General features: G+C 41.2%; 57 protein-coding genes (1 of these 57 running past the window's edge). 37 read left to right on the top strand and 20 right to left on the bottom strand.

Features of this window, described 5'->3' with window-relative positions; all coding sequences use genetic code 11:
- The 3 genes from WC743_RS15960 to WC743_RS15950 form a co-directional block, all read left to right on the top strand.
- A protein-coding gene (locus WC743_RS15960; RefSeq protein WP_373013398.1) for an NUDIX domain-containing protein crosses the window boundary here: on the top strand, positions 1 to 526 show its 3' portion. Its footprint begins 182 nt before the window's first position; the window shows 526 of its 708 coding nt (coding positions 183–708); its start codon lies off the left edge, out of view; it ends in the stop codon at positions 524 to 526.
- 146 nt (positions 527 to 672) lie between these two features.
- Entirely contained in the window at positions 673 to 4,188 is a 3,516-nt protein-coding gene (locus WC743_RS15955) for a PKD domain-containing protein (RefSeq protein ID WP_373013396.1), read from the top strand.
- The gene (locus WC743_RS15950) at positions 4,189 to 5,208 is read left to right on the top strand and encodes a type IX secretion system membrane protein PorP/SprF (protein WP_373013394.1); all 1,020 of its coding nucleotides are present in this window, start codon (positions 4,189 to 4,191) and stop codon (positions 5,206 to 5,208) included.
- 121 nt (positions 5,209 to 5,329) lie between these two features.
- Here WC743_RS15950 and rpoN read toward each other — a convergent pair whose 3' ends face one another.
- Positions 5,330 to 6,805, bottom strand: coding sequence for an RNA polymerase factor sigma-54 (gene rpoN, locus WC743_RS15945; protein WP_373013392.1), 1,476 nt, complete (start codon positions 6,803 to 6,805; stop codon positions 5,330 to 5,332).
- A 154-nt stretch (positions 6,806 to 6,959) separates the two neighbouring features.
- On the opposite strand from rpoN, the gene mscL reads away from it, so the two are divergent.
- Both mscL and WC743_RS15935 read left to right on the top strand, forming a co-directional pair.
- Complete coding sequence (mscL, locus tag WC743_RS15940; protein ID WP_373013390.1) at positions 6,960 to 7,349, top strand: large-conductance mechanosensitive channel protein MscL; 390 nt, start codon at positions 6,960 to 6,962, stop codon at positions 7,347 to 7,349.
- Positions 7,350 to 7,357: 8 nt separating this feature from the next.
- Positions 7,358 to 7,702, top strand: a complete 345-nt coding sequence (locus WC743_RS15935; protein WP_373013388.1) for an MmcQ/YjbR family DNA-binding protein — start codon at positions 7,358 to 7,360, stop codon at positions 7,700 to 7,702.
- 171 nt (positions 7,703 to 7,873) lie between these two features.
- On the opposite strand, the gene WC743_RS15930 is transcribed toward WC743_RS15935, so the two are convergent.
- Positions 7,874 to 8,752 carry a ChaN family lipoprotein gene (locus tag WC743_RS15930; protein ID WP_373013386.1) on the bottom strand — a complete coding sequence of 293 codons (879 nt, stop codon included), beginning with the start codon at positions 8,750 to 8,752 and terminating at the stop codon, positions 7,874 to 7,876.
- A gap of 141 nt (positions 8,753 to 8,893) precedes the next feature.
- Here WC743_RS15930 and rpmH point away from each other — a divergent pair, with 141 nt between their 5' ends.
- The 4 genes from rpmH (at position 8,894) to tsaB (ending at position 10,531) form a co-directional block, all read left to right on the top strand.
- Complete coding sequence (gene rpmH, locus WC743_RS15925) at positions 8,894 to 9,052, top strand: 50S ribosomal protein L34 (RefSeq protein WP_096351641.1); 159 nt, start codon at positions 8,894 to 8,896, stop codon at positions 9,050 to 9,052.
- Positions 9,053 to 9,125: 73 nt separating this feature from the next.
- Positions 9,126 to 9,509, top strand: coding sequence for a ribonuclease P protein component (locus tag WC743_RS15920; protein ID WP_373013384.1), 384 nt, complete (start codon positions 9,126 to 9,128; stop codon positions 9,507 to 9,509).
- Positions 9,506 to 9,748 (top strand): membrane protein insertion efficiency factor YidD, encoded by a 243-nt coding sequence (yidD, locus tag WC743_RS15915; protein WP_373013383.1) that lies wholly within the window; start codon positions 9,506 to 9,508, stop codon positions 9,746 to 9,748. Before WC743_RS15920 ends, yidD begins: the two co-directional genes overlap by 4 nt.
- 93 nt (positions 9,749 to 9,841) lie before the next feature.
- The gene (gene tsaB, locus WC743_RS15910) at positions 9,842 to 10,531 is read left to right on the top strand and encodes a tRNA (adenosine(37)-N6)-threonylcarbamoyltransferase complex dimerization subunit type 1 TsaB (RefSeq protein ID WP_373013381.1); all 690 of its coding nucleotides are present in this window, start codon (positions 9,842 to 9,844) and stop codon (positions 10,529 to 10,531) included.
- Here tsaB and WC743_RS15905 read toward each other — a convergent pair.
- On the bottom strand, positions 10,528 to 11,967 hold the full coding sequence (locus tag WC743_RS15905; protein WP_373013379.1) for a DUF5723 family protein: 1,440 nt from the start codon (positions 11,965 to 11,967) through the stop codon (positions 10,528 to 10,530). The genes tsaB and WC743_RS15905 overlap by 4 nt on opposite strands.
- A gap of 130 nt (positions 11,968 to 12,097) precedes the next feature.
- On the bottom strand, positions 12,098 to 13,708 hold the full coding sequence (locus WC743_RS15900; protein WP_373013377.1) for a hypothetical protein: 1,611 nt from the start codon (positions 13,706 to 13,708) through the stop codon (positions 12,098 to 12,100).
- 83 nt (positions 13,709 to 13,791) lie between these two features.
- Here WC743_RS15900 and WC743_RS15895 point away from each other — a divergent pair, with 83 nt between their 5' ends.
- The gene (locus WC743_RS15895; protein WP_373013375.1) at positions 13,792 to 14,178 is read left to right on the top strand and encodes a DUF423 domain-containing protein; all 387 of its coding nucleotides are present in this window, start codon (positions 13,792 to 13,794) and stop codon (positions 14,176 to 14,178) included.
- 4 nt (positions 14,179 to 14,182) lie between these two features.
- On the top strand, positions 14,183 to 16,669 hold the full coding sequence (gene priA, locus WC743_RS15890) for a primosomal protein N' (RefSeq protein WP_373013373.1): 2,487 nt from the start codon (positions 14,183 to 14,185) through the stop codon (positions 16,667 to 16,669).
- Here priA and WC743_RS15885 read toward each other — a convergent pair.
- Positions 16,666 to 16,995 carry a hypothetical protein gene (locus tag WC743_RS15885; RefSeq protein ID WP_373013372.1) on the bottom strand — a complete coding sequence of 110 codons (330 nt, stop codon included), beginning with the start codon at positions 16,993 to 16,995 and terminating at the stop codon, positions 16,666 to 16,668. The two genes, priA and WC743_RS15885, sit on opposite strands and share 4 nt — an antisense overlap.
- Before the next feature lie 136 nt (positions 16,996 to 17,131).
- Here WC743_RS15885 and WC743_RS15880 point away from each other — a divergent pair, with 136 nt between their 5' ends.
- Complete coding sequence (locus WC743_RS15880) at positions 17,132 to 17,788, top strand: protein-L-isoaspartate(D-aspartate) O-methyltransferase (RefSeq protein ID WP_373013370.1); 657 nt, start codon at positions 17,132 to 17,134, stop codon at positions 17,786 to 17,788.
- A 102-nt stretch (positions 17,789 to 17,890) separates the two neighbouring features.
- Here WC743_RS15880 and smpB read toward each other — a convergent pair whose 3' ends face one another.
- Genes smpB through WC743_RS15865 form a run of 3 tightly spaced genes read right to left on the bottom strand, consistent with a single transcriptional unit; the run spans position 17,891 to position 20,905 of the window.
- A complete protein-coding gene (gene smpB, locus WC743_RS15875; protein WP_373013368.1) occupies positions 17,891 to 18,340 on the bottom strand; it encodes an SsrA-binding protein SmpB in 450 nt (149 codons plus the stop codon).
- A gap of 28 nt (positions 18,341 to 18,368) precedes the next feature.
- Entirely contained in the window at positions 18,369 to 20,258 is a 1,890-nt protein-coding gene (locus WC743_RS15870) for an Nramp family divalent metal transporter (RefSeq protein ID WP_373013366.1), read from the bottom strand.
- On the bottom strand, positions 20,255 to 20,905 hold the full coding sequence (locus WC743_RS15865; RefSeq protein WP_373013365.1) for a metal-dependent transcriptional regulator: 651 nt from the start codon (positions 20,903 to 20,905) through the stop codon (positions 20,255 to 20,257). Before WC743_RS15865 ends, WC743_RS15870 begins: the two co-directional genes overlap by 4 nt.
- Positions 20,906 to 21,034: 129 nt before the next feature.
- Between WC743_RS15865 and WC743_RS15860 the strand changes: the two genes are divergently transcribed.
- A complete protein-coding gene (locus WC743_RS15860) occupies positions 21,035 to 21,505 on the top strand; it encodes an Lrp/AsnC family transcriptional regulator (RefSeq protein ID WP_373013364.1) in 471 nt (156 codons plus the stop codon).
- A 141-nt stretch (positions 21,506 to 21,646) separates the two neighbouring features.
- On the opposite strand, the gene ung is transcribed toward WC743_RS15860, so the two are convergent.
- Complete coding sequence (gene ung, locus WC743_RS15855; protein WP_373013362.1) at positions 21,647 to 22,330, bottom strand: uracil-DNA glycosylase; 684 nt, start codon at positions 22,328 to 22,330, stop codon at positions 21,647 to 21,649.
- Between the two features lie 73 nt (positions 22,331 to 22,403).
- Here ung and WC743_RS15850 point away from each other — a divergent pair, with 73 nt between their 5' ends.
- The gene (locus WC743_RS15850; RefSeq protein WP_373013360.1) at positions 22,404 to 22,961 is read left to right on the top strand and encodes a DUF2892 domain-containing protein; all 558 of its coding nucleotides are present in this window, start codon (positions 22,404 to 22,406) and stop codon (positions 22,959 to 22,961) included.
- Positions 22,962 to 22,984: 23 nt separating this feature from the next.
- Here the strand turns inward: WC743_RS15850 and WC743_RS15845 are convergent, their stop codons facing one another.
- Positions 22,985 to 23,230: a hypothetical protein gene (locus WC743_RS15845; RefSeq protein ID WP_373013358.1), complete on the bottom strand. Its 246-nt coding sequence runs from the start codon at positions 23,228 to 23,230 to the stop codon at positions 22,985 to 22,987.
- A 212-nt stretch (positions 23,231 to 23,442) separates the two neighbouring features.
- Here WC743_RS15845 and WC743_RS15840 point away from each other — a divergent pair, with 212 nt between their 5' ends.
- The gene (locus WC743_RS15840) at positions 23,443 to 25,401 is read left to right on the top strand and encodes a sialate O-acetylesterase (protein ID WP_373013356.1); all 1,959 of its coding nucleotides are present in this window, start codon (positions 23,443 to 23,445) and stop codon (positions 25,399 to 25,401) included.
- 55 nt (positions 25,402 to 25,456) lie between these two features.
- On the opposite strand, the gene lysS is transcribed toward WC743_RS15840, so the two are convergent.
- Positions 25,457 to 27,178, bottom strand: coding sequence for a lysine--tRNA ligase (lysS, locus tag WC743_RS15835; protein WP_373013354.1), 1,722 nt, complete (start codon positions 27,176 to 27,178; stop codon positions 25,457 to 25,459).
- A gap of 94 nt (positions 27,179 to 27,272) precedes the next feature.
- On the opposite strand from lysS, the gene WC743_RS15830 reads away from it, so the two are divergent.
- The 12 genes from WC743_RS15830 (at position 27,273) to WC743_RS15775 (ending at position 39,524) form a co-directional block, all read left to right on the top strand.
- Positions 27,273 to 27,719, top strand: coding sequence for a group I intron-associated PD-(D/E)XK endonuclease (locus WC743_RS15830; protein ID WP_373013353.1), 447 nt, complete (start codon positions 27,273 to 27,275; stop codon positions 27,717 to 27,719).
- A 52-nt stretch (positions 27,720 to 27,771) separates the two neighbouring features.
- Entirely contained in the window at positions 27,772 to 28,455 is a 684-nt protein-coding gene (locus WC743_RS15825; RefSeq protein ID WP_373013351.1) for an HAD family hydrolase, read from the top strand.
- Position 28,456: 1 nt separating this feature from the next.
- Positions 28,457 to 29,080, top strand: a complete 624-nt coding sequence (locus WC743_RS15820) for a CatA-like O-acetyltransferase (RefSeq protein WP_373013350.1) — start codon at positions 28,457 to 28,459, stop codon at positions 29,078 to 29,080.
- 71 nt (positions 29,081 to 29,151) lie between these two features.
- The gene (locus tag WC743_RS15815) at positions 29,152 to 30,159 is read left to right on the top strand and encodes a Kelch repeat-containing protein (protein WP_373013348.1); all 1,008 of its coding nucleotides are present in this window, start codon (positions 29,152 to 29,154) and stop codon (positions 30,157 to 30,159) included.
- A 243-nt stretch (positions 30,160 to 30,402) separates the two neighbouring features.
- The gene (locus WC743_RS15810; protein WP_373013346.1) at positions 30,403 to 30,942 is read left to right on the top strand and encodes a TlpA family protein disulfide reductase; all 540 of its coding nucleotides are present in this window, start codon (positions 30,403 to 30,405) and stop codon (positions 30,940 to 30,942) included.
- A gap of 321 nt (positions 30,943 to 31,263) precedes the next feature.
- Entirely contained in the window at positions 31,264 to 32,172 is a 909-nt protein-coding gene (locus WC743_RS15805) for a prephenate dehydratase (RefSeq protein ID WP_373013345.1), read from the top strand.
- Between the two features lie 132 nt (positions 32,173 to 32,304).
- Positions 32,305 to 33,435 carry a chorismate mutase gene (locus tag WC743_RS15800; RefSeq protein ID WP_373013343.1) on the top strand — a complete coding sequence of 377 codons (1,131 nt, stop codon included), beginning with the start codon at positions 32,305 to 32,307 and terminating at the stop codon, positions 33,433 to 33,435.
- 98 nt (positions 33,436 to 33,533) lie between these two features.
- Positions 33,534 to 34,829, top strand: coding sequence for a 3-phosphoshikimate 1-carboxyvinyltransferase (gene aroA / locus WC743_RS15795; protein WP_373013341.1), 1,296 nt, complete (start codon positions 33,534 to 33,536; stop codon positions 34,827 to 34,829).
- A 329-nt stretch (positions 34,830 to 35,158) separates the two neighbouring features.
- Positions 35,159 to 36,277 (top strand): chorismate synthase, encoded by a 1,119-nt coding sequence (gene aroC, locus WC743_RS15790; protein ID WP_373013339.1) that lies wholly within the window; start codon positions 35,159 to 35,161, stop codon positions 36,275 to 36,277.
- Between the two features lie 829 nt (positions 36,278 to 37,106).
- Positions 37,107 to 38,360 (top strand): MFS transporter, encoded by a 1,254-nt coding sequence (locus tag WC743_RS15785; protein WP_373013338.1) that lies wholly within the window; start codon positions 37,107 to 37,109, stop codon positions 38,358 to 38,360.
- Between the two features lie 8 nt (positions 38,361 to 38,368).
- Positions 38,369 to 38,998: an HAD family hydrolase gene (locus WC743_RS15780; protein WP_373013336.1), complete on the top strand. Its 630-nt coding sequence runs from the start codon at positions 38,369 to 38,371 to the stop codon at positions 38,996 to 38,998.
- A gap of 217 nt (positions 38,999 to 39,215) precedes the next feature.
- Positions 39,216 to 39,524 (top strand): GIY-YIG nuclease family protein, encoded by a 309-nt coding sequence (locus WC743_RS15775; RefSeq protein ID WP_373013335.1) that lies wholly within the window; start codon positions 39,216 to 39,218, stop codon positions 39,522 to 39,524.
- 355 nt (positions 39,525 to 39,879) lie between these two features.
- Here the strand turns inward: WC743_RS15775 and WC743_RS15770 are convergent, their stop codons facing one another.
- The 4 genes from WC743_RS15770 to WC743_RS15755 all read right to left on the bottom strand — a co-directional run bounded on the left by WC743_RS15770 (position 39,880) and on the right by WC743_RS15755 (position 44,245).
- A complete protein-coding gene (locus WC743_RS15770) occupies positions 39,880 to 41,793 on the bottom strand; it encodes a long-chain fatty acid--CoA ligase (RefSeq protein WP_373013333.1) in 1,914 nt (637 codons plus the stop codon).
- 309 nt (positions 41,794 to 42,102) lie between these two features.
- Entirely contained in the window at positions 42,103 to 42,429 is a 327-nt protein-coding gene (locus WC743_RS15765; protein ID WP_191174346.1) for an iron-sulfur cluster assembly accessory protein, read from the bottom strand.
- Between the two features lie 88 nt (positions 42,430 to 42,517).
- Positions 42,518 to 42,931 (bottom strand): Fe-S cluster assembly scaffold IscU, encoded by a 414-nt coding sequence (iscU, locus tag WC743_RS15760; RefSeq protein WP_067192943.1) that lies wholly within the window; start codon positions 42,929 to 42,931, stop codon positions 42,518 to 42,520.
- A 102-nt stretch (positions 42,932 to 43,033) separates the two neighbouring features.
- Positions 43,034 to 44,245 (bottom strand): IscS subfamily cysteine desulfurase, encoded by a 1,212-nt coding sequence (locus WC743_RS15755; RefSeq protein ID WP_373013330.1) that lies wholly within the window; start codon positions 44,243 to 44,245, stop codon positions 43,034 to 43,036.
- Between the two features lie 102 nt (positions 44,246 to 44,347).
- On the opposite strand from WC743_RS15755, the gene mce reads away from it, so the two are divergent.
- The 7 genes from mce to prmA all read left to right on the top strand — a co-directional run bounded on the left by mce (position 44,348) and on the right by prmA (position 50,731).
- Positions 44,348 to 44,749 (top strand): methylmalonyl-CoA epimerase, encoded by a 402-nt coding sequence (mce, locus tag WC743_RS15750; protein ID WP_373013328.1) that lies wholly within the window; start codon positions 44,348 to 44,350, stop codon positions 44,747 to 44,749.
- A gap of 767 nt (positions 44,750 to 45,516) precedes the next feature.
- Positions 45,517 to 46,890 (top strand): right-handed parallel beta-helix repeat-containing protein, encoded by a 1,374-nt coding sequence (locus WC743_RS15745; protein ID WP_373013326.1) that lies wholly within the window; start codon positions 45,517 to 45,519, stop codon positions 46,888 to 46,890.
- 136 nt (positions 46,891 to 47,026) lie between these two features.
- Positions 47,027 to 47,275 (top strand): type B 50S ribosomal protein L31, encoded by a 249-nt coding sequence (locus tag WC743_RS15740; RefSeq protein ID WP_191160112.1) that lies wholly within the window; start codon positions 47,027 to 47,029, stop codon positions 47,273 to 47,275.
- 65 nt (positions 47,276 to 47,340) lie between these two features.
- Positions 47,341 to 48,525: a putative sugar nucleotidyl transferase gene (locus WC743_RS15735; RefSeq protein ID WP_373013324.1), complete on the top strand. Its 1,185-nt coding sequence runs from the start codon at positions 47,341 to 47,343 to the stop codon at positions 48,523 to 48,525.
- An 84-nt stretch (positions 48,526 to 48,609) separates the two neighbouring features.
- The gene (gene tpiA, locus WC743_RS15730) at positions 48,610 to 49,374 is read left to right on the top strand and encodes a triose-phosphate isomerase (protein ID WP_373013322.1); all 765 of its coding nucleotides are present in this window, start codon (positions 48,610 to 48,612) and stop codon (positions 49,372 to 49,374) included.
- Positions 49,375 to 49,452: 78 nt separating this feature from the next.
- Positions 49,453 to 49,890: a hypothetical protein gene (locus tag WC743_RS15725; RefSeq protein ID WP_373013321.1), complete on the top strand. Its 438-nt coding sequence runs from the start codon at positions 49,453 to 49,455 to the stop codon at positions 49,888 to 49,890.
- Positions 49,891 to 49,894: 4 nt separating this feature from the next.
- Positions 49,895 to 50,731, top strand: a complete 837-nt coding sequence (gene prmA / locus WC743_RS15720; protein ID WP_373013319.1) for a 50S ribosomal protein L11 methyltransferase — start codon at positions 49,895 to 49,897, stop codon at positions 50,729 to 50,731.
- A gap of 126 nt (positions 50,732 to 50,857) precedes the next feature.
- Here prmA and WC743_RS15715 read toward each other — a convergent pair whose 3' ends face one another.
- Both WC743_RS15715 and WC743_RS15710 read right to left on the bottom strand, forming a co-directional pair.
- Positions 50,858 to 51,499 (bottom strand): NAD(P)-dependent oxidoreductase, encoded by a 642-nt coding sequence (locus tag WC743_RS15715; RefSeq protein WP_373013317.1) that lies wholly within the window; start codon positions 51,497 to 51,499, stop codon positions 50,858 to 50,860.
- 53 nt (positions 51,500 to 51,552) lie between these two features.
- Positions 51,553 to 51,957, bottom strand: coding sequence for an Rrf2 family transcriptional regulator (locus WC743_RS15710; protein ID WP_373013316.1), 405 nt, complete (start codon positions 51,955 to 51,957; stop codon positions 51,553 to 51,555).
- 182 nt (positions 51,958 to 52,139) lie between these two features.
- Here WC743_RS15710 and WC743_RS15705 point away from each other — a divergent pair, with 182 nt between their 5' ends.
- From WC743_RS15705 to WC743_RS15695, 3 genes are all read left to right on the top strand, one after another.
- Positions 52,140 to 52,994 (top strand): universal stress protein, encoded by an 855-nt coding sequence (locus WC743_RS15705; protein ID WP_373013314.1) that lies wholly within the window; start codon positions 52,140 to 52,142, stop codon positions 52,992 to 52,994.
- A 92-nt stretch (positions 52,995 to 53,086) separates the two neighbouring features.
- Positions 53,087 to 54,442, top strand: coding sequence for a UDP-N-acetylmuramate--L-alanine ligase (murC, locus tag WC743_RS15700; RefSeq protein ID WP_373013312.1), 1,356 nt, complete (start codon positions 53,087 to 53,089; stop codon positions 54,440 to 54,442).
- Between the two features lie 82 nt (positions 54,443 to 54,524).
- Positions 54,525 to 54,869, top strand: a complete 345-nt coding sequence (locus WC743_RS15695; RefSeq protein WP_373013310.1) for a helix-turn-helix domain-containing protein — start codon at positions 54,525 to 54,527, stop codon at positions 54,867 to 54,869.
- Positions 54,870 to 54,908: 39 nt separating this feature from the next.
- Here WC743_RS15695 and WC743_RS15690 read toward each other — a convergent pair whose 3' ends face one another.
- From WC743_RS15690 to scpB, 3 genes are all read right to left on the bottom strand, one after another.
- A complete protein-coding gene (locus WC743_RS15690; protein WP_373013308.1) occupies positions 54,909 to 56,027 on the bottom strand; it encodes a GNAT family N-acetyltransferase in 1,119 nt (372 codons plus the stop codon).
- 80 nt (positions 56,028 to 56,107) lie between these two features.
- Positions 56,108 to 56,305 carry a hypothetical protein gene (locus WC743_RS15685; protein ID WP_373013306.1) on the bottom strand — a complete coding sequence of 66 codons (198 nt, stop codon included), beginning with the start codon at positions 56,303 to 56,305 and terminating at the stop codon, positions 56,108 to 56,110.
- A 141-nt stretch (positions 56,306 to 56,446) separates the two neighbouring features.
- Entirely contained in the window at positions 56,447 to 57,007 is a 561-nt protein-coding gene (gene scpB / locus WC743_RS15680; protein WP_373013304.1) for an SMC-Scp complex subunit ScpB, read from the bottom strand.
- Positions 57,008 to 57,359 lie beyond the last annotated feature (352 nt).

Below are 57,359 nucleotides of genomic sequence, written 5' to 3'. Positions count from 1 at the left end.
ACGCGTTTTAGAGGAGCGTACCGGCCTTAAAAATGTTTATATAGATCAGTTTAGGGTTTTTGGCAGCCCCGGCCGTGACCCTGTTGAGCGTACCATATCAATAGCCTATTTTGCATTGATAGATATTCAGCAATATGAACAGCAATTGAGTGGCGAGCATAACCCCGTATGGTTTTTGCTGAATGAAATGCCAGAGATGATTTTTGACCATGAAGAAATGGTTAAAATGGCTTTGCGGCAATTGCGTTATAAAGCGGCACTGCACCCTATACTTTTCCAGTTATTACCAGGAAAATTTACCATACCACAATTACAGGCCCTATATGAAGAGGTTTATCAAACTAAATTTGATGACCGCAATTTTAGCCGTAAGCTACTTTCTACCGGGTTACTGGTAAAGCTTGCCGAAAAGGATAAGTTATCGTCAAAAAAAGGGGCGTTCTATTATCAGCTGGATCAGTCGAACTATGAGCAGAAATTTGGATCATTCCTGAACCTTGTACCTAATCCCGATAAGTTTTTTTAATAAAATGTAATGTATGTAACTATAAGATTATTGATTTATCAAATCTTTAATCATCTGTTAATTTGCTCATTTTAATAAAATGTAATACGTATTTTTATCACTCATCTGCTTTGTATTGAGCAGGATAAATACAAACAGGTTATACTTTGGGCAGAACAATTACATTACGTTTTCTTTTAATACTTGCGCTTGCTCTTAGCTACTGTTCTGTATTTTCGCAGGGTAACACATCAAACCAGGGCAAAGAGTTTTGGACGGCTTACATGGCCCATGTTGAAGATAACGGCCAAAGCCAAATGAGCCTTTATATAACTGCCGATGCAAATACCTCTGGTAAGGTAGAAATAGCCGACGGCAGCTTTCCGGAAATCCCTTTTACTGTTACAGCTAAAGAAATTACTATTGTTAATGTACCCCGGGTTGCTTTTTTAAAAAACAACGGTCAGTTTTTAAAAGGGATACATATAACAGCGCTTAAAAATATTGCTGTATACGCTCATATTTACGCGCAAAGTGTTTCGGGGGCAACATTGTTATTACCTGTAAGCGGATTAGGGAAAAACTATTCATCAATTAATTTCTATCAGGCATCAAATGCAAGGGTTAGTACTTATTCGGATTTTACGGTTATAGCTACTGAGAATAATACCACCATTGAAATAACGCCGTCAAATAATTTAAACAGCGGACAAGCTAAAGGTGTGCCGTTTCAAATCACTTTAAAAAAAGGCGAACTGTTTCAGGGATTATCTAATATTGATTTGACAGGCACACGTATCCGTTCTATAAGTTCAGCGGCAGGAGAATGTAAGAAAATAGCTGTTTTTTCGGGCAGCTCAAAAATAGGTATTGGTTGTGAAGATATCGCCAACAGGTTAACTTCTGATAACTTATTTCAGCAGGTATATCCTACCGCGTCATGGGGGAAAAACTATATTACCGTGCCTTTGAAAGACAGAAACTATGATGTTTTCAGGATTGTATTAAGCGATCTTAAAACAGTAGTTAAATTAAACGGCGAAGTGGTTATTGATGGTATTAATGCTGATAACGCACCCTTTTATGAATTTAAGTCGCAAAAAACCAATGTAATAACTGCCGATAAACCTGTGCAGGTGGTGCAGTATGCCGTTAGTCAGGGCAGCAATATTGACGATTGTACGATCCATCCAGGCGATTTAGGCGACCCGGAAATGATCTACCTTACTTCACTGGAACAGACCCTGGATCATGTAGCGCTTTATTCTGCAAACGCCTATTCAATTAGTAAAAACTTTATAAATGTTGTGATAAAAACCAGTGCGGCAGCAACGTTTTTGATAGATAATGAGCCCTATACTGGTTTTACCCCTATCCCGGGTAAGGAAGATTATTCATACGCGCAGATAAGTACCGGATCTGGTACACATTATATTAATGCTGCTGATGGGTTTAATGCTATAGCATACGGGTTTGGCCAGGCCGAATCATATGGTTATGCGGCAGGTACTAATTTGCAAAATCTCGATCAAAACATTGTTATTGCAGATAATGTAAACAATCAGATAAAAACAAGCGGATGCGCCGGGATCTCCTATAAATTACAGCTAACCATACCTTATCAAACAACAAACATAAAATGGGATTTTAAGGATGGTACAGCCCCTTATATTGACAGCAACCCGGTAGTAAAGTCAACCACACAACGCGATTCAAAAACCCTGTATACCTACGAATACTATAAAACGATAGCCTTCCAGCCGGGCAATTATTCAATTACAGGTACGGTACTAAACCCAACCTCTGATGATTGCGGATCTGATGTGTCTATTGATTTTGATTTCAATATAGCTGAATTCCCTGTACCCAAATTCGCCTCAAGTAGTAATTGCGCGGGTGAAAATATTTTGTTTACAGATAAAACAACCCCTGCCGAAACCGAAAAATCATGGTTGTGGGATTTTGGTGACGGGCAAACATCTGTTTTGCAAAACCCCGGGCATGTTTATATAAACGGCGGCAGCTATGTAGTAAAATTAACGGTTACCAATGAGAACGGATGTGCTTCAACATCAGGTTCAACTATTAATATATTTAATAAGCCAACGGCTGCATTTAACCTGCCTGCACCTTATTGCTTTGGGCAGAGCATAACCATTACAGATCAATCTGCCTCAACAAGCGGGGCTATCAAACAATGGATATGGGACTTTGGTGATGGTACTGCCACAGAAACACATACCGATAATAAGCCATTTACACATGTGTTTACAAAATTAGGTGCTGATATCATACAACTAACTGTTGTTACAGAGAATGGGTGTTCGGCCACTGTTCAAAAAAACATAGATTTTAAACCGGCCCCTGTGGTTGATTTTGTTTTGCCTGATATTTGCCTTGCAGATGCTGTCGCAAAATTTACAGATAAGAGCACGATACCAGAAGATGGGGAAGGAACATTTACCTACTTGTGGAATTTTGGTGACGCCAATACCGGCGCGGGTAATTTAAATACATCTACCTTAAAAGAACCCGTTCACAAGTATACCAAAGCCGACAACTATACGGTAACACTTACTATAACATCTGCAAGCGGATGCACCGTAACTAAAACCCAAACCCTTACTGTTAACGGCGATATACCAAAAGCCCTTTTCACGGTAGAAAATAAAGATCATTTATGCAGTGCAAGCGTGGTTACATTCAAAGACCTCTCTACCGTTAATTTTGGTAATGTTACCAGGGTGGTTTGGTATTATGATTACTTGAATAAACCAACCGTTAGCGAAGTGTTTAAAAAAGCGGATATACCGGCAGATCGTATATATCATCACAGTTATGATGTATTTAATAGCCCGTTAACCAAAAGGTTTACTGTTAGGATGGAGGCTTACTCCGGCGAGACCTGTGTTGATGTAACCCAGCAGATCATCACTGTAAATGCTAACCCGCTGGTAAACTTATCTCAAATTGGTGCCGTTTGCTACGGGGCATCGCCTTTACAGATCTTTGTGGATAATAACGGTTTTACCGGCAGCGGTGTATTCTCAGGGAGAGGGGTCACATCAGGCGGTACATTTACCCCGCGCCTTGCCGGTGCCGGCGTTACTACTATTAGCTATACTTTTACTGCAACAAATGGCTGCAGCTACACCACCACACAAGATATTACTGTTTATGACGAACTTAAAGCCAATGCAGGGAACGATATTATTTTGCTTGAAGGCGAGAGCGTAATATTAAAAGGCACATCTAATGAGGGCAGCGTAACCTACAAATGGGCGCCATCTATAGGGCTTGACCATGACGATGTTGCCAGCCCGGTTGCCATGCCTGTTGAAGATGTTACCTATAGATTAACAATTACCAATGCCAATGGCTGTACCGATACAGACGATATTTTTATACATGTATTGAAGAAACCGGTGGTGTTTAATGTATTTACACCCAACGGCGATGGGATAAATGACATATGGAATATTAAGTATTTAGAAAGTTACCCAGGAAATACTGTCGACATATACAACAGACAGGGAGAAAAGGTATATTCGTCTGTTGGTTATGCAATACCCTGGGACGGAAGGTACAGGGGTAAAGACCTACCCGCAGGGCCGTATTACTATATTATAAACCCCAGGAATGGCCGTAAGGTTATTTCTGGCAATGTCACAATTATTAAATAAATGTTTATTAAAAAGTTATTTCTGTTCATAATATTGCAGGCGTTAGTGTTGTTTGTTAATGCCCAGCAGCGGCCACAATACACACAGTATGTTTTTAATAATTACCTGTTAAACCCCGCGGTTACCGGTATTGAAAACTATACCGATGTTAAATTGGGCTACCGCAGCCAGTGGACAGGCCTTGAAGGTGCACCTGTAACCAGCTATTTTAGTATAAACGCGCCAATAGGTACAAACTTTGTACAAGGCGATGCCTCGGCTTTTCCAACTTCGGGCGGCGAATACCCGCAAAGCAGGCTATATACACAGGACTATCGCGCTTCCGAGCCACATCATGGCATTGGTTTTACAGTAGTATCTGATAAAGCCGGCCCAATTACGCAAACAAACCTTAATGCAACCTATGCCTACCATTTAGGTATTACAAGCAAATTAAACCTGGCAGTTGGTGTGGCAGCAGGGGTAAGCCATATAAATTTAAATACAGCGTTAATAACCCTCGAAAACCCTAATGACCCTACCATTAATAATATTAATGCAAGCCAATGGAAACCCGATCTGGGTGTGGGGATCTGGGCGTATTCATCTAACTATTACGTAGGTTTATCGGCACAGCAGGTACTGCCTCAAAACTTATATATTACTACCGGCAACACGGCAGATCAAAGCAAAACAGTCCCGCATTTTTTTTTAACAGGCGGCTACAAGGTTTTTTTATCTGATGATCTTGCACTTTTGCCATCGGCACTAATAAAATTCATACAGCCTGTACCAACAACGTTTGATATTAATTTAAAAATGTCCTTCCGCGACAGGTTTTGGTTAGGCGGATCGTATCGTAAAGATGATTCATACGCGCTGCTTGCGGGCTTTAACTTAAGCTCGTTTGTAAATGTGGGGTACTCTTATGATATTACCACATCGGCCCTGCGCACAGTAAGCAATGGCACGCATGAAATTGTATTAGGTATACTGCTCAACAACCGCTATAAACTTACCAGCCCACAGCATGGATGGTAACCCCCCGGCCCCCTGAAGGGGGAGTAGAATTTGAAGTAAGATAAGCATTAAATAGAAAGCCCTTTGACAAATATCAAAGGGCTTTAAGTGTTTTCTACTCCCCCTTCAGGGGGCCGGGGGGTTACAGTTCTTTCCTCAACCTTGCTACCGGAATGTTCATTTGTTCGCGGTATTTGGCAACGGTACGGCGGGCAATGTTGTAACCGGCATCTTTAAGTATGTCTGTTAGTTTTTCATCGGCCAGCGGGTGGCGTTTGTCTTCTTTGCCTATATGTTCTTCCAGTATCTTCTTTACCTCTTTGTTTGAAACCTCTTCGCCGCTTTCGGTTTGGATAGCTTCAGAGAAGAAAGATTTTAACAGGAAGGTACCATGCTCGGTTTGTACATATTTGGAGTTGGCCACGCGCGATACGGTTGATATATCCATCCCTATCCTGTCTGCAATGTCCTTCAGGATCATTGGTTTCAGGTTTTTATCGTCGCCGGTTAAAAAGAAATCGTACTGATATTGCATTATGGCATTCATGGTTTTCAGCAAAGTTTGCTGCCTCTGCTTAATAGCATCAATAAACCACTTGGCCGAATCGAGCTTTTGTTTTACAAATTGCACAGCCTCTTTTAGCTTTTTATCCTTTTGAGCAGCCTTGTCATAGTGCTGAAACATCTCCTGGTAAGAGCGGCTTACTTTTAGTTCGGGCGCGTTCTTTGAATTCAGGGTAAGCATCAAAAAGCCGTCGTTATTGCTGATATGAAAATCGGGGATCACCTGCATTTGCTTGGTGCTTACCTCGTTGCTATCGCCCGGTTTAGGGTTAAGCTTCAATATCTCATTTACCACGCCACGCAACTCAATCGAGTTCATGTTTAAAGAACGTTCCAGCTTATCATAATGCTTGCGGGTAAACTCTTCCAGGTAATTTTCAACTACCATTATGGCTTTTTTAATGATCGGGTCGTTGGGGTCTTTACGGCGTAATTGTATCAGCAGGCATTCCTGCAAGCTGCGTGCGCCAACACCCGGAGGGTCAAAGCTTTGTATCACTTTCAGCATATCTTCCACCTCTTCATCATCAGCCATTACATTCTGTGAAAATGCAAGGTCGTCAGTAAGCGACATAATGGGCCTGCGCAGGTAACCATCATCATCTAAACTGCCAATTATTTGTTTACCTATGCTAAAATCTTTATCTGATAGCGGGAGCAGATCAAGCTGTGCCTGTAAACTCTCAAAAAATGAGCTTTGCACGGCAATAGGGATCTCTTTGCGCTCGTCCTCATCTTCACCATTCTGGTCATAGCGCGTTCCGTAATCGTTAACGTTATCATCCTGCAGATAATCGTCAATATTAAACTCATCCATTTCTCCCTTTTCTTCGTCGCCGTTATAAGTGTCCTCATCAGGGTCGCGGTCAGGGTATTGTTCTTCGGGTTCGTTTAAATTGGTTAAGCTGATATCTTCAAGGGCCGGATTTTCTTCAAGTTCCTCTTTAATACGGGTATCTAATGATACCGTAGGCACCTGCAGCAACTTTATAAATTGTATTTGCTGCGGAGAAAGTTTTTGTAAAAGTTTTTGCTGAAGATTTTGTTTAAGCATAATTATAGACGAGGACAAAAATACACCAATTACCTTAAAGTTTAAAAATAACTTATAAGTGGCTTATTTACGTTTTTAGAATATTTTTTGCCCGTATTTTGTTTGCATAAGTCATTAATTTATTAATAACTTTAAATACACAAAAATTACATTTATGGGATTTGTTAAAGAGTTTAAGGAGTTTGCCGTTAAAGGCAACGTATTAGATTTGGCTGTAGCTGTAGTTATAGGCGCTGCCTTTGGTAAAATAGTAAGCTCACTTGTTGAGGATATTATCACGCCTGCGGTTTTAACGCCAGCTTTAAAAGCGGCCAATTTATCAAACCTAAGCCAGTTGGTTATACCGGGTACGGCCATTAAATACGGCAACTTTTTATCGGAGGTGATCTCTTTTCTGATCATTGCCCTTTCAATGTTTATAATTATATCTGCTATTAACAGGTTTAAAAAGAAAGAGGCAGAGGAGCCAACAGTTGCACCTGCACCAACAAAAGAAGAACTGCTGCTTACCGATATACGCGATATATTAGCGGCTAAGAAGTAATTTACCGTATGGTTGATGCCGAAATATTTCGCCGGATAGCGCTTTCTTTACCTGAGGTTACTGAAGCTCCTCATTTCGAAAAAGCTTCCTTCAGGGTTAATAAAAAGATCTTTGCTACGCTGAATGTTAAAAACAACATGGCAACGGTAAAGCTGTCGGCTATTGATCAGGATGTGTTTTCGGCTTTTGATAATACGGTTATTTATCCGGTACCCAACAAATGGGGCAAGCAGGGTTGGACAAACATCAACCTATTAAATGTTCGTGAAGATATGCTGACGGATCTATTAAAAACCGCTTACATAGAAACCGCGCCTAAAAAACTGGGCGCTTTGCTTAATCCCGAAGAATAATTAGTTATAGGGGTCATGCTGAGCTTGTCTTGTCATGGTGAGCTTGTCGAACCACATTGTGAGTGGCCTTTGCACACGTCCTTCGACAAGCTCAGGATGCCCCGGCAAATGTTATTCCCCCTTCAGAATCAATCGGATTTTAAAACTAGAATTCCATTAATAACCCAATAACTAAAAAGTCTTCGGCAATTTAGGATCAGTAAGAATAATGTAATCGCCAAATTTGGCAAACTTGGTCCAGTCGGGGTTCTCAAAACTCTCATCGGCATAGGCGCCAATGTTTATCACCTTAACACTGGGTGCGTATTTTTTGAGCTGTGCTACGGTGCCCAGTTTTTCTTCGCTATGGAAACCACCGTTTACCTGGAAGATCTTAAAGCCCTTATTTGCTTTGTAAAACTGCGCTATAGAGTAGCCCATGGTAGCATCCCACAGGTTTTGCGACTGATAGATCTTTAAATTGCCCATTGCACTATGCCCGCCCATAATGGTTACAAACTTTTCATAATACGGCCCGGTGGCGGTATCAATAGGCAGGGGAGGCAGCCACGCTTTGGCTTTAGCGTCCAGCTTTTGCAGGTCGGTTAAACCTACGCGGGTAACCATATTGGTATAGCGGGTAGGGGCGTTAGCTGCAACAACCGGTAAATGCGCCTCTTTTGCCGTCTCTACCATTGGGCGGTAATCTTTATAGTTTTTCCAGGCACGGCCCTCGGCGATCAAGTTTTTCTCCCGGATAAAACCGGCCAGGTATTCATTTAACACAGTTTGGCAATCTGTTTGGAACATTTCCATAGAAAGCGCCGTTTTAGCCGGGTATTTGTCTGCGAGTTTTTTAAACAGCACCTGCTCCAGGTAGTGCCCGGTAGAGTCGTTATGCTCTTCCCCAAAAAATAAAACATCGGCTTTGCCCATGTCGTTTATGATATCATCAAGGGTTGCCGCGCTTTTTTTAACGGTATTATATACCTTGTAATGTTGGGCCATAGGCTCCTGGCAAAGGGCAAATAATGGCAGTAATAACAGTGATAAAACAGCGGCAAATTTCATAGTCTAAATATAGATGTTAATATGTTGATAAATACGCATTATCAAATAACCACATTTGTATTTGAAAAAACTAAAAAAAAGGCTACATTTGCACTCTTGTTTTTAAAACGGAAGAAGTAGAATAAAGAATAAAATATAGCCATGAAAAGAACGTTTCAGCCCTCACAAAGGAAAAGAAGAAATAAACACGGTTTCCGTGAGCGCATGTCAACTGCTAACGGCAGAAGAATACTTGCAGCAAGAAGAGCCAAAGGCAGAAAAAGATTGTCAGTATCTGACGAGCGTAGCCACAAAGCTTAATTCTGGTTGTTTCTCCTTGTAAAAGGAGCCGAACCGTTTGTATAGCTTATTTTTCGGTTCAGCACTAACAACTATGTATACTTTTAAAAAAGAAGAACGGTTATGTAATAAAAAGCTTATTGACGGGCTTTTTCATAACGGCTCTTCTTTTTTGTGTTATCCCTTCAGGGCATCCTGGCAGCATACTAACGCTGCGCAGCAATTCCCTGTGCAAATATTATTTTCGGCATCAAAAAAGCGTTTTAAGCGCGCTGTTGACCGTAATTTAATAAAACGCCGCATGCGCGAAGCCTATCGCCTGCAAAAACAAAGCTATTTATACAACACGTTAATTGATGCCGATAAAAAGATCGTGCTATCTGTTGGTTATATTGGCAAAGAGATACTCCCTTATGATGTTTTTGAAAAAAAAATGCTGAAGCTTTTAATACAGCTTGGAGGAGAGGTTATTAAATGAAATTTGTGTGGGATATATTCAAGACCCTGATAGGCGGATTATTTATCGTGCTGATAAAGATATATCAGTATTTAATATCGCCGTTAACGGGCGCATCATGCCGTTATACACCTACATGTTCACAGTATGGGGTTGAGGCTATAAAAAAACACGGTGCTTTTAAAGGTGGATGGTTAACTATAAAACGGATTGCCAGCTGCAACCCATGGGGTGGGCACGGGCACGACCCGGTACCATAGTAAGTCAAAATTCAAAAGTTTTAAGTCAAAACTCCTTTAAATCGGAGGCGACTGGTAATTTTCAATTTTGACTTTTTAATTTTGACTTAAACAATGAGCTACATTTTACAAATAGAAACTGCTACAACATCTTGCTCGGTTGCGCTGGCACATAACAGGCAGGTACTGGCGTTTAAAGAAATTAATGCCCGTAACATTCATGCCGAAGTGATAACTGTTTATATTGATGAACTGATAGCTAAATGCAATATAACTTATGCCAACCTGGATGCTGTTGCGGTGAGTTGCGGCCCCGGCTCATATACGGGCTTGCGTATTGGCGTATCAACTGCCAAAGGTTTGTGTTTTGCGCTCGATAAACCACTTATAGCGGTTGAGACTTTGGCAGCTATGGCTATGGGAGCGGTTGCCGGTAACCCGATTGGAGACGATGTGCTTTTATGCCCCATGATTGATGCGCGCCGGATGGAAGTGTATACTGCTATATTTAATAAAGCCCAACAAGAAATTAAACCCACAGCTGCCGAAATTATTGATGAAAACAGCTTTGCCGGTTTGCTTGCCCAACATAACATTCTTTTTTTTGGTGATGGCGCCGATAAATGCCGCGAAGCTTTAGGCAATAACCCGCATGCGCACTTTTTACCTGATTTTGTAAACTCGGCAGTCCATTTAACAAATATTGCTACCGATAAATTTGAGAAAAAAGAGTTTGTTGATGTAGCTTATTTTGAACCCTATTACCTTAAAGATTTTATAGCTGGTAAAAAAGCGGGAAGTTAATTATTCCCACGTTTAAATATCCGGTTCCAAAGGCTCTCAAAAAAGCCCTTGTTGTCGTCCCCCATGGGTATGTAGCTGGCGTTCATAGGATGCTCGATCAACGAGCCGAACTTTAATGAAAATCCAATGAAAAAATCAGCGCCCGAATATGCCGCGTTTTTGTTTATTTGGGTATCACTCCCAAAGTTGGCCATTATTAAACTTCCGGTTTGCAGTAACTTTTCGCTACCTATAAAAAACTCGGCATTGGGCGATTTTATCATAAACTGCCCGCCCATGCTAAATATTTTATATTGATCATAAGAAGAAGTTACACTTACCGTAAGGTTTTTGTATGATACGGGGTTAACCATTGCACCGGCTAAACCATTATAAAACAATTCTTTTGATGCTATTATTGTTGGCGAATACCTGAATTTCTTATCATAATCAAGCCAGAAACTTTTGTTGGCACTTAATTCAATTTTACCATTGGTAGGTGTAACAAATGAACCAAGCTGGCCTCCGGTATGGATAATTCTGCGTGTACTGCCAGCAATATTATCTTCCCTGCTCTTGCTTGAAATGTCCGTTATTATATCCTGAGTATTAAAAGTGTAAATGCTTGAACGGCTACTCCAGTGTATAAAACCCACATCTTTAATATTACCCTGCAAAATAAAGTTGTCTCTTGTACGTAAAGTTGTACCAATGCTTATTGAAGCGCCCGGATTACGAAGCGTAGGTAATAAATCATGAGCACCGAACCCACCGGGTGTGTAATTTAAATGATACTTACCGCCTAAACCTAAAACCGCCTGATCATTTGTCCTGTCAAAATCAATACTTGATTGATTGATGGTTAGCTTTTGATACTGTATCCCCAGTAATGCGCTTAACTTAACGCCCAGCGCAAACTTTCTATTGATCTTTTCACTATAAGAGAAACTTACCTGGTGATAGCTTTGAAAATAAATATTGTTATTAAATATATCATCATAGTGATCGTTATCAAAAGCATTTGGCCCATCAAAAATCGCGACAGATTCGTCACTGAACTTTCCTCTTGATTCGCCGCGTGTTTGTACAGAAAAACCTATCTCTCCGTTTGACGATAAGTTGGTATATGCCTTAAACATAATTAAATATATATTGGCATTGCCGGCTACCCTATTAAATGCACCTTCGCCTATTTTTAACCGTGCGGCGTCATACGTACCATTAAAAGCCCTGTTTTTTAACGATGACTGAGAGTTGCCCGTTAAATAAAGATTACTGGTGAGGTTAGGTATAAAAAAATTAAAGGCCAGCCGCCTGCTGGAGTCTGGTATGAAAGTTTGTACAGCCGGGTTTTCAAATGACTCATACACCGTACCGGTGTTATAATGTGAAAATTGCTGACTAAAAACTTTTGAAGCGGATAATATTAAACAAATAGCTAATAAAAATATTCTCATATAAGCTCCCCGGTATTGCTATAAATATCCGTTTTATAAATTAAATAAAAAATAGTGACTAAAGTATGATCTGTATTCATTTGTCAATTATTACCCTCTATAACGTATTTAAGTTAATAGAGTTCTAATTTTATTGCAGTTTTTCAACTATTTTTTTAACACCGGCCGAATCAGGTGCGTTTTGAAGCATGCAAAAGTTGGTATAAAAGTTTTTATCAGCTGCCGTAAATTGGTAAGATGCCGCATAATAATTTTTCCAGGATAGCGCGTTGTTTTTGTAAGCATCATAATAATCGCTTTTTAATTCGGCCTTTAGAATAGGCTGCGCGTTTTTAAAATTGATAAAGAAAGCCACATTACTGCGTTCGGCCACTAAATTATCAAAGCGTAGATACTGATCGGTTTTGTTTAAAAATTTGCGGTTAAAATAAGTATCGTTGTAACTTTCCAATTCCTTTGAGGTGTTGGCCAATATCAGATAGTTATCTATTATTCTGAAATACGGCCTCCTGAAACTGTTAAAAGCATCGCCCAGCAAAAAAAACGGCAGCTTGTTGTAATTGAACTGGCCGGTATCATCAGTTATCATCCCGCTTATATTGATCATAAATGGCCTTAACTTTGAGCCATCCTTAACCATAATAATTGCCATTTTTTCTTGATACCGGGTAGTAATAACCGCAAACTCGCTGCTTAGCAGGTTATTAAACTCTGTGTTTAAATTTATACCGGTCTCTGCTTTTATTTTTTGAAATAACTGGTCTTTTTCAGCCTTTAAACCCGCCTTGTTGTGGAACTCTGATAAATCGGCCGTAAACTTTTTAGGGTCAGATACCGCCATGTTCATAGCATATGCCGTTGTAGAGGGGAATATTCCTTTCAGCTCATTAACAACAGGCTGTTGGGCAGTAAACAAATTCAGGTAGCTTGCGGGCTTGTTATGAATAACATTGGTAAAGCCGTTAAACATTAAGGCATCGGTTTTATAGTTGAGGTTTAAAGCCGCCAAAGCAGGCAGCAATCTAAAGCTCTTGAACAGGTCTGAGGTGCTGTTTTTAAATAACTGATTAAACAACGGGTTAAGCTGTTCGTAATTAACATACAGGTTAGCCAGCGAATTGGAGTTTTGCTGATCGGGCAACAGCAGGAATGCCTGCTTATCTTTATCACTTTTGTAAGCGGCGCTTTGGTATAACAACTCCTTTGAAAAACTTGCCGAAAATATATTTTCTACCTTATTAATAATGTAAAAGCGCTTTTTTAAAGACGTAAAGTAAATAGTGTAGCCTTTTTTTTCGCCAATTTTTAGGGGAGTGATAACAAAGCCGGTTTTTTGCAGCTTGGCTAAACGATCAAACTGGGTAATATCAAAATCTTTTGATGCGGCAGCGGTAAGCAACAGTTCAGCATCATCGGTGTGCAATGGGTGTACTGATACAAAAATATTACTGCCGTTAAAAAGCTGGTCGAGCATTAAATTATTGAACAATACTTTCCTTACGGTATCCAGGTCGCTTAGCTTTTGTTCGCCTATCAGGCTGCCTATGAGTGTGTTGTTAGTAAATATATCGTAAAAGCTTTTCTCATTGGCAAACTCAAACACCAGCGCGGCATTGTCAGGAATAGTGCGCGTTATATTACCCGCATGCATACCAGATGTATTTAAGTTTTCAAAATACTTAACGGTAATGTATGCGGTGGCGGCAATTAAAATTAATGTGATTACTATAATTCTTTTCATTGCTTTACAGGCGCAAGTTAGAATTTTACTGTACCACAATAAAGTAATACTTTCATTTGGTTAACTTAGCCTTTTATAACCGGATGAACAAACAAATTATTATCACCGCATCGCTTTTTGGGGCGCTGGCAGTTATTGCAGGTGCTTTTGGGGCGCATGCTTTACGCGCCTCGTTACCGCCCAAACAGTTAGAAGTTTGGCAAACTGCTGTACAGTATCAGTTTTATCATGTATTTGCATTGCTGTTCCTATCTACCCTTGCAAGTTTTAAAAATAAGCTGATCGTAAGCACCTATTACCTGTTCACTTTTGGGATAATATTCTTTTCGGGTTCGCTTTACCTGCTCTCCTGCCGGGATTTGTTAGGTATGCCGGGTTTGACGGCTTTGGGGCCTATAACACCCATTGGCGGCCTGCTGTTTATAATAGGCTGGGTAACGCTTGCTTTTGCCGCTATCAGAAACAAATAAGCTGATGTTAGAATTTTCCGAAGGTTTACAGGCGCATCGTAAAACACTTTTTGTTGAAGTGATATTGCCTTTGGCTATCAGCCGGAACTACACTTACCGTGTGCCTTTTGAAATGAACAATGCCATTGCAGTTGGTAAAAGGGTGGTGGTGCAGTTTGGGAAAAGTAAACTGTATACGGCTATTGTATCGGTAATTACGGAGCATGCCCCGGAGAAGTACGAGGCCAAGTATCTTATTGAAATTTTAGACGATAAACCTATAGTAACGGACCGGCAGTTAAAATTTTGGCATTGGCTGGCCGAGTACTATATGTGTAACGAAGGCGAAGTAATGAACGCCGCTTTACCATCGGCACTAAAGCTGGCCAGCGAAACCAAAGTAATGCTGAACCGCGATTATGAATATGACCGCGCACAGCTAAACGACAAAGAGTTTTTAATAACCGAAGCGCTTGATATACAGCCCGAATTAACGGTTAGCGATATTGTAAAGCTGTTGGGCCAAAAAACGGTTATGCCGATCCTGAAGGCGCTGTTCGAGAAAAATATCATCAATATATCTGAGGAGGTTAGCGAACGTTACAAACCCCGCCGGCGTACCTATTTAACCTTAAACCCCGAATACCATAACCAGGAAAGCTTAAAAGAGCTTTTTATTATTCTGGAAAAGCGCGCCCCTAAACAGGCGGATGCCGTGCTGGCCTACATCAAATTATCGCGACAGCAAAAAGCGGTTACCAAAAATGAATTGATTGAAGAAAGCGGTTCGGGCGATTCCAGCATTAAATCGCTTATTGAGAAAGAGGTTTTTATTGCCGAGGAAAGAACCATCAGCAGGCTGGGGTACGATGAGGATGATGAGATAGCCAATTTTGTATTGAGCGATGCCCAGCAGGCAGCACTTGAAGAAGTACAGGATCAGCTTAAAGAAAAAGATGTGGTGTTGCTGCATGGGGTAACCTCGTCAGGCAAAACACAGATCTACATAAGGCTGATAGAAGAAATGATGAGTACCGGCAAACAGGTACTTTACCTGCTGCCCGAAATTGCATTAACCACGCATATTATTGAACGGCTAAGGGTTTACTTTGGCGCCAATATTGGCGTATACCATTCCCGCTTTAATGATAACGAGCGGGTTGAGGTTTGGCAAAAAGTTTTAAATAACGAATACCATGTTGTGCTGGGCGCCCGTTCATCGGTGTTTTTGCCGTTTAATGATCTTGGGCTTATTATTGTTGACGAGGAACACGAAACTTCCTATAAGCAATATGACCCGGCCCCGCGGTATAATGCCCGTGATGCAGCCATTTACCTGGCCAATATGCATAAGGGAAAGGTATTGCTTGGGTCGGCTACGCCGGGCTTTGAAACTTACTTTAACGCGCGTAACCATAAATTTGGTTTGGTTGAACTAAATGAGCGCTATGGTGGTGTACAATTACCCCTGGTTGAGGTGGTAAGCATTGCCGAAGAAACTAAAAAGAAAACCATGCAATCGCACTTTACCAGTGTGCTGATGCTTGATATGGAGCAGGCGCTGGCTAATAAAGAACAGGTAATATTGTTCCAGAACCGGCGCGGTTATGCACCGGTGCTCATGTGCAGGGTATGTGCCTATACACCAAAATGTATTAATTGCGATGTTAGCCTTACCTATCATAAACATAGCGGTAAATTGCATTGCCATTACTGCGGCTATAAAGAGGATACCCCATCGGTGTGCCCGGCATGTGGGTCTACCCATTTAGAGTATAAAGGTTTTGGTACCGAGAAGGTGGAGGATGAGCTATCAGTTATTATGCCCGATGTGCGTTTAGCCCGTATGGACCTGGATACCACCCGGTCGCGTAATTCATTGCAAACCATTTTGAACAATCTCGAAGAAAAGAAGATTGACATACTTGTAGGCACCCAAATGGTAGCAAAGGGCCTTGATTTTGCCGATGTTACCGTAATAGGTATTATTAATGCCGATAGTTTGTTAAAGTATCCTGATTATCGTGCTAACGAACGCAGTTACCAGATGCTGGCACAGGTAAGCGGCAGGGCAGGGCGCAGGGGCAAGCAGGGTAAGGTAGTTATTCAAACCTATGACCCCGGTCACCGTGTAATTAGACAGGTGATTGCAAATGATTATGCCGACCTGTACTTTACCGAAATGGAAGAGCGCAAAAGTTTTAAGTACCCACCTTACTATCGCATCATTAACCTGGATATAAAACACAAGAACCCCGAGATACTGTATAACCAGGCAGAATACCTTGCCAATGAACTGCGCAAGCATTTTGGCGATAGGGTGATAGGCCCTGAGCAGCCGCTAATTAACCGTATCCGCAATTATTACATAAAATCTATCATGCTTAAGTTTGAAAGGGATACCATATCTATTGTAAAGGCAAAAGCGATCATAAGGGATGTGATAACCCAGTTTCAAACTACCAAATTAAGCAAGGGCGGTATAGTGCAGCCTGATGTTGATCCGTATTAATTAATTTTACTGATACTGGTGATCTTAGCTTCCTGGTAACCATATCCGGTTATTGTACCGCAATGGAAAGTAGAGTTAAGTACGGTGTAGGTAACCAATACCTTTACTGAATCGGCAACTTTGTACTCATCGGTAAGATTAACCGGGCTGTAAGAGCTGTTTCTGGATTTATCTATTAATAAATAGCCACATCCATCAGCCGCAACCGCCCCGGTATTGCGTATCACAGCAGTTGATGTTGTTGAATTTGTACTTTCTTTTTTGCAAGCGTAAAAACCGATAGCTGATAGCGTTAAAATTAAAGCTGATGCTTTTAGTATTTTCATATATATGTGAATGTGTAATTACCCGTACGTAATGCAGGGCGTTATTATTACAGTAGTGTTAAATAAATAATTTGTTAATAACTGGCTACCTGTAAAGGGCCTTAAAAACCGTCATTTTATATAACTTTGCCTTGTAATGGCGTACAAATTTATTGATAATTACCGGGAACAGGGAGCAAGAAAAAGGCTGGTTGAAGTTTTAAGGAAAAAAGGGATTGAAGATGAACGGGTTTTAAAAGCAATTGGCAAAATTCCGCGTCATTTCTTTTTTGATGAAACCTTCTGGAACCAGGCTTACAAAGATATTGCATTCCCGATAGGGGCCGGGCAAACTATATCACAACCATATACAGTAGCTTACCAAACCGAACTGCTGCATATTAACAAAGGCGATAAAGTATTGGAAATAGGTACGGGCTGTGGTTATCAAACCTGTGTTTTAATGGAGCTGGGTGCCAATGTGGTAACCATTGAACGCCAGGAAACACTTTATGAACGTACCATACAAGTACTGCCCTATATGGGCTATAAACCGCAATTCTTTTTAGGCGATGGCTCAATAGGCAAAGCCGAACACGCCCCTTACGATAAGATAATTGTAACCGCAGGCGCGCCAACCGTTCCCGAAACATTGCTAAAACAACTCAATATTGGCGGCATACTGGTTATCCCGGTAGGCGATGAGCAATCCCAGAAAATGGTTACTGTATTAAAAACCGGTGAACACGATTATGAAAGACACGAACTGGATACCTTCAGGTTTGTACCACTGGTAGGTGATAGGGCCTGGTAGAGCAGTTTGCAGGTTTAAGTTAGCAGTAGGAGGTAAATAAAGTTTGCAGTTTTAAGTTAGCAGGTAGATAAAGACTGCACACTGTTATCTGCATACTGCTGACTATCTTTTCATCGCCCTGTCCATTTCAAGCTTGGTATCACGCTCTTTCATAGTTTCGCGTTTATCGAAGGTCTTTTTACCCTGGGCCAGGCCTATTTCAAGCTTGGCAAAGCCACGCTCGCTAATAAATAGGGCAAGGGGGACAATGGTTAAACCCTTTTCTTCGCCGCGGGTAGATAGTTTTTTGAGCTCTTTTTTGTTGAGCAACAGCACACGGTCACGCTTGGCTTCGTGGTTGTAAAACGAGCCGAAAGAATATTCAGCGATATGCAGGTTACGCACATAAAGCTGGTTATCAATAAAAGTGCAAAAAGCATCATTTATGTTTGCCTTGCCATCACGGATAGATTTGATCTCGGTACCCAATAGTTTTATCCCGGCTGTGTATTTATCCAGTATATGGTACTCAAAGTATGCCTTTTTATTCTTGATATATAAGTTCTGATCCATCCTGCGCTTCCTTTGTGCAAATATGCAATTAATTTTTTAGCGGTTTAACTACCAATACGGGTACGTTTACCTTATGCCTTACCGAATTAACAGTGGTGCCAAATATGAGGTCTTTAATAGTTTGGTGCCCGTGCGAGCCCATCACCACAAAATCAATTTTTGATTGATTTATGATCTCGGCTATTGAAGTTGCGGGGCCACCATAACCAATTTTAGCTTCGGCTTTATAGCCCAGATTTGTTAAGGTAGATACGTACTTATCAAGGTTGTCAACATCGCTTTGTGTTTCATTATCCATAACCTGTTTGCCATAATAGCGCGCGCCAGCCGTTTCAACCACATGTATTAATGTATAATGCGCCCTTTTACCACCCTGCATCAGCGCATGCCTTATGCAATCCTGGTCGTTTTTTGAAAAGTCAATAGTTATGCCAATGTTGTTGTAATGCACTGCTTCCAGGTTATCTAACGCGTTTGCAATACCGTGCGGCACATATACCCGCTGATCTGTATGCTTGTAAAGCAAAGGCCTTAAAAAAGTGTAAACCAACAGCAAACCAACCCCAACAGCAATGGGCGATATCACATAATGGACCAAATTTGCAGCCCCGGGGCTTGCTGCTGCCCAGCTATCAATTTCTTGTATCACCAGTCTTACATTCAACCCTACAATTAATACAGCAAATACCCAGGCAAGTATTTTTAGTGGAAGTTTGGTAGCAAAATTACCCATTCTTTTTTTATCTGATGTAAAATGTATCAGCGGGATAATAGCAAAACCCAATTGCAAGCTTAATATTACCTGGCTTAATATCAATAATTTACCTAACGCTTCTTCACCGGCATACAAAATAGTAAAAAATGCAGGGACGATAGCCAGTATCCGTGTTAGTATACGCCTTAACCACGGTGCAATACGTAAGTTAAGGTGCCCTTCCATAATAATTTGCCCGGCCAGTGTACCTGTAACGGTTGAACTTTGCCCGGCGGCTATCAAAGCGATGGCAAATAATGCCGGTGCCAGTTTTCCGAAAATATCGGTGAGCAATTTATGCGCATCCTGTATCTCGGCAACCTCGTGATATCCCCGACCAAAAAACGCGCTGGCAGCTAATATTAAAATGGCGGCATTTACCAAAAAGGCAAGGTTTAAAGCAATGGTAGTATCCCAAAAGTTAAAGCGGATAGCTGTTTTTATCCCCTCTTCAGAACGCTCTATCTGACGTGTTTGCACCAGCGACGAATGCAAATACAGGTTATGTGGCATTACCGTTGCGCCAATAATGCCAATGGCTATATATAATGATTGATTGGTTAGTTTGGTTGGGATAAAGCCCGTGGCAATATCCATAACATCGGGCTTAACTATAAACATCTGGGCCAAAAATGCCATGCCTATAATAAATATCAGGGAAATAATAAAACCTTCCAGCTTGCGCATGCCCTTATTTAGCAGGAACAGCAGCAACAAGGTATCAAACATGGTGATAGAAACCCCCCATATTAAAGGTAAACCAAATAGCAGGTTCAAGCCAATTGCCATACCAATTATCTCTGCCAGGTCGCAGGCTATAATGGCTATTTGTGCCAGTATATATAAGCAAAAATTAATAAAACGGGGGTAAGAACGTTTTGAGGCCTGCGCCAGGTCAAGCCCGCGTACAATGCCTAACCTTACGGCCAGGTTTTGCAAGAGCAGGGCAATCATGTTTGATAGCAGCAAAACCCATATTAGCCTGTATCCAAACTGGCTGCCTGCAGCAAGGTCTGTTGCCCAGTTACCCGGGTCCATGTAGCCAACACTTACCAAATAAGCCGGCCCTAAAAAAGAAAGCAGCCTGCGCCAGCCGGTTTTGTTGTTGGTTATAACAGAATTGTGAACATTGCCTAACGAGTGGTTATCGTGTTTTTGTGTCATAAAGCTATTAACAGGTTATTGGCCACATCGCGGCTTATATGTAAATCTTTATTATCCATTTGCAGTACTACTGTGTTATCGTAACTAATAATTTCTTTTACCATTATTTTTTTGCCAATGGTAAGCTGGTGTTTCTCCAGGTATTGTAAAAATGCCGATGAGTGATCCCTAACGCCTGAAATTATACCTCCGGAATGAACAGCAATGGCCGAAATTGGTTTAAGATCAATTATTTTAAAGTTGCCATTGCAATCTGGTATGGGGTCGCCGTGCGGGTCGCGGGTGGGGAAGCCCATAAACTCATCCAGCCGGTCAATTAACTCGGTAGATGATATGTGTTCCATCTCTTCGGCCATATCATGCACCTCATCCCATTTAAAATTTAGTTTTTCTACCAAAAAAAATTCCCAAAGCCGGTGCCTGCGAATGATGTTCACCGCTACTTTCTCGCCGGTTTGGGTTAAACTAACCCCCTGGTAGCGGGTATAATTGATCAAAAGCTTATCGGCGAGTTTCCGCAGCATGTCTGTAACAGACGATGCCTTGGTTGCCAGCGACGCCGCAATTTGATTGGTGCTCACCTTTCCCGTCTGTATTGACAGCTTGTAAATGGCCTTTAAGTAGTTTTCTTCGGTTAAAGTGTACATTTAAACAAATCTAATAATTTTTTTAGACTTGTCTAAAAATAATAATTAATTAGAAATTTGTTTTGTTAAAAGAGATTTATATGGAATTTTATTTTGTGTGATGAAGAATAATATATATTTGCAGGTACCATGGCAGCTGAATTAGATAAAATAGATTTACAAATACTTAAGATTTTACAAGAGAACGGGCGCATAACCAATTTGCAGCTCTCAAATGAAATTGGCTTATCGCCTGCACCTACATTAGAGCGTGTGCGTAAGCTGGAAAATGCCGAATATATTAAAAGCTATCATGCTTTGGTTGATGAAGAGAAATTGGGTTTGGGGATAAAAACCTTTATCCAGATCTCGCTTGATTTTCATCAAAAGAATACCATTCAAACTTTTTTGGATGAGATACAAAGCATTAAGGAAGTTACCGAGTGCCATCACGTTACCGGTCAGTGCGATTTTCTGTTAAAAGTGTACGTGCGCGATATTAAATCATACGAGCAACTGATAATGGAAAAAATAAGCCGCATTACTGTTGTAAAAACTTTCCAAACGATGATGATCATGAGCACCAGTAAAAAAGAACCGATCATACCGCTGGAGTATTAAAGAATAGATGTGCAGATGTGCAGATATGCAGATTTCAGATGTGCAGATGAGCTCCAAAAAGCGTCATCTGCACATTTTTAGTTTAACGTATATGCGTTATTTATTCTCATTTGCATATTTGCACATCTGAAATCTGCACATCTATACTATCTGCCAGTCTATCTCTTCCTTGCCTTGCTTTTTTAAGAACTCGTTCGTTTTTGAAAATGGTTTCGATCCGAAGAACCCGCCATGGCTCACCGCCAATGGTGATGGGTGAGTTGATTTGATGATGAGGTGGTTATTATTAGGATTGATCAAAACATTTTTTGACTGCGCGTAAGCTCCCCACAAGATAAATACAAGCCCGGTCTTCTCGTCAGAGAGTTTTTTGATGGCCGCATCGGTAAATTTTTCCCAGCCTTTTTTTTGATGCGACCCGGCGGTTGCAGCACGTACGGTTAAAGTTGCGTTCAGTAATAATACGCCTTGTTCCGCCCATTTGGTCAGGTCGCCGGTTTGCGGGGTTTTAAATCCGGGGATATCGGTAGTCAGTTCTTTGTAAATGTTTTTGAGGGATGGCGGTACGGCAATACCATCACGTACCGAAAAGGAGAGGCCATGCGCCTGGTTTGGCCCGTGGTAGGGGTCCTGCCCAATAATAACAACTTTTACTTTGTCAAAAGGCGTTATATTAAAAGCGTTAAAAATTTCTTTGTTTTTTGGATAAATAACGGCGCCGGCTTCTTTTTCCTGTACTAAAAAACTTTTCAGTCCGGCCATGTAAGGCTTGTTCAATTCTTCGCCTATAGCGGCGTTCCATCCGGGTTCTAATTCTCCTGCCATAAATATTAATACTGATGTTTTATTTAGATTACAAATAACGATATTTGCAGTTCGTTTTATACTATTACAAATTATGTCAAATATAGTTAGGTTAATTATTGCTTGTGTTATAATGGGAGCCGGTGTTACACTTTGTGCATTTGGTTTCTGGGGATGGGGAGTGCCGTTGTTTTTAATTGGCGGTTTAGTGCTGCTAACCTTCTTTTTTAACGAAAACATGCTGATCGCGCAGTTTTACCTGCGTAAAGAGAACCCCGAAAAAGCAGAGGCCTGGTTATTAAAAATCACCGATTACGAAAAACAATTATATAAAAATCAGCACGGCTACTATAACCTGCTGATAGGTTTAATAGAATCGCGCAAGGCGCCGTTAAAATCAGAAAAATACTTCAAGAAAGCCCTTACACTGGGTTTAACCATGTCGCACAATTTAGCATTAGCTAAATTAAGCCTGGCAGGTATATCAATGGCAAAACGTAATAAGCGCGAAGCGGAGATGTATTTGAAAGAAGCCGCTAAAGACGACAAAAACAAATTACTTGCCGACCAGATAAAGATGATGAAGGGCCAGATGGCACAAATGGATAAGCAGCAGGTGGTGCGTGGCGGGTTCCGCCAGCAAAGATTCTAATATAAAAGAAAGAATAAAAGCTATTATTTCTCGTCGAGGTTGCTGTAGTAATCAGGCTCTGAAGAATGGTCCTGAGCTGGTGATATGCGCCTGTTTGGAATTAACGGTTCATCCTGCAGATCATCGTCCGGCTGGTCATAATCAGTCTTAGTAGGTTCTGAAACCTCCACGATCTTTAACAGGCTGCGGATAAACGACAGGTTGAAATTACGCCTGCTAAGTTTGATCAGATATTCGTTTTCGGTTATTTCCAATATAGAATTTGTCATGGTATTCATTTATAGGGTGTTCGATATAAAAATAAACATCACTTATTAAACGAAGGTTTTATTCTCTTTATGATTTTGTTAAGGAATTGTAATTAAAACACCTTGTACGGGTGCTGTCAATTACATTACTAACAAAATTTACCTCGAAACGGTAAATTATCTATATTTACCGGCCATGCAATAAATACATTGTTTCCTGAAATTATTTAGTTATGAAAGTATTATTTGTCATTCTTTCGGTTTGTTTGTTTACACATACAGGTTACGCCCAACTATCCACTTCAAAATTATTTAACGATCACATGGTTTTACAAAGAAACCATGATATCCCCGTATGGGGCAAGGCCGGTAAGGGGGCTAAGATCACCATAAACATCAACAACAGCGTAAAAACAGCTATAGCAGATGTGCAGGGTAACTGGAAAGCCACTCTTGCGCCAATGAAAGAGGGCGGCCCCTACACCATGAAAATATCATCAGGAAGCGAATCTGTTACTTATACAGATGTTATGCTTGGCGAGGTGTGGATCTGTTCGGGGCAGTCAAATATGGAATTCCAGCTAAAGAATGCCTCAGGCTATAAAGAAGAGCAAAGCGATGCCGGGAAAGTTGCCGTGCGCCAGTTCCTGGTTCCGCATAAAGTTAGCCTTACCCCGGTAAAAGACCTTGCAGGGGGAGAGTGGACAGTTGCGGCACCTAATACAATAGACAACTTTACGGCTGTGGGCTATTTTTACGCGAAACAGTTGGCGCAGAATTTACATGTTACCGTTGGTATAATTAACAGTAGCTGGGGCGGAACAGAGGCTGAAGACTGGATAAGCCAGGATGCTATGGAAGCTTCCCCGGAGTTTAAAGCGGTTGTGCCAACATTGCCGCGCAATGAAAAGGAGTTAAATGATCGGGCCGACAAACGCCTGAAAGCATATGCTTATCATGACAAGCCCGTGGTAAATTATACAATTCAAGAACTGGCAACAAAGCCGGCAAATTTCTTTGATAACTGGCAGCCGGGCAATGCGCCGGGATCATGGGACTGGATGGGGAAACTCTACTCATACCGCGGCGAAGGGTTTATGCAGCGTACCATTAACCTGGATAGTTCAACCTCGTTAAAAAGTTCGATCTTAAACTTGGGCCCAACTAATGCTAATATTACCGTTTACATTAATGGAAAAACACCTGCCAATATTGGCAAGCCTACTGATAATAAATTTAGCCTGCCCGCCGGGACCTGGAAGAGCGGCGCTAATAGCATGGTCATAAATTTTTTAGATCAGAGAAGTACTTTGTGGTTTAACATTGGGTTTAGCGCCCCGGCAAATGACCTCAATATTAGTTTTGCAGACACTACTATTAAGTTGGCCGATTATAAATGGCGTGTAATGCCTGACCTGAGCAAGCCTTATCATTTTGATTTTTTGCCCAACAATACCGCTTTTGATCTTTATAATGCAATGGTACGCCCGCTAATACCTTACGCGGTTGCGGGTGTTATCTGGTACCAGGGAGAAGCAAATGTAGATAGGGCGTATCAATACCGCACTGCTTTACCACTACTTATAAATGACTGGCGAAATAAATGGCAACAGCAATTCCCGTTTTTAATAGTACAGGTATCATCACTTGGCGGGTCGCAAAATAGCAATGCAGGCAGTAAATGGGCCGAGCTTCGCGAAGCGCAGAATATGACCCTTAAACTGCCCAATACCGGCATAGCGGTAACAACTGATATAGGCGACCCATTGAACGTGCATCCAAAAGATAAAGCCAATGTAGGTTATAGATTGGCTGGCGTAGCTTTTAATCGGGTTTATCATTTGCCCGGCTTTTATGAAAGCCCGCAGCTTGCCTCTTCGGCCTTTGCAAGCGGTTATGCCATGGTAAGCTTTACCCATGCAGATGATGGTTTAACAGCAAAAGGCCAAAACGGTAATGTTAAAGGATTTGAGCTGGCCGGGGCCGATCATAAATTCTATTATGCACAAGCTGCAATTACCGGTAACAAAGTTAAAGTATGGAGCGATAAGGTAGCAAACCCGGTAGCAGTTAGATACGCGTGGACAGATGCCCCGGTTGATGCTAATCTTTTTAACTCACATGGCTTACCGGCTAACCCTTTCAGGACAGATGATTGGCCCGGACTAACCGTAGCTAAGAAATTCGAGTAAACAATAAAGGCCCTGTATCAGGGCCTTTATTGTTATATACTATATATAGCTATCATTACTCAAACCATGCCATAACAACTTCCTTAACCGGCATAGTTATATCAAGCTTTAATTTTTTGCGCATCCCGCCAAGGTCATTAAATACCTTATTTGGATTGCCGGCCTTTAGTTCTTCAACCGTGTTGAAGCCCATTTTATTTAATACAGGTACCCATTCTGCAGGTACGCCAATATTAATAAAGTCATCCGCTGTAGCAACTTTAGCTTTTTTCTCCGGGCGCATCTGCGGGAAAAATAATACTTCCTGTATGGTGCTCTGGTTGGTCATTAGCATTACCAGCCTGTCAATACCTATACCCAGGCCTGATGTTGGCGGCATACCGTACTCCAGGGCACGTAAAAAGTCGTCATCCATTGCCATCGCCTCATCATCACCACGGCCTGCCAGTACCAACTGCTCTTCAAGGCGTTCACGCTGGTCTATCGGGTCGTTCAGTTCAGAATAAGCATTGGCTATTTCCTTGCCATTTACAAACAGCTCAAAACGCTCAACCAAGCCCTCTTTTGTGCGGTGCTTTTTAGCAAGCGGCGTCATCTCAATAGGGTAATCGGTAATGTAAGTTGGCTGTATCAGGTTAGCTTCAACCTTAGCGCTAAAAATCTCGTCTATCAATTTGCCTTTACCCATGCTTGGGTCAACCTCAATAGCTAAATCGGCACAAACCTGGCGCAAGCCGGCTTCGTCCATAGCAGATACATTTATACCTGTATATTTCAGGATAGAATCATACATCGATAGCTTTTCGTACGGGCCTGCAAAGTTTATCTCATGCTGGCCAACCTGTACCACAGGGATGCCATGCACCGCTTTGGCAACAGTTTCTAAACATTCCTCAACCATACCCATCATCCATATATAGTCTTTATAGGCTACATATATTTCCATAGCGGTAAATTCCGGGTTGTGGGTGCGGTCCATACCCTCGTTACGGAACATTTTACCAAACTCGTAAACGCCATCAAAACCGGCTACAATTAAACGTTTCAGGTAAAGCTCATTGGCAATACGTAAAAACAACTGCATATCCAGCGTGTTATGGTGCGTTACAAACGGGCGCGCTGCCGCACCACCATGTACAGGCTGCAGGATAGGGGTTTCCACTTCCATCCAGCCTTTGGTATTAAAGTACCCGCGCATAGCGCTGATCACTTTTGAGCGGTTAATGAATATATTTTTAAATCCCGGGTTAACGGTTAGATCAACGTAACGCTGGCGGTAACGCATTTCGGGGTCGGTAAAGGCATCGTATATATTACCTTCATCATCGCGGCGTACAACCGGCAGGGGTTTTAATGATTTCGACAGGATATCTAATTCTTGTGTATGTACCGATATTTCACCGGTTTGGGTAGTAAACACATAGCCTTTAACACCTACATAATCACCAATATCCAATAATTTTTTAAATACGGTATTGTAAAGCGTTTTATCGTCGCCGGGGCAAATATCATCGCGTTTTATGTAAACCTGTACACGGCCTGTACTATCCTGCAATTCAAAAAACGAAGCATTACCCATAATGCGGCGCATCATGATACGGCCTGCAATGGTAACCTGTTTATAGTTATCGGGGTTAGCTTCAAAGTTGTTTGTAATATCTTGTGCCCATGCGGTTACCTCATAAGCTTCGGCAGGGTAAGGGTTAATGCCTAAAGCCCGCAGCTGCTGTAACGATTCGCGACGTATAATTTCCTGTTCGGATAGTGCAATACTCATATTGTAAAGGGTATTTTATTAAGGGTGCAAAAATAGGGTTTTTAAGTGATATTTGAATTGGTTTGGTTATGTTAGCAATTAATTATATACCCTAATGAAATTAGAAAAATCACAAACAGGAATAGCAAGTGAGTATTATGTTGCAGGCGAATTGTCGCGTCTTGGGTATAATGTTACATTAACTTTTGGAAACACAAAAGCAATTGATTTACTTATCCAAAAGGGAAAAGATGTGTTTAAAATTCAAGTAAAGGGTATCCAAACTACAAAGTCCATATGTTGGAATATTGACAAAACAAAAGTTTCTGCTGATTTATATGTTGTATTAATAAACCTTCATGTTAATAATCCCTCAACAAAGCCTGAATTTTTTGTACTTACAGGTTCTGAAGTTTTAGAATTGTTTTTGGATACGATAAAATTAGGAAACAAACGAACATATCTTGATTACAATAAAATTAAGAAGCTTTCAATATATCAAGATCGGTGGTCAGTTTTTGGACTTCCAGAAAACATAACTGCGATTACCGAAGAAGAATAGAGGGTTATTATATTAATGAATTTTATTTGTATTAAGCATATATCTTTACCTCATGAACATTAAAGTAATTGCGTTTGATGCTGATGATACCCTTTGGGTGAATGAGCCCTACTTCAGGCAAACGGAAGAGCAGTTTTGCAGCCTGCTGGCCGAATATGCTTCACAGCACGAGTTAGAACGCGAACTGCTAAAAATAGAGATTCACAACCTGGGGCTTTACGGTTATGGCATAAAAGGCTTTATTCTTTCCATGATAGAGGCCGCCATGAAAATCACTCAAAACACTTTAAGTATTGAAGTTGTAGCGCAAATAATGGATTTAGGCAAGCAAATGCTTAATCAGCCTATTGAACTGCTGGATGGGGTGGAGGACGTACTGCAATCACTTAAAAATAAATATCGTTTAGTGGTTGCCACCAAAGGCGATTTACTTGATCAGGAACGCAAACTCAAAAAATCGGGACTGAACCATTATTTTCATCATATTGAGATAATGAGCGAAAAAGATGATGCCAACTATAAAAAACTGATTAAACATTTAGATATACAGCCGGATGAATTGCTGATGGTTGGCAATTCCCTAAAGAGTGACATTGTGCCGGTGCTTAACATTGGCGGTTATGGTGTACATGTACCTTACCATATTACCTGGGCACATGAGCAGATTGAGCATAGCATTGATAACGAACGCTTTAAAAATGTTGAAAGCATAAAAGAGATACTGGAATTTTTATAGCATGAAAACTAAAATAGACCTGGCTAACTGGCCTCGTAAAGATCATTTCAATTTTTTTAACCAGTTCGAAGAACCCTTTTGGAGTGCCACAGTAAACGTTGATTGTACAATCGCTTACAAAAAGGCAAAAGAGCTGGGTGTATCATTCTTTTTATATTATTTGCATTGCTCATTAACCGCGGCTAACCAAAGCGAAGCTTTCAGGTACCGCATTATTGGCGATGAAGTTTTTGTTTATGATGATGTGCATGCCTCGGCAACCATTAACCGCCCCAACGGTACTTTTGGCTTTTCATATATCGATTATCAGCCTCAACTTGCAGCGTTTATTGAAGGCGCTAAAAAAGAGATTGACAGGGTACAGGCTACAACGGGGCTATTCCCATCTAACTCCGGCGAGAATGTGATCCACTACTCGGCTATGCCCTGGATAAATTTTACCGGCCTAACCCATGCGCGAAGCTTTTCATTTAAGGATAGTATCCCCAAAATATCTTTTGGTAAAGTAACCGATACCGATGGCAAAAAGTCAATGCCTGTATCTATCACCGTACATCATGGGTTAATGGATGGGTACCAGGTAGGCCAGTATGTTGATCTGTTCCAAGAGGTGCTAAACGGGTAACCAGGCAACCTTCTGTTGGTTTAAGTAGTAATTAAATTATATATTTATGTATTCTTCGCTTATAAACCAATATGCTGTTAAAAAGATCTGGCCTGCTGCTGTTGCTGGCACTGTGCATGTTATCCTGCAAAAAAGAACCGTTTGTTCCTAACACCGCAAATGCTTTACCGGGTTTATGGAAACAATTAGGGACTTTCACGGGTATAGGCCGCGTGCGCGCATTTGGTTTTACCATTGGCAGCAAGGGATACATATTAGGGGGCAATGCCGGGAGCGGTTTTAATTTGCTGTTATTGAATGATTTTTGGGAGTACGACCCTGCTACTGATAAGTGGACAAGAAAAGCAGATTATCCCGGGCAGGCCGCCGAATATATTCGTGGTTTTAGCATCAATAATAAAGCTTATGTAGGTACAGGCTTTGGTCAGCGGGTGTTTATACCGGGCAATAGCGTGCCTCAAAACAATGATTTTTACGAATATGACCCGGCAACCGATAAGTGGACCCGCAAAGCCGACTTTGCAGGCGGGGCACGTGAAAATGTTATCGCTTTTGAAGCAAACGGTACAGGCTATATGGGCCTGGGCACTAATGATAGTTACGATAAAAATTACAAGGATTTTTATAAGTATGATGTTACTGCTGATAAGTGGACCCGTGTTGCCGATTACCCGGGCAGCGGTAGTTTTGGCGTAGCTGCATTTTCAATTAACGGAAAAGGTTATGCGGGCTTAGGCGGAGCTGCCCCAAATACAATTGAAAAGGATTTTTGGGAGTATGCCCCTGCTACTGATAAATGGACTAAAAAGGCAGATTACACAGGTAAAGGCCGCGTATTTAGCGGGCAATTTGTTATTGGGACTGATGGTTACGTTGGCTTTGGAACTACTATTACCGAAAATTTAGACGATTGGTATAAATACAATACCCTTATGGATAGCTGGTCAAAGATCACCATTTTTAACGGCGCCGCGCGTTATGATGTGGCAAGCTTTGCCATTGATGGTATAGGGTACATTGGCACCGGAAACCCCGGTCAGTTGGATGACTTTTGGAAATATACACCTACAAAAAAGTAGTATCACTCTTACAATTTTGTAATACTGAGGAATAAGATTCGGCGGATTCTGAAGAGGGAATGACATTTACCGGGGTCATCCTGAACTTGTCGAAGGAGGTGCGAAAAGGCCCACCCCGCAATGTGGTTCGACAAGCTCACCATGACAAGACAGGCTCAGCATGACATCCTTAAGTTTGTCATGACTTAAACCCATATTAGTATAAACACGTTTAATATTTACAATCAATTTATATATTGCGGCATGAAAAACATCCACAAAGCATTCCTGTTCCTTTCCTTTATATTTTTGTTGCCTTTTTATGGTAACGCACAAGATGCAGCTTCAGAATATCAGCAAAAATTAAATCTTGTTCAAAATATGGTTGGCAGTCCCGCCCCTGAATTTAATGCCAAAACAATAGCCGGGAAACAGGTAGATTTAAAAACATTGAAAGGAAAAGTAATAGTAGTTAACTTTTGGTTTGTTGGCTGCCTGCCCTGCGAAGAAGAAATGCCGCTGCTTAATAAACTAACCGACGAATACAAAAGCAACCCGGATGTGGTGTTCTTATCATTCGCCAATTCAGAAAAATCGACCGTTAAAAGTTTTTTCAAGCGTAAGAAATTCAGCTACCAAACCGTTACCGATGCAAAGCTAATAGCACAGAAATACAATGTATCCGGCTACCCATCGCACTTTATAATAGATAAGGAAGGAATATTAAGGTTTGCGAGTATAGCCTCGCAGGATGATATTGATGTTTTTTTAAGCGGAAAGATCAAGGGAGTGTTGGCTAAATAAGCGAATAGTAATAAATATAATTTGCCTGCCCGTGTATTATGCAGCTTATATTAGCATCATTATCTGTGGAATGCCATTTTTACCAAATAAAATTTGTTTCGACCTAAAAAATTAACAAAAAATAAAATTATCTATTGACAAAATGATTTTTACTTGTACATTTACAGCATCAACAACAAAATGATTACAACACGTGCATATTTTTATGGTTACTACTTCTACTTTAACAGTAAGAGCCGGGACTGATATGTACTAACAAAACATACAAAAAACTGAAAAGTCCCGGCCCTAAAAGCCGGGATTTTTTGCTTTATACAAATTATGAAAACCGAGAAACCAAGAGTTGCCATACAGGGGATACGCGCTTCCTTCCATGAAGAAGCCGCGTTCAAATACTTCGGCGAAGATATTGAGACCATTGAGTGCAACTCATTTAAGCAAACATTTGATGCCTTGCAAAACAAGCAGGCCGATTATGTGGTAATGGCCATTGAAAACAGCATTGCCGGCAGCATCCTGCCCAACTACTCGCTGATGATGAGCTACAGTTTCCCGGTTGTGGGCGAGGTTTACGTACCTATTCAACTACACCTGATGGCTTTGCCCGGTGTGCGGTTTGATGATGTTAAATATGTAACCTCTCACCCCATTGCTATTCGCCAGTGTGTTGATTTTTTTGACGAGTACCCTAATTTAAAGATCATTGAAAGCAATGATACCGCTGCATGTGCCAAACGCATCCGCGATGAACAGCTGACCGATACCGTCGCCATTGCCAACACTTTAGCCGCGCAGTTATATGGCCTGGATGTTTTAGAACGCAGGATAGAATCTAACAAACTAAACTTTACCCGGTTTTTAATCCTTACCAATCATGAAAATGCACGTAAGAAAACAGTTACCAACAAAGCCTCATTATGCTTCCAGGTGAGCAACGAAGTAGGGTCGTTAGCTAAAGTGCTTAATATTTTTGCAAATGAAAATGTGAACATGAGCAAAATTCAAAGCATGCCGGTACTGGGCAAGCGCAACGAATACAATTTTTATGTAGATGTTGAATGGGATGAGCATAAACAATACGATTCGGCCATCAGGCAGATATTGAAATACACGCACAACTTTAATATCCTGGGCGAATATGAGCGATACCAGGAAGACTCGGCACCTAAACCACAGCTAATACCAGAAAAAACAAGAAGATATATAACAGTGAAAAAGTTAAACGAATAAGTACAGTCGGATATATCCCGAAAGTCGGTAAGTCCGAAAACAGCAGTAATTAATAATCAAAAGATAACAATAACATAAATAATAATCTTCCGGACTTACCGATTTTCGGGCTTTCGGACCAACAACAACGATATGAAACTTAATTTAGACATACAGCCGCTTAATTCGTGGATTAATCAAGCAGGCAAACAACCCCTGGTAATTGCCGGCCCTTGCAGCGCCGAGACCGAAGACCAGTTAGTAGCAACCGCACATTTATTAGCTAAAACAGGTAAGGTAAGCGCACTGCGTGCCGGTATCTGGAAACCACGTACCCGCCCGGGCGAATTTGAAGGTATTGGCAGCATTGGTTTAGAGTGGTTAAAACGCGCTAAAGAAGAAACCGGCTTGCCTATAGCGGTTGAAGTAGCTACCGCTAAACACGTAGAAGAAGCTTTAAACGCTGGTGTAGATATCCTTTGGGTAGGTGCACGTTCAACCGTTAACCCTTTTACTGTACAGGAAATTGCTGATGCCCTGCGTGGTGTTGATGTACCTGTGATGGTTAAAAACCCGGTTAACCCTGATCTTTCTTTGTGGGTTGGTGCTTTAGAGCGTATCAACAACGCGGGTATCACTAAGCTGGCGGCTATTCACCGTGGCTTTTCATCATACGAAAAATCAGCTTTCCGTAACGAACCAATGTGGGATCTGGCTATCGGCTTAAAAACCCTTGCCCCGCACTTGCCTATCATCAACGACCCAAGCCACATTACCGGTAACCGCGACCTGATTGGTTACATCTCTCAGAAAGCTTTGGATTTGGATATGCAGGGCTTAATGATAGAATCGCACATTGACCCAAGCGTGGCCTGGACTGATGCTGCACAACAGGTTACACCTGCTGCGTTGGCTGATATTATTGACCACTTAGCTTTACGTAAACCAGAAGTCCGCAATGTGGAAGTGAACGATAAACTGGCCGAATTACGTAGCCAGATAGATAAAATTGACGACCTGGTGATTCAAAAAATGGCCGAGCGTATGAAAATTGTAGAGAAAATTGGCAACTACAAAAAGGATAATAACATTACCATTTTACAGGTTAACCGTTGGGACGAGATCTTGCACAAACGTACCAGCTACGCAAAAGCTTTAAAATTAAGTACCGAGTTTACCGAGAAATTACTGGAGCTAATGCACAGCGAATCTATCCGTAAACAAACCGAGATAATGAACAAAAGCGAAGCAGGACAAGCGGCTGAGAAACTTACACACGTTTAGCCTCACCCTGCCCTCTCCAAAGGAGAGGGTTCTAAAAAAGTCTTTCCCCAGCCCCTTTTCTTTGGAGAGGGCCTGCGGACAGGCATAAATTTATATTAATGAAGCATAACATCATTCTTACTAAAAAAAGCAAAACAGTAAACGGTACGGTACAGCTCACTGGTTCAAAAAGTGAATGCAACCGCGCACTGGTTATTGAAGCGATAAGCAATAGTAAGGTAAAGGTTGAAAATATTTCTGATGCTGCAGATACGGTAACGCTGGCAGGGATCTTGAGAAAGTCGGCAGTTAACAGTAAGCAGTTAGCAATGGCCGATATAACTCCCTCTCCTTTGGAGAGGGCTGGGGTGAGGCTGATCAACATCGGCCCTGCCGGTACGGCTATGCGTTTTTTAACGGCGTATTATGCAATAGGCAATCAGGAAGTAATATTAACAGGCAGTGAGAGGATGAAGCAAAGGCCAATAGGTATTTTGGTTGATGCGTTGCGTAGTTTGGGTGCCCATATTGAATTTGAAGAAAAAGAGGGGTATCCCCCCGTCAAACTAAAAGGCAGTTTTGAGCAGCAAACTCGTAAGATCAGTATTAAAGGAAACATCAGCAGTCAGTATATTACCGCTTTGTTACTTATAGCTGCTCAACTGCCTTTTGGTTTGGAATTACATATCGAAGGTGAATTAACTTCGCGCCCGTATGTTGAAATGACTTTAGCTATGCTGAGGCAGGCAAATATACAACACAGTTGGGAGGGTAACGTCATTTCTATACCACATCAGGAATTTGCCACTACATCGTTACATATTGAACCAGATTGGAGCGCGGCATCATACTGGTACGCCATAGCCGCTTTAAGCGATGAGGCCGAATTGTTTTTACCCGGTTTAACATCATACAGCTTACAAGGCGACAGCGTTATCACCGAACTAATGGCCAACTTTGGCATCACCTCGCAGTTTAAAGATGGCGGTGTGCACTTAACCAAAGAGCCAAAACCAATTTTCCGTAAGATCTTTGATCTGAAGGAATGCCCGGACCTGGCCCAAACCCTTATTGTAGTTTGCGCCGCATTGGGGCACGATGCAAGCTTCACCGGCTTAGAAACTTTAAAGATCAAGGAAACCGACCGCATCCTGGCCCTGCAAACCGAGCTGGCTAAAATGGGGGTGAAGCTGATTGAAAAAGGACAAGTTTACAAACTGGATTGCAGTGAAAAACAAATTCCGCAGCGTATGTTTGTAAGCACTTATGACGATCATCGTATGGCAATGGCCTTTGCGCCACTGGCAATACTGATCCCCGAACTTGAAATTGAAGATGCCGACGTGGTTGAAAAATCATACCCGGCATTTTGGAAAGATCTGGAAAGCGTAGGCTTTGAGGTGAAAGCCCAATAATATCCACGCGTCATTGCGAGGTACGAAATCCGAGGCCTCTGAAGGGGAAATGACATTTGCTGGGTCATCCTGAGCTTGTCGAAGGACGTGCGCAAAGGCTCGCCCGTAATGTGGTTCGACAAGCTCACCATGACAAGACAAGCTCAGCATGACCCAATTAACTAAATAGGTCATTGCGAGGAGCGATAGCGACGCGGCAATCTCGTAGCCAGTGCATTAGTGCCGGCAAGCGACGAGATTGCCACGCTATCGCTCGCAATGACATAATATAAATTATTAAACAAACAATCTGCACATTTGCATATCCGCACATTTGCACATCAAACATTATGGCAGGTAATTCATTTGGTCAATTATTCAGGATAACAACTTTTGGCGAATCGCACGGCGAGGCTATAGGCGTAATAATAGACGGCTGCCCCGCAGGCTTATCCGTCGATCTGGAATACATTCAGGGCGAGCTGGATAAACGCAAGCCCGGTCAGTCTAAGATCACTACGCAGCGTAAAGAAAGCGATACGGTTAAAATATTATCCGGTGTATTTGAGGGTAAAACCACAGGTACCCCTATTGCCATGCTGATACCAAATGAAGACCAGCGGTCAAAAGATTATACCCACAATGTAGATGTATTCCGTCCTTCACATGCCGATTATACTTATCAAACCAAGTATGGCATTCGCGACCATCGTGGCGGCGGCCGTTCATCAGCCCGCGAAACCGCCGCACGCGTTGCAGCCGGTGCATTGGCTAAATTGTTATTAAAAACACAGGGGATAGAAATTGTTGCCCATGTAAGCAGCGTTGGTAAAATAGATGCCCCAAATGTGTTTATTGACAGTGCCGATGAATTTATAGCCGAACGCGAAAAAAACATCGTCCGTTGTGCCGATCCTGCAACGGCCGAAGAAATGATTGCCTTTATAGACGACATCCGCAAACAGGGTGATACCGTTGGCGGCAAGGTAAGCTGCTATATTAAAAATTGCCCAGTGGGCCTCGGCGATCCTGTATTTGATAAACTACATGCTGACCTGGGTAAAGCCATGCTTAGTATTAATGCCGTGCATGGTTTTGAATTTGGTTCGGGCTTTAGCGGCAGCGAAATGCGCGGATCAGAACATAACGATATCTTTGTAAGCCTCACCCCGGCCCTCTCCAAAGGAGAGGGAGGTCCTAAAATTGGTACCCGTACCAATTTTTCGGGCGGTATACAAGGCGGTATCAGTAATGGTATGCCTATAGAGTTTAAGGTGGCCTTTAAACCTGTTGCCACCATTATGCAAAGCCAGCAAACAATTGATAGCGAGGGCAACGCAGCAGAAATATCAGGCAAAGGCAGGCATGACCCTTGTGTGGTACCACGCGCCGTACCTATTGTTGAAGCAATGGCTGCACTGGTACTGGCAGATCATTGGCTGAGGAATAAAAATTCCCGTTTGAGCTAAAGGGGGCTATATCCCGGCACTAACGTAGAGACGCAATATTTTGCGTCTCCTGTTTACGATTTGTTTAAGAGGCGCAAAATATTGCGCCTCTACGTTTAAATATGCTTGTTACTTCCCGGAATCTATTACCTGAGTAGTCAAATAGCATAATCTTCAAATCCATTCATTCCCGGCATCAATGCAGAAACGCAATATTTTTGCGTCGGGATTCGTATGCCAATAAGCAAGTGGCCAATGTCTCCGTACCTACGGCACGGGATTTAATAATTATAATTTATCTACAAAGCGGCAACCCCTATGGGGTTGTAGAAGGCGTAAGGAGAGATTTGCTGCTCCGTAGGAGCAAAAGCTTTGTAGATAAACATCACATGGGGTTTGCGTGCCGTAGGTACGTGGCCAATGGTCCCGTAGCTATGGCGCGGGATTTAATAATTATATATTTATCTACAAAGCGGCAGCCCCTACGGGGTTGTAGAAGGCGTAAGGAGAGATTTGCTGCTCCGTAGGAGCAAAAGCTTTGTAGATAAACATCACAAGGAGCTTGCGTGCCGTAGGTTACGCGGCCAATGGTCCCGTAGCTATGGCGCGGGATTTAATAATTATATATTTATCTACAAAGCGGCAGCCCCTACGGGGTTGTAGAAAGCGTAAGGAGAGATTTGCTGCTCCGTAGGAGCAAAAGCTTTGTAGATAAACATCACAAGGAGCTTGCGTGCCGTAGGTTACGCGGCCAATAGTCCAATATCCACCGCAGGCCATTTATAATTTGTTCCGAATTGATCCAAATCAAATCTTATTTTTGATCCTGTTAACCTAAAAATCCCTTACAGTGTCAATAATCCGCCTATATAAAAACGCCTACAGCGGTTTATCACCCAATAGCTGGTACCTCAGCGTGGTGATGTTCATTAACCGTAGTGGTACTATGGTAGTGCCGTTCCTGAGCATTTACTGTATAAATCAGTTACATTTTAGTGTTGTACAGGCAGGCTACATTATGGCTTTGTTTGGTGTAGGCTCTATTTTAGGAGCATTTACCGGTGGCAAGCTTACTGATAAGATAGGCTTTTACGATCTGCAGGTAATTACGCTTTTAAGCGGTGGTATCCTGTTTATTATACTGGGTTACCAGCGTACTTTTTTAACGCTTGGCATAGGTACGTTTATACTAAGCTTTTGTAACGAGGCATTTCGCCCGGCTAACTCAACGGCAATCGCGCATTACAGTTCGCCCGAAAACAAAACCCGATCCTATTCATTAAACCGTTTGGCTGTTAACCTGGGCTGGGCATTTGGTGGTGGGTTAGGCGGTTACCTGGCATCAATCAATTACAATTTATTGTTTTGGGTAGATGGTTGTACCAATATATTGGCTGCCCTGATGCTGTTAAAACTAATGCCCCGCGCGGCTATCAAAAAATCGGAAGTAAAGCCTGTAGCAACGGGCCCGGTTTCATCGGCGTATAAAGACAAAACCTACCTGTGGTTTATATTTCTATCCACCATTTTCGGTTTATGCTTCTTCCAGTTCTTTATTATGGAACCTGTGTTTTATAAACTCAACTGGCATTTTGGCGAGCGTTTAATTGGCTTCCTGCTGGCATTGAACGGACTGCTCATTGTGGCTATTGAGATGGTATTGATCAATTACCTGGAAGGTAAAAGGCATGCCCTTATCTATATTGTTTGGGGAGTGCTGATAACAGGCTTCGGCTTTGTACTGCTCAACATTTTACCGGCAGGTATAACAACTGCTATATTGGTAGTGGTACTGGTAACGCTTGGCGAGATCATGAGTATGCCCTTTATGAATAGCTTTTGGATAGCGCGTACCAACAATTATAACCGTGGCGAATATGCAGCTTTGTACACTATGTCGTGGTCGGCGGCACAAATACTAGCCCCGGCAATGGGCAGCCAGGTTATTAATTACGGTGGTTTTAGATCGTTGTGGTGGTTGCTTGGCATATTATCCCTGTTAACGGCCGCCGGTTATTATTTGCTGTATCATAACAACAACAAAAGCATTATCGAAACTGTTACTGCCGAAGAGATTGCGGGCCTTCCGGAACAATTACCTTAATTATACCTATGAAACGAGTTTTAATATTAGATCTTGACAATACCATTTACCCGGTAAGCTCCATTGCCGAGCACCTGTTTGGTAAATTATTTAAGTTGATAGATGAAAACCTTGGCGAAGAGGATAAGTTAGCAGCCACTAAAGCAAAAGGAGAACTTACCCGCCGCCCTTACCAGCATGTGGCAGATGAATTTGGGTTTAGCGATGAGCTAAAAGCACAAGGCATGGAAATGCTCCGCAACTGCAAATTTGAAGAACCGATGTATCCCTACGACGAGTATCATCTGCTTCGCCAGATCCCTATCGACAAATTTTTGGTAACCACCGGCTTTACCAAACTGCAAATGAGCAAAGTAGAAATGCTGAACATTGGCGCCGATTTTAAACAGGTTTACGTGGTAGACCCCGAGCAATCCGGCCAGACAAAAAAGGACGTGTTCCAAAAAATAATGAAGGAGAATGGTTATACTACAGAAGAAGTGCTGGTAATAGGCGACGACCCAAATTCTGAGATTAAAGCGGCAATGGAATTAGGTATCGATACGTTCTTATTCGATCCACTGGATAAGTACACCAATCAAGGTGTTACCTACCACGCACGCGATTACAGGGATGTGGGAGAAATAGTGAATAAGTAGTTAACACCGGATTAAGCTTGTCGAAGGACGTGCGTAAAGGCATAGTACGCTAATGGTTCGACAGTCTCCATGACATATAAGAGGTAGGGTCCTCCTGAGCTTGTCGAAGGACGTGCGTAAAGGCCGGCCCACTATGTGGTTCGACAAGCTCACCATGACTCGACAAGCTCACCATGAGATATATAAGTTTACCATGACACCTAACTAAGTTAAAAATATGATGAAGCAATACCACGTTTATATTCTCTTATGCCGAGATGGGTCATATTATACAGGCATAACAAATAACATTGAACGGCGTATTATAGAACACGAAGCTGGCGAAAACCCTACATGCTATACTTATAAAAGAAGGCCAGTTAAGTTAGTATTTAATGAAGTATTTGGAGATGTAAATCAAGCTATTGCATTTGAAAAACAAGTTAAAGGTTGGCGAAGAGCCAAAAAGGAGGCAATAATTAATGGTAAATGGGAATTATTGCCCGAGCTATCAAAGTCCGCTAATGGTTCGACAAGCTCACCATGACACTTTGCGAAAAACAGGGGTCACCCTGAGCCTGTCGAAGGACGTGCGTGGGATAGCCCACTAATGGTTCGACAAGGCTCACCATGACACTTTGCGAAAAACAGGGTCCTCCTGAGCTTGTCGAAGGACGTGCGTGGGATAGCCCACTAATGGTTCGATAGGCTCACCATGACACTTTGCGAAAAACAGGGTCCTCCTGAGCCTGTCGAAGGATGTGCGTAAAGGCCCGCCCGCTATGTGGTTCGACAAGCTCACCATGACAAGACAAGCTCACCATGACCCTTTTTATATAATTTTCGCAGCACAGAAGCTTTCCATCAAATCCGAAATCGAAAATCCCAAATCCGAAACCTCGCTACTCTGCTTCTGTTTCCCAGTTATACATTTCGTCTATCGCATCGGCGTATTTCTTTTCTATTACCTTGCGTTTGGCTTTAATGGTGGGGGTTATTTCACCAGCCTCAATACTGAAAGGTTTACGCTTTATCCTGAAGTTTTTGATGCGCTCGAATTTGGCCAGTTCGTTTGAGAGTTTTTTGATATCCAGGTTAAGCCAGTCGTTAATTTCTTTATCTTCAATAAAAATATCGGGCTGTTCAAAAAAAGCGTCACTTAGGTTAAAGGTTTCCTGCAATATTTCTCGCGATGGTACCAGTATGGCAGTGATATATTCGCGTTTATCGCCTACTAAAAATACCTGTTCAATTTTAGGGCTTTTTAAATAGGTATTCTCTACCGGGGTAGGATAAATGTTTTTGCCGTAAGCATTAACCAGCATGTTTTTTAGCCTGTCGGTAATTTGTAGGTTGCCCCTATAAAACCTGCCGATATCCCCGGTATGGAACCAGCCTTCGGGATCAATAACAGCGGCGGTTTCTTCCGGCTTTCTCCAGTAACCTTTCATTACACAATGCCCGCGCACAATAATTTCACCTTCTTCCGATTCAAAATCAGGCCTGAAGTTATCGTGCGTTTGTATGGTGTAGATCTTACGGGTATCAACATTTTGTATAGCCACTTCAATGCCCGGTATAATACGGCCAACAGTACCGTAAATAATACGGTCATCTTCGGTTACTGCCATTACCGGCGAAGTTTCTGTTAACCCAAAGCCTTCCAATAGCTTTATATCGATGTTGCCAAAAAATTCACCAACATTTTTAGGTAAAGCACCACCACCGGATAACAGCACTTTCAAGCGCCCACCGGTTTTTTCTTTGATCTTGCTGAAAACCAGCTTATCTGCCAGTTTTTGCTCGGCACTTAATATTAAACCTGGTTTTTTGCCTGCTTCATTGGTAAGACGGTATTCCTTGCCAATTTTTAATGCCCAGGTAAAGATCTTTGTTTTCAGGCCTCCGGCAGCCAGTCCGTTCTTCATGGCTTTATCATGGATGCGTTCTAACAAGCGTGGCACGCAGCACATTACGGTAGGTTTAACCTCTACCATGTTTTTAGCCAGCAGATCAAGGCTTTGTGCAAAAGCTATGGTACAGCCCTTGTTCATGCATATGTAATAGGTGGCGGTACGCTCAAATACATGTGATAAAGGCAAAAACGACAGGAACAGGTCATCCTTGGTAATAATAGGGATCTGATACAGGCTTACCTTACAGTTTTCGGTTAGGTTATGGTGGGTAAGCATTACACCTTTAGGTGTACCGGTAGTCCCAGATGTATAGATGAGGCAGGAAAGATCTGACGGTAAAATAGCCTCCCGCGCTGCATTAATAGTCGTTCTGTATTTATCGATAATTTTTAAACCTTCTTCAATAACTTTTTCAAAACTGATAACACCGGCGTTTAGGGTTAGCTTATCGCTGTATTTTTCGAATTCGTCACAAGCCGGTATCAGCCTTATTAAGGCCGGGCAGTTATTAGCAATTTTTAAAACCTTGCGGAATAAAAACGGGTTGCCTATAATTAAGGTTTTTGCTTCAGAATCATTCAGGATATATTCAATTTCTGCCTCAGAAAGGGTAGGGTAGATAGATGTATTAACCGCGCCAATTTGTTGCAGGGCCTGGTCGTAATAAATATAATCTGGGCCGTTCTCTATGATGAGTGCCAGCCGGTCGCCTTTTTTTATGCCGATATCAAGGAACCATGCAGATATAGCGTCTATTTTTTCAAGCGCCTGTTTATAGGTTATCTCCTCCCATGTATCCTTTACCTTATGCATCAAAAAGGTATGGGTATCGGGATGTATGGTTGCAACAATATTACGGATCAGGCCGGGGATAGTTGATTGCTCAGCTACGATGTTCATCAAGTTTATATCGGTTATAGTATAACAAAGCTAATTAAATTACATTAATTTAAACAACATAAATGATACCATATGGGATGCCGAAAATGGAAAAATAAACCACGGACACACCAAGTTTGCATAATAAAAAAAGCATGTGAGATTTTTAGAGATAATTAGAGATTTTTAGAGTTTTGGACAAAAAATTGGCCAATAGTAGTAGGTTTAAGTGTGATTTTTAGAGATTTTATCGAAACAAAAAAAGGCCCCGAAAAGGAGCCCTTTTAAATATTATTTAAATCCTCTCCAAAGGAGAGGATTAGGTGAGGCCTATACCGAGAAGCTTTCGCCGCAGCCGCAAGTGCGGGTTGCATTGGGGTTATGAAAGTTAAAACCTTTACCATTTAACCCGTCAGAAAAGTCAAGTTCGGTACCTGCTAAATACAGGAATGATTTCATATCCAGGGCAAAACGTACGCCGCGATCTTCAAAGAACTGGTCGCCTTTTTTCTCCTCGTTATCAAAATCAAGGTTATAGGACAAACCAGAGCAGCCACCACCCTGAACAGACACACGCAGAAAATAGGAGGCATCCAGCCCACTATCCTGCATCAGGCTATCTATTTTAGCTTTTGCTTTATCAGTTACAGTTACCATGTTAGTAAATGGTTAGTTAAGTGAGTTGTGAGTGGTTGGTAAGCATATAAACTATTCACCATTCAACTACCCTCTACTCACCAATAAATTAGTGATGTGATTTTTCCAGAACAATTGGTTCCATGCCATTTTTCACACGGAAATCATTGATGGCTGCTTTAATAGCATCCTCTGCCAATACTGAACAGTGAATTTTTACCGGTGGTAAAGCCAGTTCTTCAACAATATCCATGTTATCAATTTTCATTGCATCATCAACGCTTTTACCTTTTAACCACTCAGTAGCTAAAGATGAAGAAGCGATTGCCGATCCGCAACCAAAAGTTTTAAATTTTGCATCGGTGATGATGTTATTATCATCAACCTGAATCTGCAGGCGCATAACGTCGCCACACTCAGGTGCACCAACAAGGCCGGTGCCAACCTTGTGGCTGCTTTTATCTAACGTGCCCACATTGCGGGGGTTAGTATAATGATCAATTACTTTATCTGAATAAGCCATAGCTTTAAGTTTTAATTGTTATAGTTGTGAGTTAAATTCTAAACTCTAATTTCTAAATCCTAAAATAAATCCGAAATCGAACATTCGAAATCCGAAATCAAATTAGTGTTCTGCCCACTCAATTGAGTCAAGGTCAATGCCTTCTTTAAACATTTCCCAAAGCGGTGAAAGTTCGCGCAGGTGGGTAACCGATTTTTTAGTTACTTCAATCGCGTAATCAATTTCCTCTTCGGTAGTAAAGCGGCCTAAACCAAAACGGATAGATGAATGTGCAAGATCGTCAGATAAGCCTAAGCTTTTCAATACGTATGACGGCTCCAATGATGCTGATGTACAGGCCGAACCTGATGATACAGCCAGATCTTTCATTGCCATCATTAAACCTTCACCTTCAACATACTTGAATGATATATTAGCAACATGCGGCAAGCGGTGTTCAACATTGCCATTCACGTAGCTTTCTTCTAATACAGTTAATGAACTTTCCAGTTTATCGCGCAAAGTCGAAAGGCGTTTTGCTTCACTTTCCATCTCTAAGCCGGCAAGCTCGCAAGCTTTACCTAAACCAACAATGCCCGGAACGTTTAACGTACCTGAACGCATACCGCGCTCGTGGCCGCCACCGTCCATTTGTGCGGTAACTTTTACACGCGGACCTTTACGCCTTACGTATAATGCACCTACGCCTTTAGGGCCGTACATTTTATGTGCCGATAAAGCTAAAAGGTCAATACCATCAGCAATTACATCAACAGGTATTTTACCAACAGCCTGTGTGGCATCGGTCATAAACAAAGCGCCAAATTTGTGTGCAATGGCTGCAATTTCTTTAATCGGTTGTATAACACCAATTTCGTTATTGCCATACATGATAGATACCAGGATGGTTTCGCTTGTCATGGCTGCTTCCAGTGCGGCAAGGTCAACTAAACCGTCTTCTTTAACCGGCAGATAAGTAACTTTTCCGCCTAATTTTTCAACGTGTTTACAAGCATCAAGTACAGCTTTATGTTCAGTAACGGCAGTAATTATGTGGTTGCCTTTCTCTTTATACATTTCAAATACACCCTTAATAGCAAGGTTGTCTGACTCGGTAGCGCCTGATGTAAAGATGATCTCTTTTTCAGTTGCGTTTATCAGCTTTGCTACCTGCTCGCGGGCATAATCAACGCCTTCTTCTGCTACCCAGCCAAAAGGATGGTTGCGGCTTGCCGCGTTACCAAACTTTTCGTTAAAGTAAGGCAACATAGCTTCCAGCACCCTGGGATCCATAGGTGTAGTAGCGTTATTATCTAAGTAAATTGGGATGTTCATGTATTAAAAAATTAACAATACAAATATACGTAAAGTTTTACTTTTATATCTGCAAGCCGCTATAAATTGCATTTAGCTGCCATTAATTTACAATATTTGGACATGAATAAGATAGAGCATATCGGCATAGCGGTTAACAGTGTTAAATTGGCGGGTGATATCTATGAAAAGCTGCTAAATACGGCTGTTTATAAAGTAGAGGAAGTAGCATCTGAAGGGGTTAAAACAGCGTTTTTACAAAGCGGCCCCAACAAAATAGAACTGCTGGAAGCCACAGATCCCGATAGTCCGATTGCCAAATTCATCACCAAAAAAGGGGAGGGGATGCACCATATCGCCTTTGAAGTAAATGATATTGAAGCTGAAATGCAACGCTTAAAAGTCGAAGGTTTTGTATTGCTGAATGATGTGCCAAAGCTGGGTGCGGATAATAAATTAGTGTGCTTTGTGCATCCAAAAGGGACAAATGGTGTGCTAATAGAGTTGTGCCAGAGTATTGGTTAAGATAAAGAATATGGATCAAAAGATGAGATGAGAAATATCACTTACGTATTTGCAGCAATATATCAGGGTATTAAAAACAGACGACCCGGAGGTACCCCTTACTTTAATCTGCGTTTGCTTATCACATTCATAGTATTTTTGCATATAGTTCATATCCAGTTGGGGTTAAAAATTCTATTTGATATTGAGCTATACTTAAATCGTAATTTATTTATATTTTGTTTTTTGCTATTTGGAGCACTAAGTCTATTTGCACTAAATTATATTATACCTGAAGAACAATTACAAAATATTGCGATTGAAAAGTCAGACATTAATAAAATGAATTGGTATTCGGGGCTTTATTTTATAGCTTGCATAATACTCATGGTAGTGTTATTAGTCAATTTGCCGCCTCCTAACATTACATCAAGATATTGAATTTTCGTAGGTGTTTAATGTGAGATACATTCCGCGTTAAGGATTGCAGCGGATACCGGCCCTGTGACTAAGGCCATGTGTGCGTATGAGCGGAAAGCCCGGCCGCAGGCAACGCCAATATAAAATAGACCCTGTTATTTCGCCTCGCTATTACTCGTTCAAAATGACCCATAAGGGCATATTCGCAAGGTTTTCCGCTCGATATTTTCAAACAGATATAATTTGTTTCTTATAGCAACAATACCATACAACCCCACGTATAATGGGTAACTTGAAAAAAGAGCGTTAATCAAGGTATTATTTAACCCCTGCTGAAAAATATACTTTTCAGTCTAAATCAAATTTAGATGAAGAATTATCTTAAATTATGGATAGCTGCCGGGCTTACTGTATCATCATTTGTGATGTGTACTAAAAGCATGAACGAAATTGTTAAGCCGGTAACAACAACTAAAACTCTCCAAAGACTCAACCCCAATAATATAGTTTTATCTGAATGTACGTATACCGTTCAACCATCCGAGTGGTTTGTTGACGGCGCTAAAATACCTGCCGGTTCGGTAATATGTATCCCTGCCGGTGTGAGGGGCGGATTGTTGCTAAAAAACTTTAAAGGAACCGCTGCAAAGCCTATCATTATCATCAATAAAGGGGGGAAAGTAACCTTTTCGGCAGCTACAACAACTTCGTACGGGTTTAAAACACAAAATTGCCAGTACTTCAAGATATTGGGTAACGGTGCCCCGGGTGTTACCTACGGTTTTGACGTGAACGGCGGAAACATTGGCATGACCATAGACGGTTTGAGCTCGGATTTTGAGATCGCAAATGTTGAAGTGCGCAACAGCGGTTTTGCAGGTATCATGGCCAAAACAGACCCAACGTGCGATATAAGTACGCAGCGCGGCCATTTTACCATGCGGAATGTTAGTCTCCATAACAACTACATCCACAAAACAGGTGGGGAGGGATTTTATGTAGGTAATTCTTTTTATGCCTCCGGGGTTTCGGCATCATGCGGCCAGGTGCTGCCTCATGACGTAGTTAACGTAAAGGTTTACAACAACATAACCGACTCGACCGGTTGCGAGGGCATCCAGGTGGGTAGCGCTATCTCTGGTGCCGAAATTTACAATAACACGGTTAAATCGCCGGGGTTAACGCCATTTGCAAGCGCGCAAAATAACGGGATACAGATTGGAGAGGGTACCGGTGGTAAATGTTATAACAACCTGGTTAAGAATGCACCCGGCAACGGTATTATTGTTTTAGGTCTTGGTGATAACCTGGTGTATAATAATTATATCCTTAACTCGGGAGGGCATGGCATCTTTGCAGATTCGCGGTATACCCCCGGGCCTGATTTTAAATTTATTAACAACACCATCATTGCTCCGGCACTTAACGGGATAAAATTAAATTCGGAGACTATTCCTATGAATACCGCTATCAATAATGTGATTATTAAACCTGGATTGGGTGTTGCTATTCAGAGGAAAAGCACCAATGTTAAGCTTACGGCATCGAATAATTACACGGGCGAAGACATTAACGCCCTTGGATTTGTAAATTATAGCAACGATGATTTTCACCTGCAGTCGTCGTCTCCGCTTATTAATGCGGGTGCCAATGTGTTATCATACGGAGTAAGTACCGACTATTACGGCACCTTGCGCCCATCAGGTATCGCGTTTGATATTGGAGCTACGGAGTATAAATAAATTCATGTTGATTTTAAGGATGTTTCGCTCCAAATACTATCTATCCACACCTGTTAAAAACTTTTTACTTTCTGCTTTACAGTTTTAACTTTAATTACTATATTTGCACCTCTTTTATAAGAAGTATTATAATATAATGAAAAAAGATCTGCATCCATCAAACTATAGATTAGTTGTTTTTAAGGATATGTCAAACGACTATTCTTTCATGACCAAATCATGTATCGACAGCCGCGAAACCGTAAAATGGGAAGATGGCAACGAGTATCCATTGATTAAATTAGAAATTTCACACACTTCACACCCGTTCTACACTGGTAAAATGAAGTTAGTTGATACAGCCGGACGTATAGACAAGTTCCGTACCCGTTACAACAAAAAATAAGTGTTTTTTCAATAAAATATTTACAAGTCCCCCGTATACCGGGGGACTTTTTTTATTTTTGGCCCATGGGAATTATCCTTTTTGACGATACCGCACACAACACCCTTCTTCCACTAACATATACCCGCCCCGTTGCCGATCTGCGAATTGGGATCTTAACCATTGCAGAAAAATGGGGTAAATATTTAAATTCCGATTTTTCTTTTCATACCCAGGCTTACTTGCAGGGTAAATTTTCAATAAGCATTCAAACTGATAACCTGTTCATTAACGGTGCTGTTTGCCCGGATGAATTTTTGCTGGAAGCCATTGATAAATTACAGGCAGGTGAAGCACTAAAATATAAGGAGATCCTTTTAGCTGTGAGGCTAAATGCCACTAATGCCGCAAGTTTTGATGCACAAGCTGTGTTCAATCAGATTGTTGCATATGACCGTGTGCCGGTTATGGTACGCTACCCCGAAGATATTTTTCGAAAGAACGATATAGAACTCCGCAAAGATTTTAAGCTGCTTACCAAAGGCCGTGCCAGTGCGGTTTTAAGCAGCACCAATACCATTATAGGAAACGATTTTTTTGCTGAGGAAGGTGTACAAGCCGAGTGCTGTAGCTTTAGCTCCATAAATGGCCCTATTTATTTGGCGGCCAATACCGAGGTTTGGGAAGGTACTAATGTACGTGGCCCCTTTGCTTTGTGCGAACACTCGCAAATAAAAATGGGGACCAAAATATACGGTGCTACTACAATTGGCCCTTATTGCCGCATTGGTGGCGAAGTAAATAACGCTGTGGTTTGGGGATATTCATCAAAAGGCCATGAAGGTTATCTGGGTAATGCTGTAGTAGGTGAGTGGTGTAATATAGGTGCCGACAGCAATAACTCGAACCTGAAAAATAATTATTCTGAGGTAAAGCTTTGGGACTATACAACGCAAAGCATGCGTAAAACAGGGTTGCAATTTTGCGGATTAATAATGGCCGATCATGCTAAATGTGGTATTAATACTATGTTTAATACAGGTACAGTGGTTGGGGTAAGCGCCAATGTGTTTGGCAGCGGTTATCCGCCCAATTACGTTCCTGATTTTTCATGGGGTGGCGCACAGGGTTTAGGAGAATATGCATTTGATAAAATGATGGAAACGGCCGATAGAGTGATAGCCCGCCGGTTGCACCGTAAATTTGATGATGCCGAAAAAGCTATCCTTACAGAAGTTTATGAATTAACCAAAGGGTTTAGAGAGGTTTAAATGTTGTAATTATTAAAAATACAAATTAGTTTACAACCTTTACAGCTTTAAAACCCTTACACTATAACTATTACAAAAAAAGAAATGAGAAAGAAAATTGTAGCCGGAAACTGGAAAATGAACCTTGATTATAACGAGGGCCTATCTTTGTTTTCTGAAGTGATAAACATGGTAAAAGACGAAGCAACCGGCACTCAGGAAGTTGTGGTATGCAGTCCGTTCATTCATCTGCACAGCCTTGCTCAGTTGGCTAAAGGCTATAATAAAATATCAGTAGGTGCACAAAACGCTCACCAGGCCGAGTCTGGCGCTTATACAGGCGAAGTATCTGCAAAACAAGTTAAATCTGTTGGTGCCGGGTATGTTATTTTGGGCCACTCGGAGCGCCGCCAGTATTTTGGCGAAAACAATGAGCTGTTAGCCAAAAAAACCGATACTGCTTTAAAGAACGGCTTAAAACCCATCTTCTGTATAGGCGAGACCTTGCAGGAACGCGAAGCTAATCAGCACTTTGATATTATTAAAAGCCAGCTTGTTGAAGGTGTTTTCCATTTAGATGCTGAGGCTTTTGGTACTTTGGTTTTAGCTTATGAGCCTGTTTGGGCTATTGGTACGGGTGTAACCGCTTCTGCAGAACAAGCTCAGGAAATTCACGCGTTTATCCGTAAAGAACTGGCTGCAAAATACGGTGAGCAAGTGGCAGATGATACCACCATTTTATACGGCGGTAGCTGTAACCCAAAAAATGCAGCCGAACTGTTTGCCCAGCCAGATATTGATGGCGGCCTAATTGGCGGCGCATCCCTAAAATCACGCGACTTTACAGATATTGTTAAGGCATTTAATTAGTATTTAATGCCAGGCAGCAAGCGTCTCAGGAATATCTGTTTTGATCTTGCTGCCTGATATTAATTATCTGATATTTCAATGAGATCATTATTAAAAGCATTCCTGCCTACATTTATCCTCTTTTCAATATTTGCAAGGATAACTGCGGTTGATGATCTGCACCGTAATTTGCACGATGGGCTTACCCAAATAACTTTGCCGGGCTTGATGCTTTATTTTTCGTACCTGGCGCCTTTGTTGTATGCTATACTGTTTCTTACACAGTTACTAATTATTATGCCCATGTGGAACAGGGCCAATAATAAAATTAAGGTTGCAATCCCTGTTTCTATAGCCAGCTTATTGCTTTCGTTAGGTATCAGTTATATTATATGGAATAGTGCATCTGGCATAAACGACTTATTCAGTTCAATAATTACATTATTTTTATTACAGATGGTTTATTGGGTGTTGAACCTATTTATACTATTCCTAATGGATAAAGTGACCTATCTAAAACATCAACCCCACATCTAAAACCATGAATTACTACGAACTGCTCTTCACCACCATTACTACCGAAGATTACCAGCAGGACCTGCTGATAGGCGCTTTGGGCGATATTGGTTTTGATACTTTTGAAGAGGTTGACCTTGGGTTTAAAGCTTACATTCCGGTAGACGATTTTGACCAGGCAAAGCTGGATGAAACTTTAGATGCCTACCGCGAAACGTTCACCTTTAGCTATGATATTACCCTTATCCCGCAAAAAAACTGGAATGAGGTATGGGAAAGTAACTTTGAGCCAATACAGATAAGCGATCAGGTTTTTGTACGTGCAACTTTCCATGCGCCCAAGCCGGAGTTTCCGTATGAGATTGTTATCGACCCTAAAATGGCGTTTGGTACCGGCCATCACCAAACTACTGCCATGATGATGGCTTTGATGCTGGAGAATGATTTTACCGGAAAAAAAGTACTGGATATGGGTTGCGGCACGGGCATATTGGCTATCCTTGCCGCTAAACTTGGCGCTGCCGATATTACCGCTATTGACTATGATATAGTGTGTTATGAAAGCACTATTGAAAATTCGGCGTTGAATAACATCACTAATATTAAGGCCCTCTGCGGATCAAAAGAAGTGATCCCTCAAGAGCAATACGATATTATACTGGCTAACATTAACCGTAATATTCTGATAGACCAAATGGGAAGTTATGCTAAGGTACTTAAGCCCGGCGGTGAGATATATTTCAGTGGTTTTTATGAATCGCCCGATCTGGATATTATCAGCGAGGAAGCCCATAAATACAATTTAAAGTACATCACCCATAAAAAAGATAAAGACTGGGTAGCTGCCAAGTTTGTCAGTTAACACAAATTAGGGAGGCAATACCTTGCGTCCGAATGAACATAAAATAAACAAGAGACGCAAAATATTGCGTCTCTTGTTTTTAGATAAATCCTTTAATCTGAAAAATCAGCTTAATCCTGGTTCTGTTTAGTAGCCCAATGTAAATCTTGCTTTAACGTATTGGTTGTTCTCCAATTCGTTAATCACGGCAACAGCAAGGTCTTCAACAGAGATATCGCTTTTACCATCTGCATCAAATACCGGGTTTTCTGTACCCAAACGGAAAATGCCTTTGCGCTCACCGGGGTGCAGGTTAATGGCAGGACTCAAAAATGTCCAATCCAGTTCTGTTTCTTTACGGATGATGTTCAGATAATCGCGGGCCGCTGTAGCACCGGTTTTCCATTCAGCCGGGAATTGCGGGGTATCTACCAGTTGCACTCCGGGTGCAATCTCTAAACTGCCCGCACCACCAATAACCAATAAGCGTGTAACGCCCGATTTTTTGACGGCTTCCTGTATAGCTTCAGAGCCTTCAATAAAATGGTTATACAGATCAGGATCTGCCCAGCCGGGGTTATATGAGCTAACCACAGCATCATGGCCGGATAATGCCGCTGCCAAAGCATCTGCATTATTCACATCAACTGCTACGGCTGTTACGCCCGCTTCTTTGGCTACTTTTGAACTATCGCGGGAAATAGCGGTTACTTCATGCCCGCGCGATACTGCTTCTTTTAAAATTGCGCTTCCTACAAAGCCGGTTGCGCCTATTAATGCTACTTTCATATGTTTATATTGTTAAGTGTAATTAAAATTGTTACAGTTTAGTTTAAATTTTTTTAATTGAATTTATCGCAAAATTCTAACAGGTTTGTTTTGTCTAGCTTCTGCATTACAGAATGGTCAATTTCCTGGTAAAGTTCATTTAAATGCTGGTTTATCTGCTTACCAATAGGGCAGGCGGGGTTGGGCTGATTTTTAGCTACGCCCAAAATAGTTTCGGGCCTTACAGCTTCATATATAGCGGCCAGCGTAATCTTCTTTGGGGGTTGATTGAGTTTGTATCCACCATTCTTACCTTCCTGGCTTGTTACCAATTGGTGCTTTATCAGATTGCTTAATTCCTTTCTTATTAAAACAGGATTAACATTTATGCTGCCTGCAATATAATCTGATGGTAGTAATCTATCCTCCTTACAAAGCAGGGTCATGATGTGCAGCGCTATTGGGAATCTTCCGTTCATTATTATCTGTAATAAAAAATATTACAGTACAAATGTAATGGTATAATTAAACAAAACAATAGCCGTTCATTAAGTATCTGAAATATGAAACGGTGTTGACAATCCTGAAAAAATTCATAATTAGATTTGTTGCGTACTAACTTTTAGACCAACGCGGTCAAAAGATAGTTAATCTTATTTGTATGAAAACCTATCTTGTACCTATTGATTTTTCTGAAGCTGCTTTCAATGCCGCCGATTTTGCCGCCCGCCTAAGCCATCAAACTAATGTGACAGATATTATACTGATGAATGCCTATTACATATCTGAGTTAGAAACTATTTTGCCAGATCCTAATATGTTGATGCTGCGCGAAGAAGAAATTGAAGAGAGCGCTGCAGACCGTATTGCACAATTAGAAAAGTTGAAAAGTAAGCTGAAAAAACAAGTTAGGGAAGGGGTTAAGATACATGTTAAATTAAACCGCTCGCATTTATTGCGTGCTGTTATTGATACCGTTACGGCCAATAATGTTGATATGGTAATGTTGGGCAGTATTGGCAATAGCACCGTACGCGAAAATAGTATAGCGATAGGCAGCCACGTTATTAAGGTATCAAAGGCAAGTCCGGTACCTGTTATGGTGATTCCGCCGGGGTACAGGTATCATAAAATAGATGAGGTAGTTATAGCCTGTGATTTTAAGGAGGTAAAAGAGAACATTCCTATGGATGTATTGCATAAACTGTTAGGTAACCAGCTAATTAAACTGTTAGTAGTAAATATTGATACGGAAGGCAAGCATGCCGGTGCCGACGCGAAGCAATTAGCAGAAGAAACCGAATTATACAGTATGTTAAAAGCTTTTAATCCTAAATATTTTTATTTAAACAACCCCGATATAATTACTGGAATACTTGATTTTGCTACAGAGCATAAAGCACAAATGGTTATTGCTTTGCCGCATACCTATGGTTTCCTGCAATCTATCATGCATAGCAGCATTTCGCAACAGTTAGCCAAAAATTCAACGGTACCTGTATTGTTGTTGAAATAGTAATATTATAAGTAATTATTAAAGCGATTATTGGTGTTGTAACGCTTTTTTACGTTTATTTGTTGGGCATTTTGCAGCACTAAAACTTGTTAATGAAAGTACACTTTATAGCGATAGGCGGGAGCGCCATGCACAACCTGGCCATCGCCCTGCATAAAAAGGGTTTTGAAGTTACGGGCTCTGATGATGTTCTGTTTGAGCCATCGGTATCACGCCTGGACAAGTACGGAATTCTACCAGAGCAAACAGGTTGGTATCCTGAAAAGGTCAGTCGCGGCCTGGATGCGGTAATATTAGGCATGCATGCCCGCATTGATAATCCTGAACTGCTTAAAGCCCAGGAACTGGGAATTAAGATCTATTCCTATCCAGATTATATTTACGAGCAATCAAAAAATAAACAGCGTGTTGTAATAGGGGGCAGTCATGGTAAAACTACCATTACCAGTATGATATTGCACGTATTGCAGGAAGCCGGTAAAGATTTTGATTACCTGGTAGGCGCACAACTGGAAGGCTTTGAAACCATGGTGAAGCTAACCCATGAGGCCCCGGTAATTATTATTGAGGGTGATGAATACCTGGCTTCGCCGATTGACAGGCGTCCAAAATTTCATATCTATAAGGCCGATATCGGTGTTATTAGCGGAATAGCCTGGGATCATATTAACGTTTTCCCAACATTTGATAATTATATTGACCAGTTTAAAATATTTGCCGAAACCATACAAGCTGGTGGAAAGCTTATTTACAGTAAAACCGATGAGGTTTTAAATACAATGGTGAGCAAGCTTAATGTACCGGTTGAAAAATTACCTTATGCCTTGCCTGAATTTACCATTGATAATGGCATAACCAATGTTATAGCCGATGGTAAAAGCTATTCGCTGCAGGTGTTTGGCCAGCATAATTTGCTAAATATGGAAGCTGCCCGTTTGGTATGCGAAGGCCTGGGAATTAACAAGGCCGATTTTTACTCATACATTACTACCTTTAAAGGTGCAGCACGCAGGCTTGAGGTGCTTGGCAAGAATGATAACGCTACCATTTTTAAAGATTTTGCCCATTCGCCATCAAAGTTAATAGCTACTATACAGGCAGTTAAGGCACAATTTCCCTTCAGAAAATTAATTGCTTGTATTGAATTACATACTTTTAGCAGCCTTAATAAAGAATTTTTAGATAAATATGCCGGTACAATGAACGGGGCCGACCAAGCCATTGTTTTTATTGACCGCAAAACATTTGAACAGAAAAAGATAACGCCTTACCCTGCCGAAGCTGTAAAAAACGCCTTTGCAAACGATAATTTACTATTTTTTAATGACCCGGTAAAGTTGCTAAAACACCTGGAAGAATTGGATATTACCAATAGTAATTTATTGATGATGAGTTCGGGTAATTTTGGTGATATTAACTTAATTGAATTAAAAAATAAATTGCTATAAATATTGCTGTGTAATTGGTTATTAGGCAAATATGTTGTAACTTTATTAACTATTGAGAAACCTATCCTAATTGATATAATTTATGAAGACACTGGGAAAAAAGATCCGGTTATTACGCCACCAAAAAGGCTGGAGTCAGGAAGAAGTAGCTAAAAGATTAGACATTTCTATTCCTGCCTTTTCAAAAATTGAAACGGGTATAACCGATATCAACCTTTCACGTTTAGAGCAGATAGCTGCTTTGTTTGAAATGTCTGTAGTGCAACTACTTACTTTTAACGAAACCGAGCAGGATCAAAAAATTGCAAGCGAGTTAGAGAACGTCAACAAGAAATTGATGGATCGCGAAACCGAAGTAATTGATCTGCAGAAGAAAGTAATTGAGCTTTTTGAAGAGTTAAGACACAAAAAAGTAGCAACAGCTTAATAAAGTGCAGTTAATTTTAAGCCCGTAATTTTTTCGGGCTTAAAATTTACACCTCATTGTTAAGTGTCTTTTTCCAAATGTAGCACCTACCGCAGCGTGGATAGCAATCATTTTTTCATTAAAATCGCCCACCCACGATAATTCCAATTCATCATACTGCTTTAAGGGCAATACATATTCCTTTAATTTGATGAACAAGCATGATTCCAACCCGTGTTTTTGGAACTTTTGTTTGGTGCCCATTACTATTGCCCGCATCCGCGATACACCTTTCCACTTTCGGTAAAGGAAAGTTAATTTGCCCCAAAGATTAAGTTTGCCATTAAGCGGTTTTATCATTGGGTTAGCATCAGGCAGTATCACAACAAACGATGCCGGCTCATTATCTACGTAGGCAAACCATATCAGTTTTTCATCCATAATGGCTTTCATTTGTTTAAAGCTTTCCATTATAGTAGCATGGTTTATGGGTACAAAATTTTCAAAATCATGCCAGCCGTCGTTATATATTTCTATAAAATCTGATGCAAACTTGTCTATCTCTGAGCTTTTAAAGTGCTCAAAGGTATAGCCAGGTTTATTCATTACCCAATTGGCAATTTTAGTGAACCTTTCTGAAAATGGTTTATTCACATCCAGGTGATTAGTTATCTGCTCATATTCGGTTTTAAAACCATAATCTTCAAAAAAAGCTTTATAATAGGGCGGGTTATAATTCATGCCATAAGATGGGGGAGTAAAACCCTCCACAAGCAATCCCCAAAAGTTATCATTCTCCCCAAAGTTAATTGGCCCGTCCATAGCTTGCATGCCGTTTTGCCTGAGCCAGTCTTTAGCTGTATCAAACAATAAAAAAGCTGCATTTTTATCATCAATACATTCAAAAAAACCACAGCCACCTGTTGGTTGCTCATAATTAAAGGCCTTTTTTTCGTTAATAAATGCGGCAATGCGCCCAGTTAGTTGCCCGGCATCATTCCTTAATATCCATCTTATAGCTTTGCCATGCTGGTGAAAATTATTTTTAGCAGCATCAAACACGGCATTAATATCATTATCAAGCGGGCATACCCAGTTGTTATCATCCTTATAAAGGAGGCGGGCTACATCTAAAAACGCTTTTTTATCGGCCTTGCTTTTAACTTCAGTTATCTTCATCTAAGCTTATGGTTATTACAAAAAAAGCATCCAGCGGGATACTGAATGCTTTGCAATTATATTTTATATTGTTTGAACAATTAGTCGTCGTCCTCCTCTTCATATGGGTCATACGAGTCAAATCCCCCCAGGTCATCATCCAACGGAATTTCTTCATCAAAGTCATCATCATCATCCGCAACCTTTTTGCCTGGTTTTGGATCCTCATCAAAGTCATCATCTTCCTCGTCGCTGATCTTTTTGGTAGAGGTGTTTAAAGGTTTTTTTGCAGCTGCCATTTTAATAAATTTTTATTTGTTAAAACTTATAATCTGTTCCTAATAGTTTTTTAATATGTACTTAATATTGCTACACTATAATCAGCATTATTTACCAGTAAAAATAATCAAAATCATTTTCAATAAAAATCATTTTCAAATTTATTCTGTCGGTTCACCAATTGCGCTGCTATTATCTGTAATTTCCTTAAGCTGTGGTAGTTCGTTTATACTGTTAATGCCAAAATAGTCCATAAAAAGGCTGCTGGTGCCATAAAGAATGGGTTTTCCAACACTTTCCGATTTGCCGGTGATGGCAATTAATTCCTTTTCAAGTAACTTTTGTATCGAATAATCGCAGTTTACTCCCCTAATTTGTTCTACATCTGTTTTGGTTACCGGTTGTTTGTAGGCAATAATAGCGAGTGTTTCCAACGCGGCCTGGCTCAACTTCTTTTTTGACCGTTGCAATTGCAGTAAGCTTATCACCGTGTGGTACTTTTTTTTGGTGAGAAACTGGAAACCGCTATTTATTTTCACTATCTCAACAGCTAAACCTTCATCCTGGTATTTAACACAGATGTTATCAAGATGCTTGCTGATTTCATCGGCAGTATAATCATGCTCAAAAGCAGCCTGTAAACAATACAGTATTTCTTCCATCCGGATACCTTGTTCTGACGCAAAGATCAACGCCTCAATGTATTGCTCAATATCTTCCATGCGTTGCAAATATATTATTTAGTCCGAAAGTCGGCGTGTCAGAGAGTCTGAAAGTGAAAAAAGATTGTGATTAGAAACGAGCCAGGTAAGTCATGAGCGTTATGATATATAAATTTCGGTGTAGTTCAACAACTACTTATTAGAGTAAGTATATCATGGGCGTTCCCTGCGGGCGGGCTTTATGCTCATACTGCACAGGGCCTTAGCCACAGGCCGGTATCCGCGCCAATCCATTAGGTTTGTTTTATATTTAAAAGATATCGCAAGTCAGAGGTGAACCAGCTCCGATCCTAGGTGTGGAGACCTATTTAGGGATTCGGTCCTCTGACTTTGCTATGCTTCGGGCTTAAAT

The organism is Mucilaginibacter sp., from assembly GCF_041660805.1.
In the GTDB taxonomy this organism is placed as follows: Bacteria; Bacteroidota; Bacteroidia; order Sphingobacteriales; family Sphingobacteriaceae; genus Mucilaginibacter.
Note: the sequence above shows the minus strand (reverse complement) of the source record. Positions and strands in the feature narration are given on the sequence as shown.

What these genes read in the sequence shown, in the direction of transcription:
- WC743_RS15950 (WP_373013394.1), top strand. Translation starts at nt 4,189, where the DNA reads ATGTTTATTAAAAAGTTATTTCTGTTCATAATATTGCAGGCGTTAGTG.
- rpoN (WP_373013392.1), bottom strand. Translation starts at nt 6,805, where the DNA reads ATGCTTAAACAAAATCTTCAGCAAAAACTTTTACAAAAACTTTCTCCG.
- mscL (WP_373013390.1), top strand. Translation starts at nt 6,960, where the DNA reads ATGGGATTTGTTAAAGAGTTTAAGGAGTTTGCCGTTAAAGGCAACGTA.
- WC743_RS15935 (WP_373013388.1), top strand. Translation starts at nt 7,358, where the DNA reads ATGGTTGATGCCGAAATATTTCGCCGGATAGCGCTTTCTTTACCTGAG.
- WC743_RS15930 (WP_373013386.1), bottom strand. Translation starts at nt 8,752, where the DNA reads ATGAAATTTGCCGCTGTTTTATCACTGTTATTACTGCCATTATTTGCC.
- rpmH (WP_096351641.1), top strand. Translation starts at nt 8,894, where the DNA reads ATGAAAAGAACGTTTCAGCCCTCACAAAGGAAAAGAAGAAATAAACAC.
- WC743_RS15920 (WP_373013384.1), top strand. Translation starts at nt 9,126, where the DNA reads ATGTATACTTTTAAAAAAGAAGAACGGTTATGTAATAAAAAGCTTATT.
- yidD (WP_373013383.1), top strand. Translation starts at nt 9,506, where the DNA reads ATGAAATTTGTGTGGGATATATTCAAGACCCTGATAGGCGGATTATTT.
- tsaB (WP_373013381.1), top strand. Translation starts at nt 9,842, where the DNA reads ATGAGCTACATTTTACAAATAGAAACTGCTACAACATCTTGCTCGGTT.
- WC743_RS15905 (WP_373013379.1), bottom strand. Translation starts at nt 11,967, where the DNA reads ATGAGAATATTTTTATTAGCTATTTGTTTAATATTATCCGCTTCAAAA.
- WC743_RS15900 (WP_373013377.1), bottom strand. Translation starts at nt 13,708, where the DNA reads ATGAAAAGAATTATAGTAATCACATTAATTTTAATTGCCGCCACCGCA.
- WC743_RS15895 (WP_373013375.1), top strand. Translation starts at nt 13,792, where the DNA reads ATGAACAAACAAATTATTATCACCGCATCGCTTTTTGGGGCGCTGGCA.
- priA (WP_373013373.1), top strand. Translation starts at nt 14,183, where the DNA reads ATGTTAGAATTTTCCGAAGGTTTACAGGCGCATCGTAAAACACTTTTT.
- WC743_RS15885 (WP_373013372.1), bottom strand. Translation starts at nt 16,995, where the DNA reads ATGAAAATACTAAAAGCATCAGCTTTAATTTTAACGCTATCAGCTATC.
- WC743_RS15880 (WP_373013370.1), top strand. Translation starts at nt 17,132, where the DNA reads ATGGCGTACAAATTTATTGATAATTACCGGGAACAGGGAGCAAGAAAA.
- smpB (WP_373013368.1), bottom strand. Translation starts at nt 18,340, where the DNA reads ATGGATCAGAACTTATATATCAAGAATAAAAAGGCATACTTTGAGTAC.
- WC743_RS15870 (WP_373013366.1), bottom strand. Translation starts at nt 20,258, where the DNA reads ATGACACAAAAACACGATAACCACTCGTTAGGCAATGTTCACAATTCT.
- WC743_RS15865 (WP_373013365.1), bottom strand. Translation starts at nt 20,905, where the DNA reads ATGTACACTTTAACCGAAGAAAACTACTTAAAGGCCATTTACAAGCTG.
- WC743_RS15860 (WP_373013364.1), top strand. Translation starts at nt 21,035, where the DNA reads ATGGCAGCTGAATTAGATAAAATAGATTTACAAATACTTAAGATTTTA.
- ung (WP_373013362.1), bottom strand. Translation starts at nt 22,330, where the DNA reads ATGGCAGGAGAATTAGAACCCGGATGGAACGCCGCTATAGGCGAAGAA.
- WC743_RS15850 (WP_373013360.1), top strand. Translation starts at nt 22,404, where the DNA reads ATGTCAAATATAGTTAGGTTAATTATTGCTTGTGTTATAATGGGAGCC.
- WC743_RS15845 (WP_373013358.1), bottom strand. Translation starts at nt 23,230, where the DNA reads ATGACAAATTCTATATTGGAAATAACCGAAAACGAATATCTGATCAAA.
- WC743_RS15840 (WP_373013356.1), top strand. Translation starts at nt 23,443, where the DNA reads ATGAAAGTATTATTTGTCATTCTTTCGGTTTGTTTGTTTACACATACA.
- lysS (WP_373013354.1), bottom strand. Translation starts at nt 27,178, where the DNA reads ATGAGTATTGCACTATCCGAACAGGAAATTATACGTCGCGAATCGTTA.
- WC743_RS15830 (WP_373013353.1), top strand. Translation starts at nt 27,273, where the DNA reads ATGAAATTAGAAAAATCACAAACAGGAATAGCAAGTGAGTATTATGTT.
- WC743_RS15825 (WP_373013351.1), top strand. Translation starts at nt 27,772, where the DNA reads ATGAACATTAAAGTAATTGCGTTTGATGCTGATGATACCCTTTGGGTG.
- WC743_RS15820 (WP_373013350.1), top strand. Translation starts at nt 28,457, where the DNA reads ATGAAAACTAAAATAGACCTGGCTAACTGGCCTCGTAAAGATCATTTC.
- WC743_RS15815 (WP_373013348.1), top strand. Translation starts at nt 29,152, where the DNA reads ATGCTGTTAAAAAGATCTGGCCTGCTGCTGTTGCTGGCACTGTGCATG.
- WC743_RS15810 (WP_373013346.1), top strand. Translation starts at nt 30,403, where the DNA reads ATGAAAAACATCCACAAAGCATTCCTGTTCCTTTCCTTTATATTTTTG.
- WC743_RS15805 (WP_373013345.1), top strand. Translation starts at nt 31,264, where the DNA reads ATGAAAACCGAGAAACCAAGAGTTGCCATACAGGGGATACGCGCTTCC.
- WC743_RS15800 (WP_373013343.1), top strand. Translation starts at nt 32,305, where the DNA reads ATGAAACTTAATTTAGACATACAGCCGCTTAATTCGTGGATTAATCAA.
- aroA (WP_373013341.1), top strand. Translation starts at nt 33,534, where the DNA reads ATGAAGCATAACATCATTCTTACTAAAAAAAGCAAAACAGTAAACGGT.
- aroC (WP_373013339.1), top strand. Translation starts at nt 35,159, where the DNA reads ATGGCAGGTAATTCATTTGGTCAATTATTCAGGATAACAACTTTTGGC.
- WC743_RS15780 (WP_373013336.1), top strand. Translation starts at nt 38,369, where the DNA reads ATGAAACGAGTTTTAATATTAGATCTTGACAATACCATTTACCCGGTA.
- WC743_RS15775 (WP_373013335.1), top strand. Translation starts at nt 39,216, where the DNA reads ATGATGAAGCAATACCACGTTTATATTCTCTTATGCCGAGATGGGTCA.
- WC743_RS15770 (WP_373013333.1), bottom strand. Translation starts at nt 41,793, where the DNA reads ATGAACATCGTAGCTGAGCAATCAACTATCCCCGGCCTGATCCGTAAT.
- WC743_RS15765 (WP_191174346.1), bottom strand. Translation starts at nt 42,429, where the DNA reads ATGGTAACTGTAACTGATAAAGCAAAAGCTAAAATAGATAGCCTGATG.
- iscU (WP_067192943.1), bottom strand. Translation starts at nt 42,931, where the DNA reads ATGGCTTATTCAGATAAAGTAATTGATCATTATACTAACCCCCGCAAT.
- WC743_RS15755 (WP_373013330.1), bottom strand. Translation starts at nt 44,245, where the DNA reads ATGAACATCCCAATTTACTTAGATAATAACGCTACTACACCTATGGAT.
- mce (WP_373013328.1), top strand. Translation starts at nt 44,348, where the DNA reads ATGAATAAGATAGAGCATATCGGCATAGCGGTTAACAGTGTTAAATTG.
- WC743_RS15745 (WP_373013326.1), top strand. Translation starts at nt 45,517, where the DNA reads ATGAAGAATTATCTTAAATTATGGATAGCTGCCGGGCTTACTGTATCA.
- WC743_RS15740 (WP_191160112.1), top strand. Translation starts at nt 47,027, where the DNA reads ATGAAAAAAGATCTGCATCCATCAAACTATAGATTAGTTGTTTTTAAG.
- WC743_RS15735 (WP_373013324.1), top strand. Translation starts at nt 47,341, where the DNA reads ATGGGAATTATCCTTTTTGACGATACCGCACACAACACCCTTCTTCCA.
- tpiA (WP_373013322.1), top strand. Translation starts at nt 48,610, where the DNA reads ATGAGAAAGAAAATTGTAGCCGGAAACTGGAAAATGAACCTTGATTAT.
- WC743_RS15725 (WP_373013321.1), top strand. Translation starts at nt 49,453, where the DNA reads ATGAGATCATTATTAAAAGCATTCCTGCCTACATTTATCCTCTTTTCA.
- prmA (WP_373013319.1), top strand. Translation starts at nt 49,895, where the DNA reads ATGAATTACTACGAACTGCTCTTCACCACCATTACTACCGAAGATTAC.
- WC743_RS15715 (WP_373013317.1), bottom strand. Translation starts at nt 51,499, where the DNA reads ATGAAAGTAGCATTAATAGGCGCAACCGGCTTTGTAGGAAGCGCAATT.
- WC743_RS15710 (WP_373013316.1), bottom strand. Translation starts at nt 51,957, where the DNA reads ATGAACGGAAGATTCCCAATAGCGCTGCACATCATGACCCTGCTTTGT.
- WC743_RS15705 (WP_373013314.1), top strand. Translation starts at nt 52,140, where the DNA reads ATGAAAACCTATCTTGTACCTATTGATTTTTCTGAAGCTGCTTTCAAT.
- murC (WP_373013312.1), top strand. Translation starts at nt 53,087, where the DNA reads ATGAAAGTACACTTTATAGCGATAGGCGGGAGCGCCATGCACAACCTG.
- WC743_RS15695 (WP_373013310.1), top strand. Translation starts at nt 54,525, where the DNA reads ATGAAGACACTGGGAAAAAAGATCCGGTTATTACGCCACCAAAAAGGC.
- WC743_RS15690 (WP_373013308.1), bottom strand. Translation starts at nt 56,027, where the DNA reads ATGAAGATAACTGAAGTTAAAAGCAAGGCCGATAAAAAAGCGTTTTTA.
- WC743_RS15685 (WP_373013306.1), bottom strand. Translation starts at nt 56,305, where the DNA reads ATGGCAGCTGCAAAAAAACCTTTAAACACCTCTACCAAAAAGATCAGC.
- scpB (WP_373013304.1), bottom strand. Translation starts at nt 57,007, where the DNA reads ATGGAAGATATTGAGCAATACATTGAGGCGTTGATCTTTGCGTCAGAA.